55 protein-coding genes and 2 pseudogenes (1 of these 57 running past the window's edge) are annotated in these 57,671 nt (G+C 64.1%); 42 read left to right on the top strand and 15 right to left on the bottom strand.

What is annotated here, in order from left to right:
• The 4 genes from KV110_RS17945 to KV110_RS17930 form a co-directional block, all read left to right on the top strand.
• On the top strand, positions 1–1,620 hold the 3' portion of the coding sequence (locus KV110_RS17945) for a ParB/Srx family N-terminal domain-containing protein (RefSeq protein ID WP_218477415.1). The gene continues 177 nt to the left of window position 1, outside the view; the window shows 1,620 of its 1,797 coding nt (coding positions 178–1,797); its start codon lies beyond the left edge, outside the window; it ends in the stop codon at positions 1,618–1,620.
• A 128-nt stretch (positions 1,621–1,748) separates the two neighbouring features.
• Positions 1,749–2,087: a hypothetical protein gene (locus tag KV110_RS17940; protein WP_218477414.1), complete on the top strand. Its 339-nt coding sequence runs from the start codon at positions 1,749–1,751 to the stop codon at positions 2,085–2,087.
• Positions 2,088–2,096: 9 nt separating this feature from the next.
• Positions 2,097–2,966 carry a bifunctional DNA primase/polymerase gene (locus tag KV110_RS17935; RefSeq protein WP_218477412.1) on the top strand — a complete coding sequence of 290 codons (870 nt, stop codon included), beginning with the start codon at positions 2,097–2,099 and terminating at the stop codon, positions 2,964–2,966.
• 23 nt (positions 2,967–2,989) lie between these two features.
• Positions 2,990–3,301, top strand: coding sequence for a hypothetical protein (locus tag KV110_RS17930; protein WP_218477411.1), 312 nt, complete (start codon positions 2,990–2,992; stop codon positions 3,299–3,301).
• Positions 3,302–3,322: 21 nt separating this feature from the next.
• Here KV110_RS17930 and KV110_RS17925 read toward each other — a convergent pair whose 3' ends face one another.
• Entirely contained in the window at positions 3,323–3,574 is a 252-nt protein-coding gene (locus tag KV110_RS17925; RefSeq protein WP_218477410.1) for a hypothetical protein, read from the bottom strand.
• A gap of 162 nt (positions 3,575–3,736) precedes the next feature.
• Here KV110_RS17925 and KV110_RS17920 point away from each other — a divergent pair, with 162 nt between their 5' ends.
• The 6 genes from KV110_RS17920 to mobF all read left to right on the top strand — a co-directional run bounded on the left by KV110_RS17920 (position 3,737) and on the right by mobF (position 14,933).
• Entirely contained in the window at positions 3,737–4,186 is a 450-nt protein-coding gene (locus KV110_RS17920) for a DUF3085 domain-containing protein (protein WP_218477409.1), read from the top strand.
• A gap of 200 nt (positions 4,187–4,386) precedes the next feature.
• Entirely contained in the window at positions 4,387–5,379 is a 993-nt protein-coding gene (locus tag KV110_RS17915; RefSeq protein WP_218477408.1) for an NADAR family protein, read from the top strand.
• An 11-nt stretch (positions 5,380–5,390) separates the two neighbouring features.
• Positions 5,391–6,407 (top strand): DUF4192 domain-containing protein, encoded by a 1,017-nt coding sequence (locus KV110_RS17910; RefSeq protein WP_218477407.1) that lies wholly within the window; start codon positions 5,391–5,393, stop codon positions 6,405–6,407.
• Positions 6,408–6,535: 128 nt separating this feature from the next.
• Entirely contained in the window at positions 6,536–7,027 is a 492-nt protein-coding gene (locus KV110_RS17905; protein WP_218477406.1) for a single-stranded DNA-binding protein, read from the top strand.
• Between the two features lie 354 nt (positions 7,028–7,381).
• Complete coding sequence (locus KV110_RS17900; protein WP_218477405.1) at positions 7,382–8,587, top strand: hypothetical protein; 1,206 nt, start codon at positions 7,382–7,384, stop codon at positions 8,585–8,587.
• 364 nt (positions 8,588–8,951) lie between these two features.
• Positions 8,952–14,933 (top strand): MobF family relaxase, encoded by a 5,982-nt coding sequence (gene mobF / locus KV110_RS17895; protein WP_246634613.1) that lies wholly within the window; start codon positions 8,952–8,954, stop codon positions 14,931–14,933.
• A 302-nt stretch (positions 14,934–15,235) separates the two neighbouring features.
• Here mobF and KV110_RS17890 read toward each other — a convergent pair whose 3' ends face one another.
• Positions 15,236–15,433, bottom strand: a complete 198-nt coding sequence (locus KV110_RS17890) for a hypothetical protein (protein WP_218477404.1) — start codon at positions 15,431–15,433, stop codon at positions 15,236–15,238.
• Positions 15,434–15,550: 117 nt separating this feature from the next.
• On the opposite strand from KV110_RS17890, the gene istA reads away from it, so the two are divergent.
• The 4 genes from istA (at position 15,551) to KV110_RS17870 (ending at position 18,376) form a co-directional block, all read left to right on the top strand.
• On the top strand, positions 15,551–17,263 hold the full coding sequence (gene istA, locus KV110_RS17885; protein WP_393540221.1) for an IS21 family transposase: 1,713 nt from the start codon (positions 15,551–15,553) through the stop codon (positions 17,261–17,263).
• Positions 17,260–17,406: a hypothetical protein gene (locus KV110_RS17880; RefSeq protein WP_478358076.1), complete on the top strand. Its 147-nt coding sequence runs from the start codon at positions 17,260–17,262 to the stop codon at positions 17,404–17,406. The genes istA and KV110_RS17880 overlap by 4 nt, the downstream gene beginning before the upstream one ends.
• Positions 17,407–17,484: 78 nt before the next feature.
• Complete coding sequence (locus KV110_RS17875) at positions 17,485–17,715, top strand: hypothetical protein (protein WP_218477403.1); 231 nt, start codon at positions 17,485–17,487, stop codon at positions 17,713–17,715.
• A gap of 103 nt (positions 17,716–17,818) precedes the next feature.
• Positions 17,819–18,376, top strand: a complete 558-nt coding sequence (locus KV110_RS17870; RefSeq protein WP_246634612.1) for a hypothetical protein — start codon at positions 17,819–17,821, stop codon at positions 18,374–18,376.
• Positions 18,377–18,779: 403 nt separating this feature from the next.
• Here KV110_RS17870 and KV110_RS17865 read toward each other — a convergent pair whose 3' ends face one another.
• The 3 genes from KV110_RS17865 to KV110_RS17855 form a co-directional block, all read right to left on the bottom strand.
• Positions 18,780–19,052, bottom strand: coding sequence for a hypothetical protein (locus tag KV110_RS17865; RefSeq protein WP_218477401.1), 273 nt, complete (start codon positions 19,050–19,052; stop codon positions 18,780–18,782).
• A 298-nt stretch (positions 19,053–19,350) separates the two neighbouring features.
• The gene (locus tag KV110_RS17860) at positions 19,351–19,725 is read right to left on the bottom strand and encodes a hypothetical protein (RefSeq protein WP_218477400.1); all 375 of its coding nucleotides are present in this window, start codon (positions 19,723–19,725) and stop codon (positions 19,351–19,353) included.
• Positions 19,726–19,930: 205 nt separating this feature from the next.
• Entirely contained in the window at positions 19,931–20,371 is a 441-nt protein-coding gene (locus tag KV110_RS17855) for an SUKH-4 family immunity protein (protein WP_218477399.1), read from the bottom strand.
• Positions 20,372–20,817: 446 nt separating this feature from the next.
• Between KV110_RS17855 and KV110_RS17850 the strand changes: the two genes are divergently transcribed.
• Complete coding sequence (locus KV110_RS17850) at positions 20,818–21,021, top strand: NUDIX hydrolase (protein WP_218477398.1); 204 nt, start codon at positions 20,818–20,820, stop codon at positions 21,019–21,021.
• A 161-nt stretch (positions 21,022–21,182) separates the two neighbouring features.
• Here the strand turns inward: KV110_RS17850 and KV110_RS17845 are convergent, their stop codons facing one another.
• Positions 21,183–21,755, bottom strand: coding sequence for a peptide deformylase (locus KV110_RS17845; RefSeq protein ID WP_218477397.1), 573 nt, complete (start codon positions 21,753–21,755; stop codon positions 21,183–21,185).
• Positions 21,752–22,717 carry a helix-turn-helix domain-containing protein gene (locus tag KV110_RS17840; protein ID WP_218477396.1) on the bottom strand — a complete coding sequence of 322 codons (966 nt, stop codon included), beginning with the start codon at positions 22,715–22,717 and terminating at the stop codon, positions 21,752–21,754. The genes KV110_RS17845 and KV110_RS17840 overlap by 4 nt, the downstream gene beginning before the upstream one ends.
• 152 nt (positions 22,718–22,869) lie before the next feature.
• On the opposite strand from KV110_RS17840, the gene KV110_RS17835 reads away from it, so the two are divergent.
• The 5 genes from KV110_RS17835 (at position 22,870) to KV110_RS42085 (ending at position 27,340) form a co-directional block, all read left to right on the top strand.
• Entirely contained in the window at positions 22,870–23,472 is a 603-nt protein-coding gene (locus tag KV110_RS17835) for a GNAT family N-acetyltransferase (protein WP_218477395.1), read from the top strand.
• A 104-nt stretch (positions 23,473–23,576) separates the two neighbouring features.
• Complete coding sequence (gene rfbB / locus KV110_RS17830) at positions 23,577–24,716, top strand: dTDP-glucose 4,6-dehydratase (RefSeq protein WP_218477394.1); 1,140 nt, start codon at positions 23,577–23,579, stop codon at positions 24,714–24,716.
• Between the two features lies 1 nt (position 24,717).
• Positions 24,718–25,728 (top strand): ATP-grasp domain-containing protein, encoded by a 1,011-nt coding sequence (locus KV110_RS17825; protein WP_218477393.1) that lies wholly within the window; start codon positions 24,718–24,720, stop codon positions 25,726–25,728.
• On the top strand, positions 25,725–26,858 hold the full coding sequence (locus KV110_RS17820; RefSeq protein ID WP_218477391.1) for a DegT/DnrJ/EryC1/StrS family aminotransferase: 1,134 nt from the start codon (positions 25,725–25,727) through the stop codon (positions 26,856–26,858). The genes KV110_RS17825 and KV110_RS17820 overlap by 4 nt, the downstream gene beginning before the upstream one ends.
• Positions 26,855–27,340 (top strand): low molecular weight protein-tyrosine-phosphatase, encoded by a 486-nt coding sequence (locus KV110_RS42085; protein ID WP_357941883.1) that lies wholly within the window; start codon positions 26,855–26,857, stop codon positions 27,338–27,340. Before KV110_RS17820 ends, KV110_RS42085 begins: the two co-directional genes overlap by 4 nt.
• Here the strand turns inward: KV110_RS42085 and KV110_RS17810 are convergent.
• From KV110_RS17810 to KV110_RS17795, 4 genes are read right to left on the bottom strand one after another with little or no spacing between them, the layout of a single operon-like run.
• Positions 27,292–28,446, bottom strand: a complete 1,155-nt coding sequence (locus KV110_RS17810; RefSeq protein ID WP_246634611.1) for a UDP-N-acetylglucosamine--N-acetylmuramyl-(pentapeptide) pyrophosphoryl-undecaprenol N-acetylglucosamine transferase — start codon at positions 28,444–28,446, stop codon at positions 27,292–27,294. The genes KV110_RS42085 and KV110_RS17810 overlap by 49 nt on opposite strands.
• Before the next feature lie 46 nt (positions 28,447–28,492).
• Positions 28,493–28,879 (bottom strand): DUF397 domain-containing protein, encoded by a 387-nt coding sequence (locus tag KV110_RS17805; RefSeq protein WP_218477387.1) that lies wholly within the window; start codon positions 28,877–28,879, stop codon positions 28,493–28,495.
• A 4-nt stretch (positions 28,880–28,883) separates the two neighbouring features.
• Positions 28,884–29,753 carry a helix-turn-helix domain-containing protein gene (locus KV110_RS17800; protein ID WP_218477386.1) on the bottom strand — a complete coding sequence of 290 codons (870 nt, stop codon included), beginning with the start codon at positions 29,751–29,753 and terminating at the stop codon, positions 28,884–28,886.
• A gap of 16 nt (positions 29,754–29,769) precedes the next feature.
• Positions 29,770–30,639 (bottom strand): DUF5753 domain-containing protein, encoded by an 870-nt coding sequence (locus tag KV110_RS17795; protein WP_218477385.1) that lies wholly within the window; start codon positions 30,637–30,639, stop codon positions 29,770–29,772.
• Between the two features lie 462 nt (positions 30,640–31,101).
• Between KV110_RS17795 and KV110_RS17790 the strand changes: the two genes are divergently transcribed.
• The 11 genes from KV110_RS17790 to KV110_RS17740 all read left to right on the top strand — a co-directional run bounded on the left by KV110_RS17790 (position 31,102) and on the right by KV110_RS17740 (position 39,724).
• The gene (locus tag KV110_RS17790; RefSeq protein ID WP_218477384.1) at positions 31,102–31,293 is read left to right on the top strand and encodes a hypothetical protein; all 192 of its coding nucleotides are present in this window, start codon (positions 31,102–31,104) and stop codon (positions 31,291–31,293) included.
• On the top strand, positions 31,293–31,808 hold the full coding sequence (locus tag KV110_RS17785) for a hypothetical protein (protein WP_218477383.1): 516 nt from the start codon (positions 31,293–31,295) through the stop codon (positions 31,806–31,808). Before KV110_RS17790 ends, KV110_RS17785 begins: the two co-directional genes overlap by 1 nt.
• 5 nt (positions 31,809–31,813) lie before the next feature.
• On the top strand, positions 31,814–32,245 hold the full coding sequence (locus tag KV110_RS17780; protein ID WP_246634610.1) for a DUF4254 domain-containing protein: 432 nt from the start codon (positions 31,814–31,816) through the stop codon (positions 32,243–32,245).
• Positions 32,246–32,368: 123 nt separating this feature from the next.
• Positions 32,369–33,295, top strand: a complete 927-nt coding sequence (locus tag KV110_RS17775; protein WP_218477382.1) for a nucleoside hydrolase — start codon at positions 32,369–32,371, stop codon at positions 33,293–33,295.
• A 319-nt stretch (positions 33,296–33,614) separates the two neighbouring features.
• Positions 33,615–33,908 (top strand): hypothetical protein, encoded by a 294-nt coding sequence (locus tag KV110_RS17770; protein ID WP_218477381.1) that lies wholly within the window; start codon positions 33,615–33,617, stop codon positions 33,906–33,908.
• A gap of 140 nt (positions 33,909–34,048) precedes the next feature.
• Positions 34,049–34,201, top strand: coding sequence for a hypothetical protein (locus KV110_RS17765; RefSeq protein ID WP_218477380.1), 153 nt, complete (start codon positions 34,049–34,051; stop codon positions 34,199–34,201).
• Positions 34,202–34,434: 233 nt separating this feature from the next.
• Positions 34,435–34,611 carry a hypothetical protein gene (locus KV110_RS17760; protein WP_218477379.1) on the top strand — a complete coding sequence of 59 codons (177 nt, stop codon included), beginning with the start codon at positions 34,435–34,437 and terminating at the stop codon, positions 34,609–34,611.
• A 995-nt stretch (positions 34,612–35,606) separates the two neighbouring features.
• Positions 35,607–36,038, top strand: coding sequence for a hypothetical protein (locus tag KV110_RS17755; protein WP_218477378.1), 432 nt, complete (start codon positions 35,607–35,609; stop codon positions 36,036–36,038).
• Positions 36,039–36,129: 91 nt separating this feature from the next.
• Positions 36,130–36,294 carry a hypothetical protein gene (locus KV110_RS17750; RefSeq protein ID WP_218477377.1) on the top strand — a complete coding sequence of 55 codons (165 nt, stop codon included), beginning with the start codon at positions 36,130–36,132 and terminating at the stop codon, positions 36,292–36,294.
• Positions 36,295–38,195: 1,901 nt separating this feature from the next.
• Complete coding sequence (locus KV110_RS17745; RefSeq protein WP_218477376.1) at positions 38,196–38,762, top strand: sigma-70 family RNA polymerase sigma factor; 567 nt, start codon at positions 38,196–38,198, stop codon at positions 38,760–38,762.
• The gene (locus KV110_RS17740; protein ID WP_218477375.1) at positions 38,759–39,724 is read left to right on the top strand and encodes a hypothetical protein; all 966 of its coding nucleotides are present in this window, start codon (positions 38,759–38,761) and stop codon (positions 39,722–39,724) included. Before KV110_RS17745 ends, KV110_RS17740 begins: the two co-directional genes overlap by 4 nt.
• An 895-nt stretch (positions 39,725–40,619) precedes the next feature.
• Here KV110_RS17740 and KV110_RS17735 read toward each other — a convergent pair.
• Positions 40,620–40,940, bottom strand: a complete 321-nt coding sequence (locus tag KV110_RS17735; RefSeq protein ID WP_218477374.1) for a hypothetical protein — start codon at positions 40,938–40,940, stop codon at positions 40,620–40,622.
• A 241-nt stretch (positions 40,941–41,181) separates the two neighbouring features.
• Here KV110_RS17735 and KV110_RS17730 point away from each other — a divergent pair, with 241 nt between their 5' ends.
• The 4 genes and pseudogenes from KV110_RS17730 (at position 41,182) to KV110_RS17715 (ending at position 44,168) form a co-directional block, all read left to right on the top strand.
• Complete coding sequence (locus KV110_RS17730; protein WP_218477373.1) at positions 41,182–41,415, top strand: hypothetical protein; 234 nt, start codon at positions 41,182–41,184, stop codon at positions 41,413–41,415.
• Between the two features lie 128 nt (positions 41,416–41,543).
• Positions 41,544–42,257, top strand: a complete 714-nt coding sequence (locus KV110_RS17725; RefSeq protein WP_218477372.1) for a hypothetical protein — start codon at positions 41,544–41,546, stop codon at positions 42,255–42,257.
• Positions 42,258–42,645: 388 nt separating this feature from the next.
• Positions 42,646–43,350 (top strand): annotated as a pseudogene (locus KV110_RS41525) (recombinase family protein); the annotation flags it as partial.
• 248 nt (positions 43,351–43,598) lie between these two features.
• Positions 43,599–44,168 (top strand): hypothetical protein, encoded by a 570-nt coding sequence (locus KV110_RS17715; protein ID WP_218479566.1) that lies wholly within the window; start codon positions 43,599–43,601, stop codon positions 44,166–44,168.
• A 128-nt stretch (positions 44,169–44,296) separates the two neighbouring features.
• On the opposite strand, the gene KV110_RS17710 is transcribed toward KV110_RS17715, so the two are convergent.
• From KV110_RS17710 to KV110_RS42080, 3 genes and pseudogenes are all read right to left on the bottom strand, one after another.
• Entirely contained in the window at positions 44,297–44,635 is a 339-nt protein-coding gene (locus KV110_RS17710; protein WP_218477370.1) for a hypothetical protein, read from the bottom strand.
• A gap of 916 nt (positions 44,636–45,551) precedes the next feature.
• Positions 45,552–46,001: a hypothetical protein gene (locus KV110_RS17705; RefSeq protein WP_218477368.1), complete on the bottom strand. Its 450-nt coding sequence runs from the start codon at positions 45,999–46,001 to the stop codon at positions 45,552–45,554.
• Positions 46,002–46,580: 579 nt separating this feature from the next.
• Positions 46,581–46,829: pseudogene (locus tag KV110_RS42080) on the bottom strand (pyridoxal-phosphate dependent enzyme); the annotation flags it as partial.
• A gap of 213 nt (positions 46,830–47,042) precedes the next feature.
• Between KV110_RS42080 and KV110_RS17695 the strand changes: the two are divergent.
• The 7 genes from KV110_RS17695 to KV110_RS17665 all read left to right on the top strand — a co-directional run bounded on the left by KV110_RS17695 (position 47,043) and on the right by KV110_RS17665 (position 57,140).
• Positions 47,043–47,849, top strand: coding sequence for an arsenate reductase/protein-tyrosine-phosphatase family protein (locus KV110_RS17695; RefSeq protein WP_246634609.1), 807 nt, complete (start codon positions 47,043–47,045; stop codon positions 47,847–47,849).
• 105 nt (positions 47,850–47,954) lie between these two features.
• Positions 47,955–48,263 carry a glyoxalase/bleomycin resistance/dioxygenase family protein gene (locus tag KV110_RS17690; protein WP_246634608.1) on the top strand — a complete coding sequence of 103 codons (309 nt, stop codon included), beginning with the start codon at positions 47,955–47,957 and terminating at the stop codon, positions 48,261–48,263.
• Positions 48,264–48,366: 103 nt separating this feature from the next.
• Positions 48,367–49,776, top strand: coding sequence for an MFS transporter (locus KV110_RS17685; RefSeq protein WP_218477364.1), 1,410 nt, complete (start codon positions 48,367–48,369; stop codon positions 49,774–49,776).
• A gap of 2,050 nt (positions 49,777–51,826) precedes the next feature.
• Positions 51,827–53,023, top strand: a complete 1,197-nt coding sequence (locus tag KV110_RS17680; protein ID WP_218477363.1) for an ATP-grasp domain-containing protein — start codon at positions 51,827–51,829, stop codon at positions 53,021–53,023.
• Positions 53,024–53,057: 34 nt separating this feature from the next.
• On the top strand, positions 53,058–54,284 hold the full coding sequence (locus KV110_RS17675) for an ATP-grasp domain-containing protein (protein WP_218477362.1): 1,227 nt from the start codon (positions 53,058–53,060) through the stop codon (positions 54,282–54,284).
• A 28-nt stretch (positions 54,285–54,312) separates the two neighbouring features.
• Entirely contained in the window at positions 54,313–55,542 is a 1,230-nt protein-coding gene (locus tag KV110_RS17670) for an MFS transporter (RefSeq protein ID WP_218477361.1), read from the top strand.
• Positions 55,543–56,489: 947 nt separating this feature from the next.
• On the top strand, positions 56,490–57,140 hold the full coding sequence (locus tag KV110_RS17665) for a hypothetical protein (protein WP_218477360.1): 651 nt from the start codon (positions 56,490–56,492) through the stop codon (positions 57,138–57,140).
• Positions 57,141–57,671 lie beyond the last annotated feature (531 nt).

The raw sequence follows: 57,671 nt of genomic DNA, 5'->3' as shown, positions 1-57,671 counted from the left end.
AACGTGCGCGAGAACTTCCATCTCGAGGATCACCCCGACTACACCGAGTCGATCCGTGAACACGGTGTGAAGGAACCGATCTGGGCGATCCGGATGCCGGATGGCCGACTGGTGGTACGCAACGGTCACGTCCGCACATTGACGGCGCTGGCGTTCGAACAGGAATCGGTGCCGGTGCGGATCACCGAGTTCGACCCCACCGTCGACGCCAAGGAAGCCGAGATCCTGCGGGTCTTCGACCAGATCACCACCAACACCTACGTCCCACTCACCGAAGGCGACATCGCCGGAGGGATCGCGTTGGCGCTCGAACTCGGTGCCTCCCCGACCCGGATCGGGAAAGCGCTCCAGAAGAAACGCGCCGACGTCAAACTCGCAGGCAAGATCGGTGCCTCCCGCACCGCGCGGGGTCTCATCGACAGCAAGCAGCTCGATTTCGAGCAGGCCGCGATCCTGGCCGAGTACGAAACCCTCGGCGACACCGACGCGGTGCAGGAACTGCTCAACGTGCATCGCGGGCACTTCCACTACACCGCCAAACGCATCGCCGCCGACCGCGAGGAGCAGCGCGCCTTCCTCGCCGCCGCGCTCCCCTATGCCGAGATCGGCTGCGGTGTGCTCACCGGTGATCATCCCGAGGTCGCCGCCGGCCCAGAACTCGTGCCCGTGACCGACATCATAGATGGCGACGGCACGGCCATCAGCCTCGAGCACATCCAGGCCGACCCCGAAGGGTGGCTGGTGTGGATCGAACTCGATGAGCACCAGGACGTCGTCGAACGTGACACCGGGGCCGTGGTCGACTACGCCTCAGTGGACTGGCAGACCGCCGGCAGCACCGACCGCACACCGCGGGAAGGGCTGCGGCACGCCGATGAGGTCGAACGCCGTGATCGCTGGCTCGTCGAATTCTGGTTGCCCGCTGAGCAACTCGACGCCCGCGGATGGCGGCGCGGCCGTGAGGATTCCGACGATCCTGCCGACGTCGACGGATCCGACGGCATCGAAGTCGATACCACCGGCTCCGACGAGCAGAATGCGCAGATTCGCGCCGCAGCCACGGCCAAAGCGGTCGAGGACCGTGAGGCCGAGCGGCAAGCCAGACGGCGCGTACGCGTACTCAACAAACAGGGCGAGGCCGCCAAGGAGACGCGCATCGAGTTCCTGGTCCTGTATCTCAAGCGCAAGACCGCACCGCCCAACGCATGGAAGTTCATCGCCGAAGCGCTGGCGACCAACTCCACTCTGCTCGGGGAGTCCTACGCATTGGAGAACGCGTTCAAGTTGCTGGGACTCGAGGGTGGTAGCTGGCGCCGTCACGAGCTGCTCGAGGCGATTGAGTCGGCGAAACCGCCGCGCTGCCTCGTGATCGTGTTGGCGCTGGTGCTCGGAGCCTATGAGAAGCGCACCGGCCGCGACTGCTGGCGATTCTCCGACAAAGGCGTCAAGCACTACATGAGCTTCCTCGCCGAGATCGGCCACCAGCTGGTCCCGGTCGAGCTCGCCGCCGCAGGCACGCTCGACTGCGAAACCATCGACCTCGACAACCCCGTCCAGACCGTCGACCTGGACCAGGCCGCCGATCCGAACGAGGCCGCCGATCTCGCGCAGGCCGCCTAGCCGACACCCAGTACGAGGGCGGCTGCGCCAAGGTTATTGCCGCCCACGGGTTCACGGTCAGCATGCGGGCCGCCGCCGTCTACGGACGTGGCGGCCCGCAGGTCGTCTCGTCGGAGACAGGAGAGCTGATGAACATCACCGACCACCCGGTCATCGACGGCGTCACCGAGACAACCCGCGGTTATCGCGCGCGGGCGTTGTGTCTGGTCGATGACCATCCCGCCGACATCGTCGTGAACATCGACACCATCTGCCCGTCGCGATCGCGCTACCGGGTCGATCTGTTCGACCAGATGCGACTGGGCTGGACGCCGGTATTGCGTGCCGGCGCCGAGGACTTCGCGCCCCCGCTCGATTCTGCCCCGGACGAACACACCGTCGCGGCGTGCCAATCGCTGGTCAATCGTCTTCACGACACCGCCGAGTGGATCGTACGCACCGCACGCGAGCTCGGCCCCCGCTGGTAGAGGCCGCTGATGACCCTCACGACACCACAGGCCGACCCCACCGTGGTGAAGTCACCGCTGTCGGCGGCCCTCGCGGCCGCCGAACGACGGTGGTCGGTGTTCCCGCTCAGCCCCGGCCGCAAGAAGCCCCCAATCTTGAAGAACTGGCACCGGCACGCCAGCACCGATCCCCAGCGCATCCGCCGGTGGTGGTCGTGGAACCCACGGTTCAACGTCGCGATCGCAACCGGTGTAAGCCGACTCTACGTCATCGATCTCGACGCCACACACCTGCGGCCACCAGCCGGGTGCTTCGACGATGCCCTCGCGGCACTGTCGAACCACCTGCCCGAGCCCGCACCGAGCACCTTCACCGTCGCTTCACCGCACGGCTGGCACCTCTACTACCGGGCCCCGGCCGCCCCGCCGCTGTCGTGCACGGTCGGACGCATCGGGCAAGGCATCGACTCCCGAGGACTCGGCGGCTATGTCGTCGCCCCGGGATCTATCACCTGCGACGGTGCCTACCAAGTTATCGACGACCGGCCCGTCACCGACCTGCCCGAGGCACTCATCACCCTGCTGCGTCCGCCACCCCCACCACCCCAGCACCAGTCGGCGCGACGGCCCGAGCATCTCGATGCCTATCTCGCCGCCGTCCTCGACCGCGTCACCCATCCCCAACCGAACACCCGCAACATCACCGTGTTCCGGGCCGCATTAACTCTCGGTCGTCTCGTGGCCGGCGGCGAACTCGATGAACACCACACCCGCACCATGCTCACCGCCGCCGCGGCCGCGCACATCGGCGTCGACGGATTCACCGCCGCCGAGCTCGACCGCGCGATCAGCAACGGATTCCGTTACGGCGCTCAGCATCCCCGTCACCTGCACCACTGAACCCGCCAGGGGAGGACCCCACCATGCCCGACTACAGCGTCACCTGGCACATCGATCAGCTCACCGCCGACACCCCACTAGGCGCGGCACGCGAGGCGCTCGACATGCACCGCGATCCCGATTCGATCGCGACGGTGTTCGACGTCTACGACAGCGGTGCCCGCTATCGCGTCGACCTCGACGACCGCCCACCCGTCCCCGTCGTCCTGCACGCACCGTCGACAACTCCGCGCCGCAGGTTCGCCGCCTGGTTCTCCGGCCGCCTCATCGCGTGGGCAGCCCTCCTCGACAACGCACCGCACGGTGCCCACCGCGGGACGCTCACAGTTGGCTAGAACTGAGCACCCGCGCCGGGGTCAGCGGTGAGCGGGCCCGAACCGTTGCGGGGTGCCGCCGCGCGGTGCGCCTACTGCGTCGGGCAACGCCAGGATCGGATGCCCGGTCACCGCAGCGAGTTGTTCGAGCTCACCTGCCAGGAAATGCAGGACTGCCAACCCTTCTCGGCAGCTGTCGTCGCGTTCTTCCATCAGCAGTTCGACGCCCTGCCAGCCCACGACAAAGTCCTGCACGACTTCGCCGCCAACACCCACCGAGCCTGGCACGTCCACACCAACACCACCTGTCGCGCTCCAACGCGCTGACCATCCGAGTACCGGCCGATCCGGCCACCTAGGCCGAATCCCACTGCCGCCCGGTCCATCCCGCGCGGCGCACCGCGCGGTCGGCTTGGCAGCCAACCGACCTCCGCCCTACCGAGAGGAGCTAGTCCCATGGGCTTGATTGAGCTGTGGTTTCGGCTGAGCGAGGTCGCCCCCATCGTCGAACACGCGATGTCGGCCTCCGAGCACACCAAGTATCCCGACCCGAACGATGATTCGCCCGCAGTACCGTCGCTGATCTGGGTCAAAGACGACGGCACCTACCTGCTCAGCAACGGGCGGCCCCGCCTGCTCGCCGACCCCACCCAGCCCGAGGGGAAGGCCCAAGTCGCCTACGCCCAAAACTGGGGTCCCGGTACCGGCCCGGAGATCGGCTATACCCCGGTCGGCGGTGACGACTTCACCGAATACATCGACCTCACCCAGGACGTCTACAGCGGAGACCGGCTCAGCGATCTGATCCGTAAATACGCCGAGCTCGACGGCTGGATGATCTTCACGGTCGGGCCGGGGCAGTTCGACATCTCCTTCGAACCGTCGAATCCCAACTCTTACCGCTGACTCGGTTCGTCCTCACATCGCACTCGCCGCCTCCGTGTCTTCGAGTCCTACGTGGCTCGGTCGCAGCAGCGGTTGTCGGCGGTTACTCCACTGCGGTGAAACCGGTTTCGGCACAGGTCTTTTCGTACTGAGCGTGTTCGACGTGTCACCGATCCCGCCGCGGACGCAGAAACCACACACCACGATGAGAGGAACCACGCATGTACACCGCACCCGCCACGTCGGTGATCGACCAATTCCGCGACGCCGACGACTTCCTGTCGAATTACAGCGGGTACCCGGTCGAGTACCGCGGGCGGAGGTTCGAGACCGCCGCACATGCCTTCGCCGCGGCGCAGTCGGACGCCCCGGGGTGGGCATCAGTCGTGCAGTCCGCGCGAACAGGCCGGGACGCGGAGAACCTCGCACGGCAGGGGCGCATGCGTGACGACTGGGCCAGCGTGCGAGACACAGCGATGGCCGAGGTCCTCCTGAGCAAATTCACCTTCAACCCGGAGCTGGGTGAGCAGTTGCGCGCTACCGGGGACGCGTTGCTGATCGATACCAACGACGACGGTGAGCAGTACTGGGGTCGTTGCCTACACACGGATCTGCACGTCCCGGCCGGAATGAACATGCTGGGCCGGACCCTGATGGGCCTCCGGCGCGAGCTGCGTGGTGACCCGAGTGATCGATGGCCGCGGGTTGCGCTGACCGGGCACCGTGAACATCTCATCCGCCCCGGTAGTCGTGACTGGGTCCGCGCCGAGCTCGACCGGATCGCGGTCAAACTCCGCGACGAGCACGACACCGAGATCGCCTCTAGTGGTCTCGCGACCGGTTCCGACACCTGGTGGGCGGAGTCTGCCCTCGCTGCCGGTCTGACGCTGTGGGGTTATCAGCCCTTCCCGGAGCAGCCCGCGCGTTGGAGCGCCGAGCAGCAGGCCGTGCATGCGTGGCTGTGTGAGAGCGCGCAGCGTCTGGTCCTGGTCGGCCCTTACCCCGATGTCGGGTTCTTCGATACCCGTAACCAGCTGTTGCTCACCGACGCCGACGCCATTGTCGCGGTGCACGACCCGCGGATTACCCGCGGCGGCACCGTGTCCGCCCTCGGACGGCACTGCACCGGCATCCCGCTGATCACCGTCAACCTCGAGCAGCACACCACCACCATCAACTTCCTGCCACCGGCAGCCGACCCGCATCGACTCTGAGGAGGTTCGTGATGGCCGCAGTCGGGTTCGACGATCCCGGTGAGGTGATCGCGGCGCTCCCGGCGATCTACCGGCGGCCCATTCCGTCGCGCGCCCTGGTGCTCATCGCGCTACGCAGCATCGCGCCCGGCATCGGGCGCGTCGATGACCTGTTCGTGCTCGACCCGTACCGCCCCGGCGGTGTTGGATTCGCACTCGAGGCGGTTCAGACCCGTCTCGCGCGGATCCTTACCGACCACCGCCCCGGCTCCATCGGGGCCGTGGTCATCGATGACCGCCAGCTCGGTGATGACGGGACGGCACGCGCCTATCGCCCGCTGACGAGTCTGCTCACCGAACTCCTCACCGCCTCCAGTAGTGAGCTCACCAACGCCTGGCACATCGCCGCCCTCGATCCCGGACAACTCTGGTCGTCGCTGATCGGCCAGAACTCTTGCGGCGTCCTGTCCGATTTTGCCCTGGACACGATCACGCGTGATCTGCTCGCGCGCCAACAAGCCGAGGCTCTCGTGATCGTCGACCCTGATCCTGTCTTCGCGATTCTTGTCAGCAGAGCGCTGGCCGCAATCACCGAGAGCCCCGACGCACCCTCCACCGCAACGAGTCGTCACCGGCTGCTGGTGGTGCTCGCGTGTATCGATGCCCTCAGCGCCGGGCACGAACCCACCCCGCCCGAGTTGGCCGAGGTCGCGGTGGCGCTGCGTGATCCGCTGGTGCGTGACTGTATGTACGGGGTCGCGATTAGCGCCAAAGCCGCCACCGCCCAGACGTTGTGGGCGAGGCTGACCCGGGTCCTGCCTGAACCTGATCGCAGCCAGGTCGCCGGGATGCTCAGCGCTACAGCGTTTCTGGCAGGCAACGGCACGCTCGCGGCACTCGCGATCCGCACCGCATTCTCCGGCGGAACCGACCAGCACACGGCCAAAGCCATCGGCGTTGCCCTCGACAGCGGTATCCGCCCACACATGCTGCGTCGCCTCGCTCAGCTCGGACAGCGCACCGCCGCCGAGCTCGGCGTCAAACTCTGACACCCACACGGCGACCCGCGCATCTCGCCGCCGATGGCTCAGCACCAGACCGGCACCACGCCAACCAATTCGATGCCCATGCGGCGTCGTCTCGAATCCTGTCCTCGACAAGTAGGGAGTAATCAGTCATGGCCGGAGACACCGTCATCACTGTCATCGGGAATATCACTCACGACCCGGCGCTGGTCATCACACCCTCAGGGGCGGCTGTCGTCAATTTCACAGTCGCCTCGACGCCGCGTTACTTCGATCGCAATGCCAACGAGTGGAAAGACGGCGAAGCGTTGTTCATGCGCTGCAACGTCTGGCGCGACCAAGCCGAACACGTCGACGCGTCGCTGACTCGAGGAGCGAGAGTGATCGTCTCGGGTCGGCTCAAGCAACGCAGCTTCGAGACTCGCGAGGGCGAAAAGCGCACCGTCGTAGAGCTCGAGGTCGACGAGGTCGGCGCGTCGCTGAGGTATGCCACCGCCAAGGTCACCAAGGTCAGCCCACGTTCGAGTTGGGGCGAATCAGCGAACACCGCAGCCCGTGCGGGGACCGACGATCCGTGGGCGGCAATGGCTTCCCGCGAACCTGCCTTCGCCGGTGCCAGCGCGGGAGATGAGCCCGGCTTCTGACCCTGTCCCCGCTGTGTGCACCCGGCTGCGCCCGGTGCACACAACGGGGGTCTTCGAGTGGGCAGGGATGCCCGTCTGTCCGGTCGTCCAGCCCGAACGAGGGCTACCAGAACGACGGCCGACACAGCAGGGCCCGCGCCCGGCATCACCGAATTTCCCTCTCCCGTCCCCGACGAGTCCTCCGGTCGCGCACGGAAATTCGGTGCTGCACGCCTAGGCGCGTTCCCTACCGCGCCGACCGCCGCCCTGGTCGACAGCGGCCTCAGGCTGGCCGCCCGGCCAGCCGACCATCGCCCGTGGATCGTCACGGTCACACGGGGCTGGTTCCTGTCCGCTCGTATGAAGGGAAATTCGATGACCAGCACCGAATCACGTTCCTTTGCCGACGCGCTCACCCACATCGACTGGCAACTCCAAGCCGGTCGCCATGCGCAGGCCCGCGAGGAGTTCGAGCGCGCGCTCACCACCCTGGCCTCCCCCGACGACCTTCAACGGCTCACCACACTGGCCGACACCTTCGCCAAGGAGCCCTACGTGGTCGCGAAGGCTCGGCTGCGGTCGCTGTATCGGCGCTCGGACACGGAGTTGAAGGCGTGGCTCAACATGTTCGTCACCCGCACCGATCCCGGCCTGTATCGCCCCGTTGAGGACCAGCCGCGCTGGATCACCACCGTCCCCATCACCGCCGTCAACTGGAAGGTCCGTCGCATGGTCGCCCGCGACCCGAACCGCATACGATTCGCCTCGCCCGCGGTCGCCACCGAGATCGCCGCCGAGATCGCCTGGGAAAAGCCCGAGCACATCGCCGCGCTCAAAGCCAAGCGTCGCCCGGTACGTGAACCGCGTGTCGTCACCGACTACATCCGCACCCGGTTCCTCCTCGACGCCGCACCTGCCCTCGCGCCTTCAGCGTGGGATCGCAACTATGTCCGCCAGGTCGCCGAGCAGATCCTCGCCGAACGCGACCGCGCAGGGCTGCGCACACGCGACAGCTTCGACCCCGTCTCGATCGCCTGCACACGCACCGGCATCGACGTCCGCGACGACGACCGGCCCGCCTTCCTCGCCAACGGCAACGGCCTGGACTACGACCGCACCACAGTGCCACCCTTGCAGGGCTGGGTGTGTGTCTACTGCTTCGGCGAACGCGCCTGCGCCGATCACTTCCGCACCGACGCCACCGGGCAGCGCGTCAGCGACAACGGGCTCTGCCAGCATTGCTACGAGCTCGGCCGACCCGGAATCGCCGCACTCCCAGCCGGTTTCAGTCTGGCCGAGGAGGTCGCCGCCTACTGCCAGTACCTCACCGACCACTACCCCACCGTCGCGCCCACACTCCTCGACTCCCTGCGCGAGCGATCCACCGGCGCGATACGTGGATTGGTTCTGGCCTTCCTCGACCACCAGCAGCCCGCGACCCGACCGTCAGCACCTGTCACCACCTTGACGCCGGTGGCACTGCGGCGGGCACGCTGCCGTTCCTGCTACGCCCACGATCGCCTCGTCGACACCCACGACCTGTGCGAGACCTGCCGCAACCACTACCGCATCGCCGCCTGATCGCATCGCCCCGCCCGCGCCGGGCTGGGCATCCAGTTCCCGGTCCGCCGCAGTGACCACGCCTGCGGCGGACCGGCCACGACCTACTCTCCCCTGCCGAAGCGAGCACCTCATGTCACGACCCATCACCCACTCATCACCTCACGCGCTCACCTCTGCACCTCCGCACGCTTCTACTCCCAGCACCTCACCCCTCCATCTCTCTCCTCTTCCACCCTCACCTCTCTCTGCATCCTTTTTAACAAGCAGACCTCTTGCATCTAGGATAACGATTCAATAACTACCAGGGTATATGCTCCATTTGACACTATTTCGGTAAGCCCGACTCCTTGATTTACATACGGAAGCGGCGCTTCCTGATTGTATGACTGCGACGATCCATAAAGTCGTGGCAGGCAATGGGTATCAATATTATCTGCGCACTGTCGCCGCGAACGATGTCTCTTCTCGTGGCCGTTCCGATCTCGCTGACTATTACTCCGCGCATGGGGAAGCTCCGGGGCGCTGGCACGGCTCGGGTTTGGCCGCGCTCGGCCTCGCCGCTGACGACGAGGTCACCGAAGCGCAGATGGACGCGCTGTTCGGGTTGGGTCGCCATCCCAACGCGGCGGTGATCGAAGAACGCGTCTACGACGAGCAGATCCGGCTCGGCGCGAAACACAAGGACGCGGGCCGAGCCGCCGACAAAGCGTCACGTTTAGGTAATCCATATCGGGTCTATACCGAGGTTTCCGAGTTCCGGAAACGGTGCGCGAAGGCGTTCGAGCGACACAATATCTCGAACGGATTGGACCCCGACGACGCTATTCCTGATGCGGATCGGTCGCGGATTCGTACCCATGTCGCGTTCGATATGTTCACCGAAACCTACGACCGGCCGCCAGTTGATGCGCGGGAGTTGTCGGGGTGGGTGGCGAAGAACTCGCGTCCGAACTCCACCGCGATTGCGGGTTTCGGCATCACTTTCTCGCCGGTGAAGTCGGTGTCGGTGCTGTGGGCAGTGGCACCGCGGGCGGTGTCGGAGAAGATCGAGGCCGCCCAACGCGCCGCCGTAGAGGATGCGTTGCGATGGCTCGAGCGCCACGGGATCTTCACTCGATTGGGCCGAAACGGGATTCGCCAGGTCGACGTAGAGGGGATCGTCGCGGCGGTTTTCACTCATCGTGACAGCCGCGCCGGGGATCCGGACCTGCACACTCATGTGCTGATGGCGAACAGGGTGCGCACGCTGGATGGAAAGTGGCGCACCCTCGACGGAGCCGCGATCTATGCAGCGTTGGTAACGGTGTCGGAGATCTACAACACCCGCCTCGAGCATCACCTCCAACGGCTGGTCGGTGTGGAGTTCACTGAACGTCCCGGACAAGACCCCTCCAAGCGAGCGATTCGGGAAATCGTCGGCATCCCGGCTGGATTGATCACCGCGTGGTCGCGGCGTGATACCGCGATCACCACTCGCCTTGGCGAGCTTGCCGCGCAGTTCCAAGCCTGGCTCGGCCGTGAACCGACACCGGGGGAAATGTTCGATCTCGCTGAGCGCGCCACCCTGGACACCCGCCCCGCCAAGCACCTGCTGCGGTCCTTGGCACAGCAGCGCAGCACCTGGCGCGCGGAGGCCGTGGGGCTGCTCGGGAGTCGAGAAGCGTTGTCGCACATGGTGAGCGTGGCGTTGAATCCGATCCGCACGCCGCGCCCGCAGATCACCGGGCAGTGGATCACCCGCACCGCCGAGCGCGTCATCGAGGTCGTGGCCGAGCAGCGCGCCACCTGGCGGGCAACCAACCTGCGCGCCGAAATCGAACGCCAACTGCGCGGACAGGTGTCCGGGCAGGACTGGGAACGCGTCGCCGAGGCCGTGCTCGCCGAGACCATCTCCCCCATTCACACGGTCGCCCAACACGATCCCGATCTCGCTGAGGAACCCCAACTCCGCTCTGTCCCAGTCCTGCTCCGGCGCCGCGACGGCACCAGCGTCTACACCTCGGCCAACCAACAGCTCTACACCTCGGCCCGCACACTCTCGGTCGAACAGCAACTGATCGACCTCTCCGTGAAGACCGGTGGACGGCACGTGGCGCCGGATATCGTTGCTGCCGCGATCTCCAGCTACAACGCAACAAGCCCTGATCGGCCGCTGAATGCCGGGCAGATCAGTGTGATCGAGGGCTTCGCCCAGTCCGATTTAAGGGTCCGCACCACCAACGCGCCAGCGGGTTCGGGCAAGACCACCGCGATGTCGGTGCTCGCCGAGGCGTGGGCGGCCAGTGGTGGTCAAGTTCTCGGTCTGGCCCCGACTGCGGCCGCAGCCGCGGTGCTCGGTGAGTCGATCCACAAGCGGGTGGAGACCGTCGACAAGGTCCTCGACGTCCTGACCAACCACACGCCTGGTCCCGACAACCCTGCCCTGGACCGTGAGTATCCGCCGTCGTTGCCGCAATGGGTTCTCGATATCGACCCCGACACGTTGGTGATCGTCGACGAGCACGTCAAACTCGGCAACCTCAAACGCCTTCGCCTCCTGCGTTTCCTGTCCGATCGCGGCGCGACGATCCGCTGTATCGGCGACCCAAGCCAGCTCGCCTCGATCGAAGCCGGCGGCGCTGATGCCGACATGGACGCCGCAGCCCCCGAACCCACGCTCACCCTGACCCATGTGGTGCGCTTCGACTCCACCGGTGAAGCAACCGCGAGTCTGCAGCTGCGCGAGGGCGATCCGGCCGCGTTGGGCTGGTATCTGGACAACGGCCGCATCCACGGCGGACACGAAGGCGCCACCCACGACGACGCCTTCACCGCCTGGACCGCCGACTATCTCGCCGGCCGCGACACCATCATGCTCGCCGCCAACCACACCGTCGTCACCGAACTCAATGCCCGCGCCCGCGCCGACCGCCTCGCCCGCGCAGGCGGATCCGTGGGCGAAACCTGCGTTCTCGTCGACAATCTGCAGGCATCGGTCGGTGACACGATCCGCACCCGACGCAACAATCCTCGGCTGCGATTAGGTGCTTATGACTGGGTGCGTAACGGCTACGCCTGGACCGTCACCACGGTCCATGACGACGGCAGTCTCACCGCCACCCATCAACGACCTGGTGGGAAACACGGTCATAGTGTGCGGCTGCCCGCCGACTACGTCGCCGAACATGTGCGCCTCGGCTATGCGACGACGATCGATTCCGCGCAAGGAATCACCGCCCAAACCTGCCACGTCGCACTCACCGGACACGAATCCCTGCAACAGCTCTACGTCGCACTCACCCGCGGCATCTACGCCAATCATGTCTACGTGCCGACCGCGTTGGACGGTTCGGAAGCCTCGTTCTGGTCCGAGCCAGCGGTCTATCCGCGCACCGCCGTGGAGATTCTGTTGCGCGTTTTCGGGCGAGATGGGGCGCAGAAGTCGGCGCACACGATGCTGCGTGACGCGCTCGACCCGCACCGGCGCATCGGTCGCGCGCTCGATACCTATCTCGACTCGATCGGTGTCGCCGCCGAAAACGCGCTCGGTCCCGAGGGTCTCGATCGCCTCCACGCCGACGCCGAGGCGCTCGTTGCGCATCTCACCGACTACCCCGCCTACCCAGTTCTGCGCCAGCATCTGGCGATGATCGCCCTGTCCGGTCGCGACCCGATCGAGGCGTTACGCACCGCGAAGAACGCCCGCGAACTCGACACCGCCGACGATGTCGCCGCCGTGCTGGACTGGCGCCTGGACCCGACCGGTGCCCACTCCACCGGCCACGGACCACTTCCCTGGGCCGCCGGAATCCCTGCTGGACTCGACACCGAACGCGACTCCACACAGCTCGCTGCCCGCGCACGTATCGTCGCCGATCTCGCCGCCCAGATCCGCACCGACGCCCGGACATGGACTCCCGCGTCGGCGCCACGGTGGGCGCGACCGCTCATCGGCGCGAACTCGAAGCTGGTTGAAGATCTCGCGGTGTGGCGAGCGTCGCTGCATATCGAGGATCGAGACTTGCGTCCGACCGGACCGCGACGCCGCGTTGTGCTCGAACGAGACCACCAGCAACTGCTCGACCTTCGCGTCACCGACACCCTCGGCGACCCGGACCGCCCGGCCAATACCTGGGCATCCATCGTTGAGAACATCGCGGTCCGTGTCACGACCGACCCGTGGTGGCCGGTCCTCGCCGACAAGATCGAGACCGCGCACCGCGCCGGAATCGACATCGAAACTCGCCTAACCGAGGCCGCACACGCTCGGCCGTTGCCGGATGAGATGCCCGCTGCCGCGCTGTGGTCGCGCCTGGAACTCGAACCCTCCGCCCTCGACACGCACACCAACACCCTGCGCCCGGACTGGATCGCCGACTTGCACACCGTGCTCGGCGACTCGATCGCCGAACGCATCGTGGCCGACCCTGCGTGGCCGCGGCTGGTCGCCGCGATCGACCGCACCACCGGCAGCGACTGGACACCCTACGACCTGCTCACCACCGCACACGAACTCATCCTTGGTGCCCAACCCGACGGCGCCACCAGCCTGCGTCCCGACCAGCTCGTGAGCGCGTTGGCATGGCGCATAGATGCCCTCCTTCGCAAACCCACCCAACCCCAATCAACGCCCACCGAACCCGATCCGGACATCACCATGCACCCACACGACATTCCGCCCGAGCCCCAACAGCCCGATACGTCCCGCGATGACATCACGGCAACGCCAGCACCACGACCACCAAGCCAGCAAGCCAACGCCGACTCCCGAACCGTGCCTCCCGACGGCGTCGCAACGGTCGCAGCGTTGTTCAGATCCGGCGATATCGCCGCGGCCAGGCGCGCCTTTCACACGCTCGGCCAGAGGCTCACCGATGAGCAGCGCTTCATCCTCGAACGCGTCGGCACCACCCTCTACCGCTATCCCTTCGTCAATGCTGTCGCGCGATTGCGGTGGGCCGCCGAGCAATACCCAGAACACCGCGACCTCATCACCGCCTGTACCCCCGACAGCGACCCGCACGCCTACCAACCCACCCCTATGCACCCCACGAGACGGCCACCTCGTGATCAGGGCGCCGTTCCCGCGCAAGACCATCCCGATCAATTCGACCCCGCACGCACACGACGCCCGCTCGCCTCTGACGCTGAAATCGCTGCCGCGCAACAACATCAGGACTACACCGACACCCGCGGCGACGTCGACGACGATCCAAAATACTGGCCGATCCCCCGCGGGGTCGACCACCCCTATTACATCGCGAAGCACCACCGGGACCGCATCATGAACGGACCCGAATACGGCGAAGACGACCCCGACCACGATCGCATCACCGTCCGCAACACCCGCGACCTGCCCTGTGTGGCCTGCGGGCTCGGCCGCGCCACCAACGAAGCCCGCCCGATACCACCCCGGCGCAGCGACGACGGTCTATGCGGAGAATGCCGCGACGACAACCGCCTCCCCATCCCCGACCACGATCCCACCGACCGTATCCGCACCCGCTGCGACCACCTCGCCGCCACCCATCCACCCGAGACGATCCGTGGCCTGCTCCGCCGCGACTGGCACGCCGCCCGCACCCTCGCCGAACGCCTCGCCATCAGCACCTGGGCCGAAAACCACCTACGCCCCGAAGCCAGTCAACTCGACATTCCGACTGACCCGATCGAACAAAACCCGCTGACCACATACACCGACACCCAACTCCAGCAACACATCGACCACCTCGAACTACGCATCACCCTCATCGACGACGACGCCACCCTCTACGACCCCGCCCCCGAACCGCCCAGTGATGACACCGAATACGACCAGCTTCTTCACCGCCACCACACAGTTCAGGAAGCGATCCGAACCGCCCGCACCACCGAGAACGCACTCGGGCAAGCCGTCCGCGACCTGCACGCACTCACCACCGAAATCGAGACTGCCCGCGCACGTCTGGACGCCACACCTGGTTACCGTCGCAGCGCACGACACGACATCCAGGCCCGCGTCGATGCACTGCTGACCCAGCAGCAAAACGCCACCCGCACCCGAGAATCGGCCCGCACCACCGCCCGCGACGCCCGACGCGAAGCCACCCTCCACGCCGGCCCCGCCGACCAATGGGACCAAATCCTGGCCGCCCCACCGCCACAACGCACCTACTACCAACCCACCACAGCCAGCGACTCCGCCACTGACCAGCAAGACCAGATCGCCGACTACCAAGCCCAACTCGAGCGACTCCGCACCGAACAACAGCGACGCACCGCACTCACTGCGGCCCAGCGGACACACGAACAACAGCGACAGCAATCCGCTACTCAGGAGGACGGCACGGTCGAGTTCACCGACTATGCGCTCCCGCACCAGCCCGACACCGACATCGGGCTGTGACGACCGCGTCCACACCGGGAATCCGCCTCGCGACATTCGAGCATCACAAGCTGAATGATCAGGCAACCGCGATGGCTCGACGCTCTCCGGTGCTCGCTCATCGGGATTCACCGCGTCGTGGAGTGGGTGGTGTTGTCCGCCCCGCCCGTGCACGCAAGACGGACAACTCGCCACATCGGGGACGCCCGGAACAGCGCGCTCCGGCACCGACACTCGGCAGCAGGAATACGTTGCCCCTCACGGATTTAGCGTGAGGCTGCCCGCGGACTCGTGTCTGAAACCGGTCAATCGCCTGCTCGGGATCAGTAGCGGTCGTCGACGAACTCAGCGGGCTCGTCGACGTCGCCGAGCTTCTGCAGGACGTCCCAGATCTGGGATATGACCCACGCGGTAGGGACGCCGCGCCGGTAGCCGACCCGGGGTAGTCGCAGGATGTCCAGTGCCGCGGCGACGTCCGCGATATCGACCGGTCTCCCCGCCTCGGCGAGGTAGCGGTGCACATCGGCGGCCGAGACGACGCAAGGGTCTGGTTGTGCAGGTCATCTGTGATGGTAGGTTGCGGCGCAACGTTCTGTGTGCTTGCTCCAGGGACAGGACCTGTCTTGTAGGAGCCGTCGTTGCCGCCTCGTCAGTCCAAGGTGGAGCTGTATGCCGCTATCCGCCGGGATTCACGAGCGGGGATGTCGGGCCGGGAGCTACAAGGCAAGTACAACGTCTCGTATCGCACGGTCCGCGCGGCGCTGGCGTCGGCGTGGCCGGCCGAGCGTAAGAAGTATCCGCCGCGGGCATCCAAGCTCGATGAGTTCAAGTCGACCATCGACCAGTGGCTGCGAGCCGATCTGGATGCGCCACGCAAGCAGCGGCATACGGTGCGGCGGGTCTCCGCCCGGTTGATCGATGAGCATCAGATAATCGACGTCTCCTACGAGACCGTGCGCGAATACGTGGCGAAACGAGGCCCGGAGATCAGGGCCGCGGCCGGGCGCGGCCCTGTCGATGTGTTCATTGCGCAGGCGCATCGTCCCGGCGAGGAGGCCGAGGTCGACTTCGGCGAGCTCACGGTCGAGCTGCGCGGTGAGCAGATCAAGATGTTCCTGTTCGCATTCCGGCTCTCGTTCTCCGGCAAGTCGATTCACAGAATCTCCACCTCGGGTGGGCAGGGGGCATTTCTAGAGGGACATGTCCATGCGTTCCGCACGCTGGGTGGAGTGCCGTTCGGGAAGGTGCGCTACGACAACCTAAATGCTGCCGTGGCGCGGGTGATCGGGTTCTCCCGCTTGCGAGTGGAAACGGATCGGTGGACGGCTTTCCGGTCGCACTACACCGATTTCGAAGCATTCTACTGCCAACCAGGACTGCAAGGGGCTCACGAAAAGGGTGGTGTGGAGGGCCAGATCGGGTGGTTCCGCCGCAATCACCTCGTGCCCGTGCCTTGCGTGAACACGGTAGACGAGCTGAACGCGATGATCGACGAGTGGGACTGCGCCGATGACGCCCGCCGGATCGGTGCCCGGGCCCGGACGATCGGCGAGCATTTCGAGGCCGAGAAACCGCTGCTCAAGCCGCTGCCGGACGAGGAGTTCGAGACCGGTCTGTGGTTCACCCCGCGAGTGGACAGGTATTCGCTGGTCACGCTGCGCACCAACCGCTACAGCGTTCCGGTCCGGTTGATCGGGCGTCAGGTGCGGGTGCTGCTGCACGCATCGATGCTGGTCGTTTATGAGGGCCGGAGCGAGGTCGCCCGGCACGAGCGGATCGCGGGCAAGGCACAGACCCGCATGGACCTCGACCACTATCTGGAAGGGCTGATGCGCAAGCCGGGGGCACTCGCTGGAGCGACAGCGCTGGAGCAGGCCCGCGCGGCCGGCAGGTTCACCGCCGTCCACGACGCATGGTGGGCCGCTGCGCGCAAAACACACGGAGACCGCGACGGCACCCGTGCCCTCATCGAAGTGTTGTTGTTGCATCGGCACATGCCCCACGACCAGGTGGTCGCGGGGCTCGAGGTCGCCCTGTCGGTCGGCGCGTTGACCGCCGACGCCGTCGCGTTGGAGGCCCGCAAGATCGCCGACGCGGCCCCACCACCAGTGCTGCCGGTGGAGCTCGACGAACCCAATCCGGTGTCGTCACTGACCACGCGCCGATTGACCCAGCTCCCATCCGACTCAAGGCCGTTGCCGTCGGTGGCCATCTATGACGAGCTGCTGTTCCAGGTCCTGACCGAGAGGGAGGAGAAGAACAGTGTCGCTATCGCATCCAACGAGTCGTTCGGGGCTGGACGAAAACGTTCACCGATCCTCGTCTGTGCTCGGCCATTGTCGATCGATTGACCTTCGGCGGGCAGATCATCGAGACCGGCACCCACAGTTACCGCCTGGCCCGCACGGCACAAGCCGCCGGACACACCGCCCGGCCGAAGGACACAACGCCCAAGGACCCGGCGCCGCAGTCAACGCTCGAACCCCAGTCCTGACCGCCCATCCGGAACATCCAGGTGATGCCGCAATTCGTCTGGACTCACCTGGTTACACCATGATTCGGGGTTACCCAGATGTCCGACAACAGCATCCAGATCAGCGATGCCGATGCCATCGAACTCGCCGAACTGCTCCAGTTCATCAACGACTGGCTCGCCACAGAACAGGACGTCCGCATCTCGCTGGACCGCTTCGCCGGCCACACCTACTCCGCCCAGTGCCTGCGCGCTGACCTCTACCGCTTCACCGCCGTCATCCTCGCCAACTCCACCGAACCCGCCGCCGACTCGGCGCCCGACTGCTGATTCATACAATCAGCAGCAGCACAACCGGCCAGCGGCACGCCGCGACAAGACTGTCCTGGCTCACACAATCAGGCACCGCAGGTCAGCACCTGACCCCCGACTCATGACAACGGAACTGGACATGTCCTACTTCGATATCGAAGGATACCAACCGCAGTGGCTCAGCGGCCGCCGCGCGATCACCGCCACTCATGGTCGGCGCCTGCAGGCGCTGGTCGGGTGTCACCTCAACCGGGCCTGGCTCATCTGGGACCGCGACGCCGATGAATGGTTCGCTGACGGCCCGATCCTGCTGGACTTCGACGGCGAGCAGGTGGAACTCAACCACCAGAAATTCGCCGATCTTTCCATCACCTGGAACACCATCGACCCCGTCGGGCAGGCGACCTGGTCCAACGGCGATGACAACGACCCGGAGATCCACACTTTCCATCTGAGCTGGCGCCATGACACCCGCCCCGAATTGACGGCCTTGGAAGGCCGGCAACTGCAGGCGGTCGAGTTGATCCAGTGGGCCGACGGGAGCATCGCCGAGGGCATGGTCGCGGTCAGTTTCGTCTTTCCCGACGACCGGGTGACGATCAGCAACGGTATGGACGAGAACCTACTGGAATTCGGTGCGCCGCCGCCCGGATATCGCAGCCACAAGCTCGACAACTGACGTCAGCAGCTACGGCGTCGAACTCTGCAGCGAACCGACCCTCGAAATGTGTTTCCAGCCACGGTGTCGTGTGACAACGACGTGCTCGAACCAATGAGACAAGCTGCGGGACCGCGAGTCATACGCATGAGGCACGCAGGGTCGCCGACATCCTGCCTCATGATCAAAAAGCAGACAGGACAAAGACCGCTCACCCGCCACCCGAAGTGGTGTCATTTTTCGTCTGCACAAACAGCCACTCGGGGCACCCGGGTGACGCTCAAATTCAGCTGGAACCGGTCCCGGAATTCACCGGTCTAATCAAGGGTCGGAGTTCAAGGCATCGATGACCAACCGCAGCACCTGTTTGTGCCGCTCCGAGAGTGGCGACGACGCGTCGGTCACGCGGTCCTGCTCCTCCATCTCACGGGTGACGGTGGTGCTCGTCCTCTCGGACGAGGGTGAGCTCATGGCCGAGGTCGGGCCGGACGGTGAGAAGATAGGTGCCGCTCACACCGCCGCGGCAGGTCACGAGGTAGGCGACGACCTGGCTGTCGTCGGCCGGGTTGCGGCACACGGTGTCCATGGTGCCGGTGCGTTCGATCGCGTTGGGGTGTCCCGGATCGAGGGCGCGGCCGTCCCGATCGGCCCACCAGCGCACCCTGTCGCCGCGCCGGAACTCTCGCTGCTCGCTCACGTGTTCGAGCATCTCACGATTGGAATGTCGGCATGTGTCGGCCACGCGGTTGTGGCTGGCCAACATGTCTGTCACCTGATCACCATTTCTGTCACCACCTTGGGTGGGTGCAACGGTGCGTCGACGCTCGGCGATGGCGGGTCGCGGCAGAAGGCAGGGCGTTCTCGAGACCCCAACTGCTGGCCAACGCCTGCCTGATCGAACTCGCGCTCAGCGGTATAGCGGATGGCTCGAGCTACGGGTCTGCCGAGCCTTCCTCCGCAGCGGCCGACAGCGGCCTCGTGAGATGGATATCTGGCTAGCCTTTGCGGAGTAGTCCGGTGACACCGGCGAGGAGGACGACGGTGAAGATCCAGGCGAGGGTGCGTAGGGCGGGGAGACCGAGGGTGAGGACGGTGGGGGCGGTGGAGCTGATGGCCCAGTCGGCTTTCGTGACTCCGGTCGCGGCGGGGACGACGCCGGCGAGGGCGTAGTTGAATGTGTTGAAGCACGGATAGGCGGGGTAGCGGCTACAGGAATCGGCGGCGGTGATCGGTTGGGGTGCGGGCGTGTGGGTTTCGGCGGCGTGCGCCGCTGCGGTTTTGTCCGCGGCGGCCCGGTCGGTGGGGACGAAGTGTTCGGTGTTGTGGTCGGTAATGAAGACCCCGAGAAGTAGTGCTCCCGCGAGCCACACGGTGGCCCAGAGTGGGTGACTGGCGACCTACGGCGGGCATCGGTCGCGCTGGCTGCGTCCATGGATACGGACGGTGCTTATCCATTGATTTCGACGGCAGCGGGGGCTGGTTTCAAGATCGAGTATCCGTGAACTCCGACGGCACCTTGTGTGGCGGGCTGGGGACCGGCGGAGCGTAGACGCGCCGTAGGCTACGGCCTCACTGTCAGATGGTGAGGCCGTAGCCTAGTTCCTCCGCGGCGACGGACCAGAACTGGTTCTCGCCGGCGACGGCAGCAGGGTCGATGCCGCGGAAGGTGGCGAGGGTCTGTTCTCCGTGCGCTTCCAAGGTCTCCTCGTCGTCCTCGTCGATGTGGCGGGCTTGCGTGCGGGCCTCGGTGTAGGCGCAGGCGCACGCGGCGAAGCGCTCGACGGTGGTGTTGACCAGCTCTGTGCCGTCGTCGGTCACGATCAGGACTTCGCCGTCGTCGGCGACGACCAGGGTCTGTAGCCCGTCGTCGTCAGCGAGGACTGTGCAGGCGTGGCCATCGGCCAATTGGGTGTGGGGATACGGTGCGCGCCACCAGGTGCCGGCGAACGGAACCATGCTGCCGCGCCTGCCGTCGAGGCTAGCCAGTGCCGCGTCGATGTCGGAGTCGTGTTTCATGTCGGGTCGTCCAGAAGGGGTGTCGTGGCGTCAATCCGCGCGGGGTGCACCGCAGGGACGCTACCGGAATTCAGAGACAGCCGATCTTGTATCTCTCCGCCCCGGCGCTGCCACCGGCAGAGCCACGGGAACGAGCAAGGTTCACTGACTCCAGCAGCTCCACCAACCCCAAAACGTCAGCGGCGTCGATACATATCTCGTTGTCGGCCACGGCCTCCCACTATGCCTCAACACCCCACCGCTGAGCCCACCACAGATGCCGTCCAAATTCGTGGACACTATCCCTGTCCGATTTCAGGGTGCCGTCGAAATCCGTGGACAGACGCCGTCCAGATCGATGGACGTAGCCAGTCGCGCACACGCCGGACGGGACTGAAGCCGAACTGGGAGAGTCCTGGCGGTGTGGTGGAACAAAATGAGGCGCCTGGGGTGCGGCGAAACGCGAAGTGCGGAAGGAGATCGGGTTCGATCGAAGTCTCGGGTGGCTATTGGTGGTCGACTATGTGCGCCCGCAGGTCTCCCGTCCGGAAGGATTGATCTTCGTCTTCGAGGGGTTGCTCACTAAGCGCGACGTGTCGGCGATGACGTTCGCCGAGTCCGAGATCTTGTCCGCAGACTCCCACACGATGGTGGACGCCGCAGCAAGGTGAAGACGTTGTTGGCAGACCGGCTTGAAGTAGCGCTCGACGCGGTTCGCCTGGGTGTGACCGTGCTTTGCGAGCAGAGGCAGCGCGTCGCTTAGCTGACACCCTGGCGGGCCGCCGCTTGAGCCGACGGAGGCTCGCTGTTCGGGCTCCGAGATATCCCTCGGCTACTGCTGGTCGTAGACCCAGGAGTGTCCCGTTTGGCGGTACTGTTCAACGGGAATGGGCTTCGCGCCTACTCGCATGCGGGCCGTGTACAGGATGCCGTCGAGGTGGTCGATCTCGTGATGTATGAGCCGCGCCAGTCCGTCGCGGTATTCGGTGACAGTGGTTTCCCCAGTGGGAGTGGCGGCTTCGACCGTGATCGACAGGGGTCGGGGGACTAAGCCGCGCACATCGAAGAAGCTGAGGCAACCTTCGTACTGCTCGTCCTCAGCTTCGGAACGAGACACGATCCGCGGATTCAGCATCACAATGATCGGGGCATTTTCATCGGGCGGTTGAACAACGGCCACTCGTCGGTGGATCCCGATCTGAGGAGCCGCGATGCCCGAACCCTTCGCGAAGTCGTGTGCCTCCCGCACTCGGTCCATGACGGTGGTCAGTTCGGAGACAATCGTGTCCGCAAGCCCGCGCTCGGCGGGCAGTTCGAGGGGGCCGCACTGCTCGCAGAGGCTTTGGGCGCCGGACTGGACGATTCCAAGGTCGCGCATCGTGTCGCTTGGTTTGGTCTCGATCACGAGAACTCCCTTCCCTGGGCCGTGTTTTCGGGTTGCGAGCGGAATCGCCATTCCATGCGGTATCTAGTGTGCAGTGGTGGGTGGGTGGTGTTCCAGGCGAAGACTGCCACGTCGCCCTCTTCGTGCTGAGTCGGCGCGGTCGGTATGGGCCGGGCGTCGGCTGTCATCGAGGTTTCCGTACCCCACACGACCGGATCTAGTGCTGAGGGGAAGGCCAACTGGACCTCTAGTCGCTGGGTGGGCAGACGGACTGCGCGCTGGAACCAGTGTCCCCATTTGTTGTCGCCGACACTGTAGTTGTAGGTGATCCACACCGATTGGCCCGGGTAGAGCGGGAATTTGCCGTTGTCGTTCTCGAACAGCAGCCAGGCTTCCTTGCAAGAGTCCATGTCGTGCTTGACTTCCCACCGCATCGGCTCGTCCTGGCAGGTTGCCGACAATCCGAGCTCGTCCCAGGTCAAAGGATTTTGGCGGTAGTGAATCTTGGATCGGTCGGGTTGACTGGGGTAGCGATCGACGCTGACCCGAATGAGGTAGCGGGTGATCGGTTCGGTGCCGGTGTTGCGCACGAGGCGGCGCATCGTGGGCCGGTAGGTGCTGCCGTCATAGTCCAGCCGAGCAGCATCGTGCTCGACAACTAAGTCCACGCCGGGATAGCTCAAGGTAGGTGCCGGGGCCAGGTCGCCAGACGGCCGTGGCATACGCTTCCTGGCAACTTCGTATTCTCGCCAACGCCTCACGATGGCATGGCCGGCGTTGAGAGCTACGTCGGCTTTGCGTGCGAAGTCCTCGGTGGGCTTGTGACGGCGAGACTCGATGTGGCTGACGTAGGAGGGGTCGAATCCCATCTGGTCGGCCAGAGCCTTCTTGTCCAGCCCGTTCGTCTCCCGCCAGTAGGTGACCTCGGCGGCAAACGCCCTGACGGCCTCGTCGACCGTGCTGGTTTGCGATGGTGTGTTCAAGCCTCTGGCCCCCGGCTGTCTGCGTACGCATGAGTTGAGTGAAGCGTGAATGAATCCAGTTCATCATTCCCTCACCTGCGCCGCCACAGCTTCACTGGATCTGCAAGCCGTTGAGCGTAAAAGTGATCGGGGACAACCGATGGAAGCCATACGTGGGCGAGGCCGCGCAGCCGCGGCCGAAGCACCGCATGATGCAGTGGCACCGGGGCCAGGTCGACGACGCATTGTCGCGATGGCACCGCGACACTGGTCCGATGATTATCCAACCGTTGCGCCAGCAAATGATCCCCGATGTGATCGCCTTGATGCAGAGGGGAGAGCCGTTCATCACCGCGCGCACCTACTCCGACTACTGGCTGTACGCGAACCTGTTTTCCTCGACATGCCCAGTTGCGGTGGTCGATGGTCACTTGGTGGGATCGGTGATCGCATTCCGCAGCCAGGACGAGCCGGGGGAGGTCTATGTCCAGGATGTGATGACCCACCCCAATTTTCGCAAGCGTGGTGTCACCAGAGGCTTGATCGCGCACGTACGGGAGCGGGCCGAGGCGATGAATTGTCGCCGGATCTATCTGACGTCGGAACCGCACAACAGTGCTGCTCATCGGGCGTGGTCAGCGCTGGGCTTCGTCAACGTTCCCGGCGACCGGACCGTTGACGGAGTCTCGGTCATCACCGACTTCAAGGGGCCAGGAAAGACACGGGCGGTGTACGAGCTGACGATCTCAGCGGTGAGCGGGACGAGCGCTGGATAGACAACCGGCAGCGACAGCCTCATCGAAGGATTCGGCGACACCGCCTCCCACCAGCCGACAATCCGCCACGCCGCCACAGCGGGGCGAGGGAAGGGAGCGGGGTCGTGAGCAACGAGTCTGCAGGTCTCTGCACGGCGAACACTGTTGCTGCCGAGCGCCATTCATCCGAGGTTGGCCACAGTCGGCGGCGCGTGGGCGTTGTCCTCACCAGAACTGCGCGCCAGGCCCGGGCGCGATCGAACAGGGTTCTGGTCACCGGCGGCGCGGGTTTCATCGGATCACATTTCGTACGGCAGCTGCTGGCGGCCGACGATAGCGAGGTCACAGTCCTGGACGCATTCACCTACGCCGGTCACCGTGAGAACCTCGGCGATCTGCTGTCGTGTCCTCGCCTGAGGTTGGTGGAAGGCAACATCCTCGACGGGCCCCTCGTCGAGCGTCTCGTCGCGACGCACACCGCAGTGGTGCACCTGGCAGCCGAATCGCACGTCGACCGCAGCTTCTTCGAGGCAGGCAACTTCGTCACCACGAACGTTCTCGGTACGCAGATACTGCTCGACGCTGCGATGCGTTGCGGTATAGGCAAATTCGTGCACGTCTCGACCGACGAGGTGTACGGGCCTCTGCTTTCGGGGGCGGCGACCGAGGAGTATCCGCTCCGGCCGACCGTGCCTTACGCCGCCTCCAAAGCTGCCTCGGATCTGATCGCGATGTCCTACTTCCACACCTATGAGGTCCCGGTGTGTATCACGCGTTCTTCCAACAACTTCGGGCCACGACAGCACCCCGAGAAAATCATCCCGCTCTTCGTCACCCGGTTACTAAAAGATGAACCAATCGCCCTGCACGGCGACGGCGGCCATGTCCGCAACTGGCTGCACGTTCAAGATAACTGCGCGGGGTTGGAGTTGGTGCTGCGGCGTGGCGAACCTGGGCAGATATACAACATCGGTGGCGGTACCGACCTGACCAACAAGGAACTGACCGGGCGCATCCTCGCCGAGCTCGAGACCGGTTGGGACCGTGTGCGATTCGCCCAGGACCGACGCTCCAACGACCGGCGCTACGCGATGGACTGGTCGAAGATCGCCGATCTCGGATACTGGCCGCGCCGGTCGCTGGACGACGCGCTTGCCGAAACCATCGACTGGTATCGCGACAACCCTGATCGTTGGGCACCCGAGCAGCGCAACCCTGCTGCTCCGATCGCAGCCGTGAATCTCGAAACACAGGCGGGAGAATGAGATGCATCGCCGTGTGCTGGTGACGGGGGTCGGTGGTCAGCCGGGATTCGACCTCGCGCACCGGCTGATGGAACTCGGCTGCGACGTCATCGCCACCGACGCCGACCCGTTGGCGTCCGGGCTACTGCTGCCTGGCGTGACGCCGTGTCTGACAAAGCCGGTGACGAGCACGAGCTATGGGCCAGAGCTGATGTCGCTGTGCCGGGAGCTGCGCCCCGGCGCGATCGTATCCGCAGTCGAATCCGAACTGCCACAACTACTCGAGCTCCGCGACGATCTCGAGCAGATCGGGGTCCGCGCCTGGGCGCAGTCGCAGCCGACGATCGAGGCGTGCTTGGACAAGGCGATCTTCTATCGGGTTCTGACCAAACACGGTGTCCCAACGCCGGTCAGCTGGCTGCCCGAGGAGATCGATTCCATTCCGGAAGAATGCCCGCTGGTCGTCAAACCTCGCCGCGGGCAGGGCTCCAAGGACGTCGTATTCTGCCGCACGCCCGCTCAAGCCCGGATCGTCTGCGAGGTCGTACCGGAGCCGATCGTGCAAGCTCGCATCCAGGGCCGTGAGTTCACCGCGGACTGCCTGGTCGACCGGGCGGGACGAGCATCGGCAATCCTGCGGTACCGGCTGCTCACCAAAGGCGGGTTGTCCATGGTCGGGGAAACATTCCACGATCTACAGGTCCATGACCGCGTCACCGAGGCATTGGCAGCAGTGGAAGCGACCGGACTGTGTTGCGTGCAAGGGTTTGTGCGCGACGGCCCCGGAGAACGGGTCCTCATCACCGAGATCAACGCCCGTATCGCGGGCGGATTCCGGCTCGCCGAAGCCGCTGGCGCCGACCTTGTCGGCCAGGCTCTCGCCGGGCTGTGGGGACACCCGATCCAGCACGAGCGGCTGTCCTATCGCGCCGGAGTTCGGCTGACCAAATGCGTGACCACGCTCGATATCTGCGAAGCACAGCCGGGTGAGACCTCGGCTGTCCCTGCCTGCCATGGACGGAACAAACGATGACAACTTCCGAATCTGTGAGCCGCAACGCGGCACCATTCCTGCACGGCCCGGAATTCGCCGCGATGGCCGAGGCGCTGCGGGCCGGGCAGTACGGGCACAACACAGCCACCGAAGCATTCGAAGCCGAACTCGCCGAGTTCCTGGGCGTTCCCGAGGTCGTATCGGTGAATTCGTGTACCGCCGCCTTGCACCTGAGTCTGCTACTGGCCGGAGTCGGCCCCGGCGACGAGGTCGTGGTCCCGTCACAGACGTTCTGCGCCACCATCCAAGCCATTCTTATGGCGGGCGCGCAACCACGCTTCGCCGACATAGACGCTGGCACGCTGTGCGTCGACACCACGACAGTGCGTGCAGCATTGACACCGCGGACCCGCGCTGTGGTGCCGGTGCTCTACGGTGGCCGCGCAGTCGACCTACACGAAATCCGCGATGAGCTAAACGATCTCGGCATCACGATGATCGAGGATGCAGCACACGCCTTCGGATCTCGCCTCGGCTCCGATCTGGTCGGAACAGACGGAGCGCTGACCTGTTTCTCCTTCGGACCGATCAAGAACCTCACATGTATCGAAGGAGGCGCGCTGATCCCACGCGACCCGGACGAAGCCGAACGGGCCCGGGCTCTACGACTAATGGGTGTCACCCAGCCCCAGGCCGCTCGTATCCGCACCACCGACTACCAGGTCCACGGACCTGGATGGCGCTACCACCTCTCGGCGGTTCACGCAGCGGTCGGGCGCGTGCAACTGGCCCACTTCCCCGCGATCGAGAAGAAGCGAAAAGCCCTATGGCGCGCCTACGCTCGCGAACTTACCGCCCTCGACAAGGTGGGCTTGGTCGACGTCGATGTCGACCGCAGCGTCCCGTTCAATTGCGTCGTACGGATTCCTCACCGTGATCAGGTCTTCGCGACGATGCGTGATCTGAACATCGGTGTGGGCGTGCACTATCCGCCCAATCACACCCAGCCCGCGTTCTCGGCATGGTATCGACCGTTGCCACTCACCGAGGCTACGGCTACAGAAATCATGTCGCTGCCGTTTCACCCTGCGATGACCGAGCACGACGTCGACCACGTTGCGAGCGTCCTCGAACAAGCTGTCCGGGTAGCTGAGTCGGAGAAGCTGTGAAGGCCACCTCTGGTCCACCGCCTCGGCGGATCTTGACTGTGTGCTTGGGCAATATCTGTCGGTCCCCGCTTGCCGCTGCTGTTCTTGCCCAGCATGGTGGCGCGGCCGTTGAAGTACGGTCTGCGGGGCTGGCCGCCAAATGGGTCGGCAGGCCCGCTGACCCGCCGATGATTGCCGTCGCGCGAGCCCATGGCTATGACCTCACAACTCACCGGGCCTGCGCGCTTAGCGCCGCACTGCTGCAATGGGCGGACGTCATACTGGCGATGGACCACACGGTTCTAACCGCGCTGCGGGACCGCGCTGATGAGCACACACGGCCGAAGTTGTCGCTCTATCTCGGTGACAGAGATGTTCCTGACCCATTCGGACACCCAGCGGAGGCGTTCGAAAAATGCGTGGCACTCATCGAGTCCGGTGCCGATCATCACGTTCAGCCACTGGGCGCCGCTGGCCGCTCCGCGACGGAGCACACGAGATGAGCGAGCAGTTCGGCGGCGTCACGGCGACCTTGAAGGCGGGCTTGCTCGGCGGCGGTGGTTCGACGCTCAGAGTCGGCGAGCAAGGGCTCGATCGCCTCCTGCAGCGATGGCCCGGATACCTCGCCGAGCAGCGCCACCGCCGCGCCGCGTTCGACGAGAGTCCGTGCGTTGTGGGCTTGCTCGTTGCCCGCGGCCGAAGACAGCGGGATGAGCACCGAAGCTTTACCGAGGGCGGTGATCTCCGCGATCGTCCCCGCCCCGCTGCGAGAGATGATGACATCGGCCAGCGCGAACACATCCGCCAACTCCGGACCCACGAACTCAGTCACCAGATAGCGGGCAGAAAGATCCGGTGCGAGGTCGGCGGCGCGCTGGCGCAGTTCGTCGGCCGAAGCTTTCCCGCATTGGTGGATGACGTTGGCCCGCTGGAGCAACCAGGGCAGCAGCTCGCGCACGACGCGATTGATCTGCACCGCGCCCTGGGCACCGCCAGTGACATAGACCGTGGGCAGACTGCGGTCGAACCCGTAGAGACCGAGAGTGGCGACAGCCTTATCGGCGTTCCCGTCGAGCAGCTCCGGGCGGATGGGATTGCCGGTCACCACGGCCGACGAGCGCACAATTCCCGGCAGCAGGCGGAGGGTGGACTCTGAGGAGACCGCAACGCGAGTGGCGAGACGGGCAAGGACCCGGTTAGCCAAGCCGAGGCGGACGGTCTGCTCGTGCACGATCAGCGGGCGCCGACGCAACCACGCCCCGAGGCCGGCCGGGACCGCCACATAACCACCTGTCGCCAAGACCACATCTGGCTGGAATCGGGCGACCAGGCGATACGCCTGGGCGACACCGACTGGCACCCGGCACATGTCGGTAATGTTGGTGCGGCTCAGCATCTTCAGCGGATTCGCGGCGCGACGGATCTTGCCGGTGGCTACTGCGGCGAACGGAACGTCGTCGGTCGCGGCAATCCGGGATTCAAGACCGTCTGCCTTGCCGATCCACAACACCTCCAGCTGACCACCGCTGGCGGCAAGCCGGGAGCGCAAAGTGCGGATGGTGGTCAACGCCGGATAGATGTGCCCACCAGTGCCACCACCAGCGACCATCAAACGCAAGCTTTGGGTCGAGCTTGGCGAACGCACAGCGCTCACGTCATCGTCCAGCTGCCGACGGCGCTGGCTGATCGAACTCCCCATCCGCGACGCCTTGGGTCCATGCCTCCATTTCATCGACGTCGAACTGCAATTTGACCGGTTGATCATGGGCGTCGACTCCACGGAAGATCGCTGCACCATTGGCGTGACGTTCGATGGAGACTGCGCCCTGAACTTCGCCAGTGGAGGCGCTCAGGGCTAGGCGTCGAACAGCGGGCCAATACGAATCCGTGAAGGCGATTGTGGGCTGCTCAGTTGGATGGTCGGTGTACTCGGCGTCCTGCTTGCTGTCCTGGATGAGCACGAGGTTGCTTTCGCGAGCGATCGCTACACAGGTCTGCTCCCCACCGCTGTACGAACTGATTTTCCTCTTGCTAGTGCTCACGGTTTCAGCCTATCTGACGTGCTATTTGCTCGATGAGACCCAAGGATTCCTCGCGCTCGAGAGCAATCGCCTGCACCTGCTTGTACTTGTAGGCGAGTTTGTTCACGTCCTCTGGATCTTCGACGATCTCGCCCCAGATCGCAGACTCAACCCAGCCTAAAGTCGGTAGCCGCCCGGACTCGAAGTCGAGCAGGTGATAGGTCGCCGAGTTGAGGCTCGCTACGGCCCCTCCGGCCTTGAACGGGACGATCCGCAGATCCAGTCGGTCAGGATGTTCTTCTACCAAGCCGTGGAGGTGAGCCAGTTGCCCGCGGTGAACGTCGGGCCCGCCGACTTCTTGCATCAAGGCAGCCTGACCCATCACCACCGACAACTTGTCGATCGGGTCCGGGCCGGTGAGCAGGTGTCCCCGTTCGGTGCGAACGGCAACGCGCTGATCCACTTCGGTCGGGAGGCTGATAGTGACCGTAGAACTGATCAGATCTCGCGCGTAGTCTTCGGTCTGTAACAGGCCGGGTACAACGTTGTTCTCGAAGGTTCGGATGCTCTGCGCTCCCGCCTCCAGGCCATAGAACCGCATAAGGGTGTCGTTGAAGAGCCCTGAGTACTTGGCATACGGACGAGGTTCCTTCGCGATCTCACGCAGTTCGAGCATCTCGGCTCGTTCGGCCTTGTCGAACTCCAAGTACCTGATCAGGGTCTCAAGCTTGTCCTTTGCGAGAACCCCTTTGCCGTTCATGACCAGTGAGACGTATTGCGGTGTGAAGCTGAGCTTCGCTGCCAGCGATTTTGCAGTAACACCTCGGAGGGCGGCGCGGTCGCGGATGCGCTTGACCAGATCCCAGTTGGCGACCGTGGGAGATGTCGTTCGCATCCCGCTCCTTCCCTCTTCACCTTATCTGACGTGCGATTTGCTCGATGAGGCCCAAGGAGCCCTCACGGTCGAGAGCAATCGCCTGCACCTGCTTGTACTTGTAGGCGAGTTTGTTCACGTCCTCTGGATCTTCGACGATCTCGCCCCAGATCGCAGACTCGATCCAGCCTAGAGTGGGCAATCGCCCGGACTCGAAGTCGAGCAGGTGATAGGTCGCCGAGTTGAGGCTCGCCACCGCTCCTCCGGCCTTGAACGGGACGATCCGCAGATCCAGTCGGTCAGGGTGTTCAACCACCAGATCATGGAGGTGACGCAGTTGCCCGCCATGAATCTCAGGTCCACCGACTTCTTGCATCAATGCCGCCTGACCCATGACTACCAGCAACTTGTCGATAGGGTCCGGGCCGGTGAGTAGGTGTCCGCGTTCGGTACGAACGGCAACGCGCTGCTCCACTTCGGTTGGCAAGCTGATCGTGACCGTCGAGCTGACCAAATCTCGGGCGTAGTCTTCGGTCTGTAACAGGCCGGGTACAACGTTGTTCTCGAAGGTTCGGATGCTCTGTGCCCCCGCCTCCAGGCCGTAGAACCGCATGAGCGTGTCGGGGAACAGCCCCGAGTACTTCGCGTAGGGGCGCGGTTCCTTCGCGATCTCACGCAGCTCAAGCATCTCTGCCCGCTCGGCCTTGTCGAACTCCAGGTACCTGATGGCAGTTTCGAGCTTGTCCTTCGCGAGAACGCCCTTGCCGTTCATGACCAGCGAGACGTACTGCGGAGTGAAGCCGAGCTCCCCGGCGAGGGACTTCGCGGTGACGCCTCGGAGCGTGGCCTGATCGCGGATGCGCTTCATCAGATCCCAGTTGGCGACCGTGGGAGATGTGGTTCGCATCCCGCTCCTTCTCGTCATTGGCCGCCCTCACCGTACAGCAAAAACACTTTCAGACAGTTCGCCGATATGTATTGGATACTTGAATCAAGCATCGTATTCTCATCGTACGCAACATCACGATTTCAGCATTGCTTCGTTAGTTTGTGCAATGGATCGGGGAACGATGGCGGTACACGTAGTCGGCCGCTCGATGAGTAGTGACCAGATCGACCACCAGGCGCGGAGTGCGGAAGGCGGCGGGTGGGAGGTCAGCTTCTTGCCCGGGATGACTCTCACCGCGGCTCAAGCTGTCCTTGCCTTGAGGGCGGCCGAGGAGCTCGCGGCGCTGGGACCGTACGCGCAGATCCTTGGTCTGACGACGCTGGAAGTCGTCGGCATGGCGACAGAGCCATGCATATGGCAAAACCATCAACTCGCTGCGCCTGCCCGATCGAGCACTCGCCGTTGGATGCGAGCCGTTCGATGACGCGCGACTGGGTGGTGCTGCACGGCAAGCGGGTTCAGGTGCGCGGCAGGCGGATTCAGGGGTTCATGACCGGTGCGGCAGAGGGGCGGCGTGACGCCGCTGAGTGCGTGTGGGAGCCGATCGGGTCGCCTGCGCCGCCGGAAGAACCAGGTGACCACGGTGGGCGTCACTTGGGGGTGGTGCGGTGATGTTCGAAGGCTGTCACACGCCGAAGCAAGTGGCGCACTTGTACCGCAACCGGTACGGGCTGGCGGCGGAGCTGTCCTATCAGCGGGCATTCGTGCTGACCGACGACACGGTGGGTGCGATCTTGATGCCACCATGGCTCGGCCAGCAGGTGAAAAACACTTTCCGCGAGGGCGTTTCGGTCCCGATCATCCGTCACGGTCAACGGGGCGGTTTCTGGATCTTCCTCGTCGGCAAGCGGCGGGGGCACCTGCGCAATCGTGCGGGGCCTGCGTTGACCCGCCACAACGGGACGATCCTGCCACCACGGTCGCCCGTATGGCTGCCGATGACCGACGCCGGACTCGGGTGGACATGGCACTCGCCACCGCGTCGCGGCGCACTGCTTCCTGCCCGTACCGAGGTGCTGCACTCGGCGCTGGTCGTGATCGATCATGCCGAAGCGGCACCGGATCCGTTGCACAACACTGCGATCGCGGTGCGTGACCCGGCGTCGGCGCGGACAACCCGGCGGTGATCGCGTTGTCGCTGCCTTCCGATGACGAGCTATTCCTGGCGATCCGAGGGCAGTTCGAGGACACCCACCGGCTATGCCAGCTCGCCAACGCACTGGGTCGGCTGCACTGGCGAAAGCTGCTCGGTAAGCCCGCGTGCGCCGAAAGCTGCTGTGAGCGTACGGAACTGATTTACGAGATCGACTTGTGGGTCTCGGAGCGGCTGCCGGTCCCGCACCCGAGTGCGACCCTGCACACCGAGACCCTGGGGCAAGTGATCGACCGGTTCGCGTGCGCTGTCGTGCGCGCCTATCACCTGCTGATGACCCTTGATCCCGTCGACGTCAGGGTCCATGCGGCCTGGTATCGGGTCGCCGAGCTCGCCGACGGCTACACCGACCTGTGCACGGAGGTGGGCAACAGAGCTCGGCGGCTTCCTGTGGGCGGTGAGTGCCGTTGATCCGACCGCCGGAACGGCATCGACAGCCGCGATGGCGGCGGCTGTGTGCGCCTGGCCTCGTGCCGTTTCAGCGCCGAGCTTCCCTCCGAAATCCCAACATCACTATGAAGGAGTGCATCGAAGATGTTCGACGACCCGCCACCGCTGAACGGTCAGCCGTTGAAAGCGGCGTTCACCCGCACGATGTCCGGCTGGCTGGACAGGCTGATGATCCTGGATACCGACCTGTTCTATGACCCCGACGACCTTGCGGCGTTGCTAATTGCCGCCGAGACGGTACCGAATCTCGTTGTGATCACCGCTGATGAGACCCGTGGTCGGCGCGCTCGCCTGGCCCGATACGCACTCGATCAGCTGGGTCGTACCGATGTGCCGGTGATCGCCGGCCTCGATCTCGGTGGCGAGCAGCGGTTCCTGATGGACGATTACCTCGATGGCCTGGAGCCACAGCCCGACGATCTGGTCGACGCGGTAGCTCGGGTCTGTGCCATGACGACCGGTCCGATCGACTGGGTCGGTATGGGGCCGATGACCAACTACGCCGCTGTCGTGACCGCTGCCCCGGAGTTGGCCGAGCGGTTCGTGCTCTATCAAATGGGCGGTTGGCTCGATCGCTATCGGGACAAGCGTGTGGCCAGCCATAACCTGCGCACCGACACTGTCGCTGCTGGGTTGGGGTTGCGGGTCGCTCACAAGCCCCGGCTGATGCTGTCGGATTTCACCAACGTGCGAGAAATCCGTATCACCCCGGACTGGGCGGTGATACGCAGCCTGCGGTCCTCGCCCAACGCGGCGGCACAGTTGCTGGCTGCCAACTTCGAGCTGTGGTTTGCGCGGCGCGGCGGAAGTTGGATGCATGACCCGCTCGCACTCACTCTGCCCCTGCAGCTTCCGTTCGTGACCATGCGCGGTGAGTGGATCCGGATCGAGAAAGACGCCCGGATCTACCGAGACCTCGACGGTCGCGTGATGGAGGTATCGTGCGCGGTCGACTACCCGGGCTTTATCGATTGGTTCCACGAAAGCCTCCTAGCGGGGGCATACCGGTGAGGTGGCGATCCTGGATACATGCCCACCCTCGGACCAACTCTCACCACACTCCGGCAGTCGCGGACTCGGGATGCAGCACGATTCCGGTCGGAGACGCGGCAGGCCGAGAAGGATACGTCAGGCTGCACGCTGATTGCGGCAGAGCCGAATTCGACGCCGACCACCAACTGATCCGGGTCGCCTGCCCTGCCGTGTGGTGCGGGGCGGTGTCGGTGGCCGACAACGTGATTCAGGCACACCAGACGTGGGACAACCGAGAGTGTAAGTGGGGCGGGTGGCGCATCGTCGACGACACGGTCGCGGCCGAGAAGGCGTTGTCATGATCCCGACGCACCCCGACCAAGTCAGTGCCACAAGGAGTTTCGGCGGCCTGGTCGATCCTGGTCAACTCACTCGCGAGGACGCCATCACTGCGATGAGCCTCCACCACGACTGCTCGCGCCAGTGCCTGCCGCTGCGAAGGGCCGAAGCGACACTCAAAGCCGAGTACGGCTCGGTGCCAGCTGCCAGCGAGGAGATGACCGACCAGAGCTGGGGCGCTGTGATGTCAGCCCGGCTCCGGGTGGCAATGCGGCTGTCCGAACACCGACCTGGCCTCAGCGAACCGACCTAGCGGTAGTCCTGGCCGTTCACCGACAGTGCAAGCTCGCGCGCCACCCCCACTCACCCGACAAGCAGATTCCTGTTCTCCGGCAGGGGATCCGGATTCTCTTGCCCAACAGAGTTTCCCGATAGGATCGCAAGGAGAACATCATGGGCCTTTTGTACAAGAGCATCGCGACGCTGACCTACACGGTCACGGTGATCGTGATCTACAACGCGATCGTCGCCTTCGTGCGCCAGCAAGTATTCGCAGAGCTTCGCGGCGCCACCTTTGGCGGTGACGAATCCGAGTACCAATTGTGAGCTGGTGAATCGGTACGACAGATTCCGTCGCTGGTGACAGAGTCGAGATCGCCGCCGCAGCCGGGGATCAACCCGGCGTGAAGCGGCGTTGTCACTGCGGCAGATCAGCACGTGTGATGAATACCGAGATCCCTTGCCCGCGGCAGAGTTCGGCGCGCACTCCCGCGACACACCCTCTCGCGACCTGCCCCTACGAATCTCCGCCGCGACGGCGAATCATCACCCAGGCCGACATGGACGTCACCAGACGCCTCCAGCAGCTGCACCGCGAAGGTCAAGGCGCGTTCGCGCCCGGCCCGAACCTGCCCCGCATCCGGATCTCCCTGCACACCACCACCTCACGCATCATCGCCACGAGCATCGCGATTATGCTCATCGCGATGATCCTGTGGGCGACGACCCTGGTCTGACGCGTGGCGTTTTGCGTGACGCCACCACGGGCAACATCTCCCCTCACCCGCGACCAGCGCCTTGACCAGGGTCTTGACCCGCCTCGCAATTGAGTCAACACCCTGATCAAGAGGTCAGTCGAGGGGCTCGTCCAGGCCCCGGTCAGCACCTCCACACCGAGCGGAGCTGGGTTTTCCGTCCTGCCCCGTCCTCTTCGTCCGCAAGCTGCGAGGTTTCCTGACCACCCTCAATCTGCGTACCTGGATCGAGGGTGGTCAGGAATCGGGAACGGGGCAGGACGAGTCCGGCGAGCTGTACCTGAAAGAGGGCGCTGAGAAGTTCAACACCGACCTGCAGAACGTCGACAAGAAGAATCGCGAACTCATTCTCCGGATCTTCCGCACTGCGAATCTCTAACTCGATGATCTTGCGTCAGCCGGTGACCTTGGGATTGATCGCGTTTCCGGGGATTTCGGTGGTGTCACGGTCCGCAATCTGAACTATCTCGTGTTCACAATTGGTCCAGCGAAAAGGACAAAAGTGCTGAGTTGGCACGGCGATGTCGGGGGTGTGTGGTGCACTGGCAGTCGCGTTCGACCAGCGGTTTCTGCTTGCTGGGCGGACCGCACCCCAGCCTTCCGGATTCCGGTCGGCGGGCCTCGTGCAATTCGATTGCGTCGGAGCCCGTCACTAGGATTTCCGCCACAGCTGTCGCAGCGGCTGCCGGTAATCCTCGACCAGTTGAGGAGGTAGTGCGGCCCCCCCTGTTCGCAGCAGAGCGGGGGCCGCGGACAACCTAGATATCCGCTCCGCCAAAGAGAATGGACACCAGGGACAATGAGGTTAGCTACCTCGACCGACAATTCTTGCGCATTCGACGACCTCGTATGGCCATCACCTGCCCTCAGCCCGGGAAACCTGGCGTTGACCAGTGCGGATAGCAGTCGAAATTGGTTTGCACCCCTGCTCCGTATCGTTCCGCTCGCGTCGGAATTCCGTACGGAGGCGAGGGCCCATGGTTGAACTGTTCCCGGGGACCGGGGGCATCGAGCCCGCTCTCCCGAGTCGCCATGAGTGCTCGAAGTGTGGGCCGACCTGTCTGCCGAGGGTTCGGGCGGACACCCCGCCGGCGAACTGGCTGGATCTGATCGACCGGCAGTCGCTGCTGCTGTGCAGCGGGCACTGGAGCTGGAAACCGACGCTGTATGTTGCCGGACTGGTCCTCGCTTTGTCGGCTCCGTTCGTTGCCGCCGTGGTCGTCGGACTGATCCTCGGCTCGACCGGCGCGGTCGTCGGCGGTGGCGCCGGGATCCTCGGCGGGGCCGGTCTCATCGCTGGTGCGATCAGCTGGGTTCGCCGACGCCATCGGCACCTGCCGGTGCCCAGTCCCAGTCCCCCCGCCGACGACTCGGGAAGTACGGAATCCGGCGCTCCGCGCGCCGCGTAAGCCAGCCCCGGCATGATGTCACTCGGGGTCGGGAAGTTGTCGGTGGTCACGGTGATGATGCGCGGTATCCGATCGGGATAGTCTGCGAAGTGTGGCGAACGTAGGTGATCACGTCCGGATAGGAACCAGCGGCGTCTCGGTGTTCACGGTCGTAGAGATCGAGGGCGACCGAGCGGTCATCGAGTCGGTCGAAGATGCACCCGGTCGTTATCCATGGACCGTACGGGTGGCCGATCTCGTACCTACCGAGGGCTGAGAGTCCTCACCCTCTGATCCCTACCATTGCTGCGCTGAAGGTGCGGCACTCCGGCGGGCCCGGTGCGTATATCGAGCCCTCGGACGCATTCGGACTGTCAAAATTCTTGACGGTCCAGTCCCGCTGAAGGCCGTACGTTCGCGCGCATGATCGTATTCCGGCACCCGCGTTCGAATACCCGCCAGCCCGGCAGGGCATTCGTTCGCTCTCGGGCGCTGGGCTGGTCCAAATGTCCTGGGGCGGACCTACCGTCCGAGCCATGCCCCCATTCGAGTCATCGTCCGCACCGCACATCGTCGCTTCTGACCAGGGAAATCCTCGACTGCCGCACGTGGAAAACCCCCCGCCCACAATCCCATCAACCAATTTCGACCGATGGGATGGACGACAGAAATGAATGAGATCTTCACTGGCGCGGGCGGGTTCCCGTTGAAGCGTCAGCTCGGCAACAACCTCGACGAGCAGAAGTTGCTTCGCGGTTGTCCCCAGGGGCCGACTTCTCCACAAGCCGTCTACAGCCGTCGACCATTTTTCGCCCTCGACCATCTAAAAGCGCAGTCCAGAAGGGTTCCATCGCTCGGCCCCTTGGCAGGTGATCGCCGTTCAGAAGCGAAATCTGTTGTCGGACATCGCGCTACCGGACGCACGATCACGGCTCTACCTGCGGCTTTGCTGGGAAGTAGACGTCTGGAGCGAGGTTCTCGACCGGACAGGTCGCGTCGGGGCCCTGGCTTACTATCTCGCCACGTCGGCCGTTCGCGGCGGCCGACGGCCCAAGATGGCCCGGGCCTGGTCCTGGTGCTGAGTTCCTTGGGACGCAATGCGGTCCCCTGCCTCGTTCGAGGCAAGGCAGGGGACCGAGACAACCCAAATGCCCACCCCCAAATGCCCACCCCCAGCTCCGAGAGAGGGACCCAGGCCCGATGAGGGTAGCCACCGCGGGCGACAACTGTCGCCTGCCCCATCCCACCGCAGGGTCAACCTGCAGCCGTTGTCCCCTGCACGTGAACCGGGGTAGCAGTGGGTGACCCGACCTCCGGTGCCGGAGGCCTCGCAGCGGGCAGATCTCACCGGCGCCGCTCCACGGCGGGGAAAGCCCGGACGAAGCCGTGCACAAAATGCGCAGCTGGTGAATCCAGGTGCCTGGCCACAGTGCGCAGCGAGAGCCCCGCCCGTCGGCGTGCTGGACTTTGCCGAGCGCAACATCCGACTCGTCTTCAGCTGCCGCGGCAGCTGGACCGCTGTCGGCCAGCTCCTCACACTGATCCTTGTCCCGGTAACAGCTGTGGCCGCAGGCCTCGCCCTTGTCGTCCTACTCGCCGGTCCCGGTTGGGCTGGCGCACTCGGCGGCGTCGGCGCTGCGATCGGAATCAGCACTGCTTACTACCGCCGCAACCGGAGAACGGACCCTCCACCACCCGATGCGGTCACCGAAGGGACGTGATCTCACGAATGCGCGGCTTCTGAACGCCGACAACACTTCCCACTGGCGCGCCGAACGGGACAGCTGGCGGCGACTACTTTTTCCGAGCACACCGCGCAACTGAATCCTGAACTAGAGACGCGCAACCGGGCACGACGGTCGCACTGTACGGGTGCAGATTGCATTCGGGAGTTCACGCTCGCCCGGCTTTGAGCCTCTATATAGGTGAACGCGAACCGAGCGAGGAAGAAGACCATGAACCCGACTACCGCTGTGCTGGTGATATCGCTAGGAATCCATGTGCTGGCAGTCGGTGGGCTCTGGCTACGCCTACGGTGGCGGGCAGAACAGCAGCGGGTACATCGGGGATATCTGATCGCTCTCGTCCGCGCACTGCCCGAGGGCAGTCGCGTCGACGACGTGCACGGCGACGGTCGGCGGACCCGCCTGATCCTTGGCTCAGAAGCGGGGCGAGTTAATGACCGACGACCGTGACAATCCGGCCGGTGAACTCAAACCGGTTTCCGCCCATGACATCAAAGACGCAGCGTTCCTCGCTCGAGAGGTTGCCGCCTTCAGTGCGTTCTACCGGCAGATCGTGCCGCGGCTGGTGGCTTTCCTGGAAGGACACGGGGCCTGCCGGCCGGACGCGGTTGAAATCGCCCAGGACACTTTGGAGAAGGCCTGGCGTTCCTGGTCTGTTATCGAGCATCCCAGGACCTGGTCGTACACCGTGGCGGGGCGCGAGTACGCCCGCCGGATGAGCAAACTCGAAGAGGATTCCGTCGCCGAGGTCCCCGAGCGGACAGCCCTGCTTCGCAGCGATTCGGAATTCGATGCAGCGGAGCGTCGTCACGATCTCGCCCGGATCGTTCCTACTTTGCCTTCGCGGCAACGCCAAGTGATGGCGTGGACTCTCGAGGGGTACGAGCCGAGGGAGATCGCGGAAATCCTCCAGATCACTCCGGAGGCAGCTCGTTCCAATCTGAAGAAGGCCCGCCGAACAGTCGCGATCTACCTGGATGATTCGAGCGAGGAACAATGAACGACCTCACTGACGAGCGGAACGCCGCTGTCGATCGCTGGCTAGCCGAACAGCACCACACCGCTGTTGCCGAGATCGCCGACGCGCTCGATATCGAGTCGGGTCTGCGCGAAATCCTGATCCCCGTCCACCACGACAACTACCTCACCGAGGTGGCAGAAGCGCTCGACGTCGAGGCGGGCCTGGCCGCGATCGTTCCCGCACCAGTCAGGCAGCTCCCCCCATCCGGCTGGGCCGAGGGGCCGGGAGCCGATCGGTTCATCAAGGCGGCAGCAGTCGTCACCCGGGTCTTCAGCGGCTGGAAGGCCCTGGCGCCGGACGTGCGGTGGACTCTGCGGGAGATGTTCCTCAGTGGTGGCCTCACTCGTGCCGGTGAACTCGCAGAGCTGTTTCAGCACAGAATTCTGTCCCATATGGACGCCGATCCCCGTGTGCGAGCAGCCCGGTTCGTCGACCTGGAATACGAGCTGTGGCACGCCATGCTCCAGAGCACCCAGGAATTCTCCCAGCACAGTGAGAGGATCTACGTCGCCCTTGAACTCGACGCGTATACGGATGCGGACTCCCCTCGAATGACGGCCACCATCGAGCGGGTACTCAGCGCCCTCGCGGGCATGCGTCGACTGGCCCTGAACCTGCGCGGTCAGGGCCGTCGGCTGCACAAGGAGTTTCTCCAGCGGCACGACTCCTACGACACCGCGACGGAGCTTCATGAAGTGCTGTTGCGCTCGCTTCGGCTCTCTGAGCGAATGATCGACGCCTGCAATGCCATCAACGATTTCGCTGGAGATGACCTGAGCCGGATGGACCTCCGACTGAATCAGCTCGGCGGAGTTCGGTGGTCCGTGCAGACCAAGTGGCCAGAATCCTTGCGGGATGCGGTGGTGCGGGATTCGATCCTCATCGGAAACGGCGTATTCCAAGTGCGGGAGGGCGGCAGCCTTCATCCCTCGATCGCGTAGCAAGCTCGGACAGTGACTATGACTGCTCGGTCGGGGCGAGGTTGGCGGCCTTCACTTCGCCGTGCACCACGGCGAGGCTGACACCGACGCCGCGGCTGATCTCGCGCAAGGACTGGCCCTCGGCAATGCCGGGCACGCCAGGCAAGGTGTACTGGCGGCGTTATCGCTGAAGGCCGACGTCCCACAAGCGCCTCTCGGCGAATGGTCGCTCGTAGCGACGTATGGGGTGAGGCCCGGGGCTGTCCGGACGCCGACAGCAGCGATCAACCACGCCACCACGCCAGCTATTCCACCGGGCCGCCGTCGTTTTACGAACAGCTCGGAGGAGAGTCGCAGCGAGTGAATGTTGGCGCGCCGAGGAGATTCCCCGGTCAGACGTGGGTTATAGTCTCAGCTGCACCTTTCTTGACAGTCGATCGCCTCCCATGGGGGCGATTGGGGTCACAGGAAGGAGAGCGGGATGGCCGAACACGAGCCTCGCAGCACGCGAGACAAGTGGATGGACCGACTAGCTCGATGGGGACCGTTGTTCCTGTCGGCCAGCCGGACCATATTCGTCATCATCGATCGCTTGCTGGCTTGATCAACCAGCGCGATCACCCAGTAGAGACCGTTCAATCTCTCTGGTGCAGTACGCCTTCCGAGAGCGCATCTCGCAAACTCGAGGTGGGGCCTCGGGAAGACCTCGGGGCGGAGCCTCGAACGCCTGGGCGCGATGCCCAGATCCGGGAGCGATTCCCGGAAGCCGCCCGCCATGGGCACCAACGCCCTGTCGTAGGGCACACCGCCTCCAGGTGAGGCGGAAGCTTCGTTCTTGAAGAGCGAACTGGAGGCGCCCGGAGGGCGCCTTCGGTGCTTTCAGGCCTCGGTGTCACCCGCATAGGCGACGTGGAGCTCAGTTCACCGATCCGATAGGGAGCGCGAACGCGAAGTCGCGGTACTGCTTGTGGGCGACGATGCGTCGGCCGGCCTGGACCTTCCCCAGATATTCGGTGACCGTCGCGGTGTCTTCGGCCGAAAGCCCGGCTTCACGGCATGCCGCCTCGAACGCCTTGGGTGAGATACGAGCAGGACTCCAGCGGGTCGGCTCGTTCATTATGCTTGCCTTGAGCTTGGCGTGCTCGTTCCACTTGAGCTCACCACCGTAGCCTTCGGCCCAGCGTGCCAGGTACTCGGCGATCTTCGCGATGTCCGCAGGGACCTCGGAACTGTTCATTCCGCTAAGTCTGTCAGCCTGAACGAAAACACCCGCGATGCCCCTCGACATGCCGTTGCCGCAAGGCATTCTGGACACCGAAGCGAGTCCGCAGCAGCGGGGAGGAGGGATATTGGCCGTCTTCCGAACGGTGGTTTGTCGACCATGGGCGACAAACCAGTGCTCGCTTCCGCTGAGCTCGTTGTCCGCATCGAGGCGCGCCGAAGGAGAGGATGGTGTGATCTGGGGGACGATTGTGGGCATGTCCGACGAGTTGAGTGCCGAGCGTCGTCGCCAAGACCGGGCGCTGAATCGCGCTGTGCTGCTGTCGCTGCCTCGGGTGTGGCCCTGGTCGCGGGAGGCCCGCTGGCGACGTGCGATGCTGGCCATCGCAGATGATCCGGCGGCGCTGGAACGGTACCGGCGCGAGCGTGCCAAGCGGGTCGAGGTAGCTGAGCTGGCCGAGCGGCTGACTGACCGCGGCCGCGGCGACTGAGCTGGGCCACCGACTGCCTACGCGGACACTGGCAACCGGCCGATCCTGGCCGAACCGCCCCGGGGGTCTCGACGCCACCGGCATGCTGGTGTGGAGTGGTCGTCTACACCAGTAGGGAGCGGCGGGGCATGGGGTGGCGCAAGAAGAACGAGCCGGACTATCCGTTCGTCGTCGACGACCTCACTAGTGAGCGGCTCGGCCCTGACGGGCTCAAGGATTTGACCGTCCATCTGTGGCCGCACGAATGCCAAACGTGCGGTAGGCCTTTCAACGGCACCCGCGCCGCGCTCCGGGTAGAGGTCGGGGCATACGTGGCTACCGCGGATCTGCACCACCCCGATTGCTGCGCGCCGCGGTGGGACGACGCTCCGGGGCCCTCGTCAACGGCGGCGACGGTCAACTTCGTGGCGACCACGGTGCTGCTGCCGATCATCGGTGAACAGAGCGGCGCGGAGGCTCTGCGGCCGTTTCTGCTGGTCAATCCCGGCCTGGAGCAGGTCATTCTGGCCGAGTTCGACGAGGGCTGGCGGGTGGCCACGACCAACTACTACGCCCAATACGGGCTCACCGGCGGCGGGTCTGTACTACGCATCGACCACACCGTTCCCGACGCTATCGCCCATCTCGGCGAGGACCACACCGTCACCGTGCGCCTGGGCGATCTGCGCGCGGGCTGGACCGGTGACTGCGGGCCCGAGATCACTGCCGTGGTGCGCGAACTCGGCGGAATCGTCGTCGCGGTCAGCACCGCCATTCACCCCGCTCTCGACAGCATCGTCGCCGACTTCGCCGACGCCATCTCCCACGGGCAAGTAGCCGGCGGGTGGGTACCACTGAGCTGAACGCCGTGCTGCTGGCCGAGGCACGGGGTGACCATAGGCCAGTCGCCGAGCTCAGCGCCCCGTATCCGCCCATACACAGGTAGGGGCAGGTGCGGGCGTGTATGGGCAGGTCCTGATATTGCGGGAGATCACGTCGGCCAACGCGAACACATCGGCCAACTCCGGCCTCCGAATTCAGTCACCAGATATCGGCCGGAACGTGCCGGTGCAAGGGTCGCGGCCCGTTGGTTCAGCACATCGACAGAACTCTTCCGGCGCGAGTGTTGAGTGACTCGGCGGCTACCGCAGGCTTGCAGAGAACCTCGGCGTCGGGGTGCCTCTGGATGACCTGCTCAGCCGCCGATCGATTCCATGGAAACGCCGCCCGCAAGCCTCACGGTTACTCGACATGCTCGCACGCCCCGACCGCGGGTTCGACGCGGTCGTCATCGGCGAACCCCAACGCGCCTTCTACGGCAACCAGTTCGGACTCACGTTCCCCGTCTTCGTTCACTACAGCGTGCAGTTGTGGGTCCCCGAGGTCGGTGGCCCCATCGATCCCGAGTCCGAAGCACACGAACTGATCATGTCGGTGTTCGGCGGCATGTCCAAAGGCGAACGCAACCGCATCAAAATCCGCGTCCGCGCTGCCATGGCCGCCCAAGCTCGAGTCGAAGGACGCTACCTGGGCGGCCGACCACCTTACGGATACCGGCTCGCCGACGCCGGACCCCACCCCCACCCCGGCAAAGCCGCCGACGGCAAACGCCTCCACATCCTCGAACCCGACCCCACAACAGCGCCGGTCGTCCAACGCATCTTTCGTGAGTACCTCAACGGATTCGGGATCTACGCCATCGCCCAACACCTCACCGCGGAAGACATCCCCTGCCCTTCGGCTTATGACCGCAAGCGCAACCAACACCGGTCCGGAGTCGCATGGTCCAAAAGCGCAGTGCGCGTGATACTCACCAATGCGCGCTACACCGGGCACGAAGTCTGGAACAAACAACGCAAACAGGAATCCCTCATCGACGTCAACGACGTAGCCCTGGGCCATCAAACCCGACTCACATGGAACCCCACCAAAGACTGGGTCCACTCCGACCAACCAGCACACGAAGCACTCATCAGCAAAGAAACCTTCGAACAAACCCAACTGCGCCTCGCCGCCCGAAACCGGCGATCAGTCCGCAGCAAAGTCCGCCGCCAACACCCTTACGCCTTCAAAGGACTACTCACCCACGAAACCTGCGGACGACGGATGCAAGGCAACTGGAACCACGACAAGCCCACTACCGATGCCGCTTCCCCGCCGAGTACGCCATCGCCAACAAGATCGACCACCCGACAGTGGTTTACGTGCGAGAAGAACAAATCATCGACCCCATCGACATTTGGCTCGCCCAAGTCTTTCGCCGCGATCAGATCGAACAATCTCTCACCATGCTCGAAAGCGCCCAACCCGACAGCAACGCAGCAGTCGCCTCCATGCGCGCTATCCGGCAGTCACTGGCCGACTACGACCGCAAACTCAACAGCTACCGCGCTGCGCTCGAAGCCGGCACCGACCCTCAACTGATCGCCACCTGGACCCGGCAAGTCCAATCCGAACGAGAGGTCGCCGCCGCACAGCTGACAGCAATGGAAGCAGAAACCAAGGCTCGTCCTATATTGAGCCGCAACGAGATTCGCCAGCTAGTCAAGTCCTTTGGCGGCCTCATCAAGATCCTGCGAGCCGCCGATCCCGCCGACAAGCTCGAGGTCTACCGACAGCTGGGCCTCAAGATGACCTATAACCACGAAACACGGATGGTGGTGGCTGAAGTTCAGCCACCACCACCCGTGTGCGTAATGGTCGTGTCCGGAGGGGGACACGACCAATACGCACACCTACTTCACCAGCTAACGCAGCTCGAAATTGGGCCGTAGGCAGAGGAAGCTCACGACTCCGCGTCCTCGCAACCAGTGCTGCACCGCATGCAAGACGGTACGCCTATTCGATGCCTCGCCTACCACCCCCGGCTTCCCATCTCAGTGCAGCACCACTCTTTACGCCACTAAGAGGCCTTAGCGAGAGAAATAAGATAGTTGTAATATTCACTGGTAGCAATGGTGATCTTGCTCGGATCCAGCGCTCTTGCTTCCCGTAGTATTCTTGGGTCAACGTCCCTATTCTCAACGATTTCCGTCGCAGCGTGCAGTTCGGCTTCGAGCGCGTTTTGGTCCGATTCATGCTCGGCAAGCCAGAGCAACACGGCGACCAACGTCTCGGCTTGTCGATCAGAGTATCCGTTGACCCAGTCGGTTGCATCGTCGCTCGCTCTGGCACGACCTGATGCTTTCTGATCAAGCAACGCTCTCAGCAAGGCGAGGAAATCAGCTGTTTGAATTGACATGCTTACTCCCTCCACGGCAGCGGGATTTCTTTGGGCCAAGGTATGTACGTCGCGTTCGCTGCTCCTGGATCATAATTGGGACTGCCGGGATTACGAACTCCCCGGGGAACCAGTTTCCCTCTAGATCTATGTACCGTCCGCCGATCTGGATTCTACGTGTGGGGCCTCCGCTGGAGTTAATCCCTCTGGGCGGTGCCGTCAGGCCCATGGATTCGCAGACGAACGCGCGCTGCCCGTCTTCATTTCACCACTTGTATTCGATCCCTTCTTGCGCACCGCCGAGACACTCACGAACGCCCGCGATGAACCCAAATCGCCGAACATGAGCACAGCCGACCTGCTGCTCAGAAGGGGGACTCTCGTATGGATACCGGCATCTCATGTCCGCTCTGCCATCGGATCGATGCCGTCCAGAATGTGGAAGCACCACTCCACGCACATGGCGTGTCCACTAGCTACAGCAACGATCTCAGCACCGATTTGCTGTCACGTCGGCTGGGTTGGTACCGGTGCTCGGCGCATCGTCAGGCGAACGGACTCACACGACAGCGCTAGCCAGAAGCGTGGCACCTGAACCCCATCTGCGGCCGACGGGCCGTTTGATTCTTTGCGGCATCCTGCTCCTGCTTCCGACTCTCGCCGCGCTCGGTCCGATGGTGTGGTACTGATGCTGGGGATCGCGTACGGCCGGAGCCGCTATAACAGCAGAATCTGGCGGGGACGGCGTGCGGCGCACGCTGTTTAGAGTGCTGGCTACTACTGCCATCGCTGCGGTGTGGCGTACTGGTCCCGCTCTCCGAGATCGGACGTCCCCGCGCGGAAAGCGTTCGCTCCCCAACACTTTCGTCAGCACGTGTTGAACGTAGGCGGCTACGTCGGCTGACCGACTACCCGCGCCGAATTCTCAAACCACCGGTTACATTCGCGGTTCGCCTTCCGAATCACCGGCGAGATCTGTCCTATCCCCATCGTCGCTTGCCTTCGCCTTGGCGACTGTCGCGATTGGCTGCTCGACTCCGGAGCTTGGCGTCGTGTCCGTTGTCGTCAAAGCCGCATCCGCTGTGCGCGCGGCAGCCAGCAGGCGCCGGGCTTGCCTCGGTGTGATTTCGAGCAGCTCAGCGACGTCGTCGTCGGTCTGGCCTTCCTCGCGAAGGGCGGCTGCGGCAGCCGCCTGCTCGGCGTGGTATCTAGCCAGTTCCTCGTTTGCGCATACTTCTAGCTTTTGTATCTGCCTCTGGTAGTTCGCGATTTCGCGATCCCGCTTGCTTTCACACTCGCTGATGGCCGCCCATGCCGCCACGTACTGCTTGACTGCTGCGGTAATGGACTTCTCGCGCTGTCGTGCCCGAGCACGGCGTGCTCGCACTCGTTCACGGTTCCGTTCCAGTCGTTCGTGAACGTCGGGGTGGTGCCGCGGACGCGGTGAGGGTGTCGAGCCGGGGGTTGGCATGACGGATCTCCTGATCAAGCCGCCCGCCTGATTCTCCCGCCCACCAGCATACCGGCCCATTTGTGCCGCTAAAACGGCACCGGAACTCGACTTTCGCAAATTGACCCGCGTGCGCGACTCCAACGCTGACCCAAGCCCAGAACCTACCTGGCCCATTGCCTGCGGCGCACGCCCACAGCTGCCCAGCCCCCGGCTTTTCAGTTCTCACCTGGAAGGAGTTCGTCCCTATGCCAGTTCAACGACCTCATCTCCACGGAGTTGGTTGCCGCGATTCCGTCCTCGCCAGACTTCATGACCATCGAAAGGATGTTTGCCTGATGAACCAGTCCGAGCTCTTCAGCCGCGTCACGCGCCTCGTCCAGCACGAGCTGCTGGGGCCAGGCTGGTCCGCATCGTCCGATGACCGCGCAGGCACCGTCACCCTTACCGTGCCTGACCATCACTTGCTGGTTCTGGATGTTCAACCAGCCGACCGCTCCGGATCCCCTGGTCGCATCAGAGTTCGCGGCAGTTTCGGCGACATGGCAGTACCGATGGGACTGCGACCTCACCCGACCGGCTGGCAAAAGCGATGCTCTGCCCGTGGTTTCCAGTAGTGGCGGTGACCAAACCGATGCCGATCCACGCCGGACTGGCATAGATAATACCGCCGCAAACCTTGAAGGCGCCTGTGGGCGTGTGGTTTTTGTGTTTCACCCAGGTCTCTACGTCGATTTCGGCCGACAACAGCGACCAGGCGTACTGCGGAGTCGGCCCATCGACGCACGATCATCTCGGCCCTGTCGAGTTCAGCTTTCGCACAGTTGTACTTTCGATCCGATTGTTTCCCTCCGCACGTTTCTCGCATGTTCCCACCACTGGGGACGTACCGCCGACGTCGGACTCAGCCTCGCCGGGGATGAGATGGAGCCACAATCCTGCCTAATCAAACTAAACTGTTTGATGTATTGTAGAACTGTGACTCACACCAAGTCCCGAAAAACTCCGACAACTCCGCCCGATGTCTTGCGCCTGACCGGGCATCCAGTGCGGTGGCAGTTGCTGAGCGAGCTGGCGGCTAGTGATCGGCAAGTTCGCGAACTGACGAAACTGATCGGCCAGCGACAGAGTCTGACGTCCTACCATCTCGGCCAACTTCGTGACGGCGGGCTGGTGCGGATGCGGCGGAGCTCGGCCGATAAGCGGGACGCTTATTACAGCCTCGATCTCGTCGCGTGTCGCGACGAGTTGGCCGAGGCTGGCGCGGCCCTGCACCCTGGCCTGCGACTGGTCCCGACGGTCCCGACGCCACCGATGGCAAGCCCCGGCAGGCAGTCGCGGCCACCTGTACGGGTGCTATTCCTGTGCACCGGCAACAGTTCCCGCTCCCAAATGGCCGAGGCGCTGTTGGAGCGGCTCGGCGGCGCTCGGGTCGTAGCCGCCAGCGCCGGCACTCGACCGAAACCCGTGCATCCCAACGCGGTGCGTGTCATGCATGAACACGGCATCGACATCGGTGGCCGTCATCCCAAACACGTGAGCGTGTTTGCCGACCAGCGGTTCGACTACGTGATAAGCCTCTGTGACCGCGCCCGCGAAGCGTGCGTGGAGTTCCCGGCGACGGCTGTCGTGGCGCACTGGAGCATGCCGGATCCGGCGGCCGAACCTGCGGTCGACGGATCTGACTATCCGCCGTTTGCACATGCGGCGAACGAACTGAAGACGCGTATCCACTTCCTGCTGCAGGCGATCGATAGCGCCGCAACGAGCGTCGAGAGGAACTAGCGATGGCCGAAGACCTTGCAGAGATGGTAAACGTTCGGTACATGGTCGACGACGTAGCCGCGGCGATCGAGCTCTAACACCGAGAACCTCGGGTTCATCCTCAGAATGAGCGCAGCACCGGCGTTCGCCGATGTCCGGCGCGGCAATCCTCGCCTCCTGCTGAGCGGGCCGACCGACGCCGGATGGCACCAAACCGACGTCAGGTGGATGGAACCGCATCCACTCGTGGTAGCAGACATCTCCGCGGAAGTGGACCGACTGCGCGCGGTCGGCCTCACCTTCCGCAACGACATCGTCAGCGGCCCTGGCGGCCAGCAGATCCTCTTGGAGGATCCTTCGGCAACGTCGTCGAACTGTTCCAACCTGCGGGGTGATAGTTCACGACGTCTCAATAGAACAAAACAATTTGATTGAACAAGTCCATTTGATGTATCCTTAGGTGCGGCTGAACCAGTTCCCCGCATCACCGTTGACGAAGAGCTAGAGCTGTGGCCGTCGATCCCAGGGAGGTTATGACGTGGTAGGCGAGACCGACCGTCCCACGGGCGCCGGAACACAAGGTGGCACGGAAAAGGACCAGTGGTGGCTGGTGATCGGCGCCAGCCTGGCGGTCTTCATGGCATCGGTGGACATGAGCATTGTCAACGTCGCGTTGCCTGCGATCGAGCGTGACCTCGGGATCGGCACCAACGCCACCGAATGGGTTGTGCTCGCCTACTTGCTGCCGCTCGCCGGACTGGCACTGCCTACTGGCCGCTGGTTGGATACCGTGGGGCGGCGTCCCGCCTTGATATTCTCACTTACCGGTTTCGCTCTCGCGAGCGTCGTTGCTGGGTTCTCGCCTAATCTCACCTGGCTGATCGGCGCGCGGCTACTCCAGGGCACGTCCGGCGCGCTACTCTTCTCGCTGGTTCCGGCGTTGGCCACGACAGCCGTGCGCCCGCAGGCGCGCGGCAGGGCGATGGGGTTGATAACAACCCTCGGCCCGCTCGGGCTCATCAGCGGGCCGGGACTCGGCGGCGTGATCGTCGACGAACTCGGCTGGTCGTGGATCTTCTTCGTCAACGTTCCGGTGAGTGTCCTTGTCATGGCAGTCGGACTGCGTTTCCTGCCGTCTGACCGGCCGTTGCGGGCACCGGATCGGGCGTGGTTCGCCGAGGCTTTGCTGCTCAGCGCCGCTGTCGCCGCGTTCCTGCTCGCGCTCACGTTCACAGCCAGCGCCGGGCCGGTGTGGATGTTGCTTGCGCTCGTCCCGGTGCCATTGCTGCTCGTGTGGCTGCGCATGCCCGGCAGCGGCGCCGTCCGCGGCCTGCTCCGCGCGCCGGGGGAGGTCGGACCGCATCTCTCACTCCTCGGGGCCGCGACGGCCATCGGCACCGTCTTCTTCATCACGCCGTACTTCATGCAACGGGAAATGGACATATCCGTGACAGCCATGGGCGCCACGATCCTGCTCTTCCCGGCAGGCATGGCCGTGACGGGGCCGATCGGCGGCTTCCTCGGCGATTGGTGGGGTAGCCGGCGGACCGCCATTCTGGGCGCGGCCATGTTCACCGTCGGCCTGGCGCTTCTCCTGCCGATGGACAGTACGTGGGATGTCAACGATCTGACCTGGCGACTGTTCCTGGCCGGATGCGGCAGCGGCCTGTTCAACGCTCCCAATATGGCGATGGCGATGACCAACGCACCTACGGCCCTGCTCGCGACGACGGGTTCCTCAACCAGTCTTGCCCGCACCATGGGATTCGCCCTGGGGCCCGCCCTGGCTACGCTCTTGTGGTCCGCGTCCTCCTATGGAAGTGACGGGATGCGAGCAGCGGTGACCCTGGCGACGGCGATCAGCGCGTTGTCGGTCCTGGCCCTCGTCCGCACACGCGTCCCGAACACGGTCACACCGGCCGCCGCGTCAGGGATCGGATCGCGGTAAGGACGAGCGCCGCATCACCGACGCTAAGGCCACTACTGACGAGCCGTTAAGCAGCGTTACATTAAACAGGTGAAACTTTTGTAATGGTCCGGTGCTGGGTACGACGACGGTCAAACGGACGCGGACAACCGCACTGGCACGAAGCCTGTCCCCCGCACCGTCGCAACGGCCGGTCGGTCGACCCAACGCCATTGGGCTTTTCCTCCTCGTCCCGGCCCTCATCGCGTTGGTACCGACGTCTTTTGCAGTTCTGGAGCCCGATGATGTCGGGTTAGTGGTGTCACTCTTTGCTGCTGCCACACTTCTCGGTGCGTTGGCTACGCCGTCAGCCTTGCTCTTCTGGATCGCGATCGGGAGGGCTCGCCGCAACAACAGAATCGTGCGTGGGCGGCCTGCAGCTCATGCCGTGTGGAGTTCGGGCCTTCTACTGCCATCGCTGCTTCGCGGTGTTCTGGCCGGTATCGCCCGCACCGAACATCCCTGCTCGGCAGGGCTTCGTTCCGGAGCATTTTCGCTGGTATGTCTGGAACGCCGGAAACTATGTGAACGTGTAAGCGGCGATGCTGTTGGCCGAGAGTCGCGTCTTCGACATGCCACGATCATGATTCCGACTCAGTCTGTAACGGGCGGCCCTGGCGGCGCCTCGACTTCACTCGTTGGCGGGGAGTCCCCTCCAGGAGTCGAAGCGGGCGTGACCTTTGTCCGAATACCGTGGCCAGGGTTGTCGGATGGGTTGTTGACACTGTTGGCTGCCCGAGCAGCGGCGATCAGTTGCCGCGCTTGCCTTGTCGTGATTTCGAGTAGCTCAGCAACGTCTTTATCGGATTGATCTTGATCGCGAATGCCGACCGCGGCAGCGGCCTGTTCTGCGCGGTATCGCGCCAGTTCCTCGTTCGCACGTGCTTGCAACAGCTTTGTCCGTATCCCGGTCGGCTGTTGGCCAGTACGCCGACATCAGCTCATACAGCTTGTGTCAGTACAGCGACACCGCAGTGTCGCGGACCCCGATCGTTCCAGAACTGGTGCACCTCGTCGTCCACGTGCCGGTGGCCATTGGGAAAACACCGTCCTGCTGTCGATGTTGTGTGTGCCGTTCCGTTGAGCGCGGCTATGCCACCGTCGACGCCAGATGCGCCACTGCCGACAGCCGACCCCACCGGCGCTGGCTGCTGTGCTGATCTTCGTGCGTCGTCGCGATAGAGCGCGGTGTACCTGCGCCCGTTGACGTTTCGGTCCTTGCCGAGCCCACCTTCGGTTCTCGGCTCACAAGTCCCAGACCGACCTGATCCTGACCGCGGTGGCCCGCCTGCAACCCGGCTGAACAGCAGAAACCATCCCTTGCGAAGGACCGACCACACCGGGCCCCGTGGACCCCTCAGCCAAACCGCTGAACGGGCCCAGCTTCATGCCGCTTGCAGCCGAACCAACCGCAAACCATCAACCCGAACCCGATCAGGCCGACACACCAACCCCACAAAAGATCCCGGCTATAGAGCCGGACTCGTCCTGGCACTCGTCGTCGAATGGCTCAGGCTAGGGAGACGCACCCTAGGGCGCACGAGTTGGGCCCGCTTTGAGGTCGGCTCGCGTTATCGTATGCGACGGGCCGCTTGCCAACGGTCCACTGTACAACGTTACATATGTCGGGGTGGAAATTTGCGTTCTCCAATAACCTTCGTTCCCTTGCCGTATCGCCATTACAGAACTTGCTTCAGCGGACTTGGCCGATCACCCGATCAGCCGATCAGCCGAGCCATCGCTGAAATGGAAGAGCGGTGTGGCGAGGATGCCGATGCACTCGGATGGTCCGACAGGAGAATTGCCACCGGTGGGAAGATCGCGGGCGAGGCAGTAATCCACACGCAGGTACTGTTCGCATGACAAACGCACGCAACTTAGTAGTGGTTAACGAAAAGCCTTCAGCCGACCGACCCCTCGACCGACCGAAAGGCGGATCCAATGTGGTTCGGGATGAATTCCCCTGACAAGGGTTCCAGAGTTGGCAATGAAACCTCACATTCTGGTGATCAGCCGTTGGCGTGATAGGCCGGTGAACTACACCGAGTACATCGATCACGAGCGAAATCTCGTGAGCTACGTCTGCACCGAGTGGGCGTCGGAGGCGGTGCCGCGAGCTGCTGCCGCCACAGTGGTGGTGGACCGGACCAGCGATACTTCGGCGGTATTAGCAGCCGCTATTGATCTGACAAGGCTCTGCGGCTGCCCCGAGCGGATTCTCGCGTTAAGTGAATCAGACCTCGACACCGCGGCGAGACTTCGGGACTATTTCCGCCTTCCCGGAGACCGATTCGGCGATATCAGGCACTTCCGCGACAAGCTACGGATGGCGGAAAAGGTTGCCGCATCCGGCATTGCGCTGCCAGCTTTCGCCGATGCACCAGACAAGACAGCGATCCTCGAGTTCGCGGCCCGACACGGGTGGCCAATCGTCGTGAAGCCGCGTCTGGGTGCGGGCAGTCGCGGCTTCGTCAAGCTGGGCTCAGAAGCGGACTTGAACAGTCTGGAGAGCCCGGCAACCGAACCGCGGTTGGTGCAGACATTCTGTCCAGATCCGGTCGGCCATATCGATGGCTTGTGGACCGGATGCCGTCTGGGCGCTTGGCGCGCCTCGCGGTATTTGGCTCCACCAGCAGAGTATCTATCCGGCCGACCCAAGGCATCGGTGGAAATCGATGACATGTCGTTGCTCGCCGCCGTAGGGAAGTTCGCACACAACCTCTTCAACGCGCTCAGTTCGAAACCGCTCATCTTCCACCTCGAATTCTTCATCGGCCGCCACGATGACCGCACACCGCGAGTCAGGTTCCTTGAGATCGGCGCCCGAGTCGGCGGTACCGAGATACCCGCCGTCTGGCAAGAGGTCCACAACCGCGACCTTTTTGCCGTAGCCACCGATCTCCAGCTCGGCCGTCCTGCGCAGCTGGCATCGCTCGATGACGAGGCCATAGGCGGATGGTTGGTTGTGCCGATCCAAGTATCAAGGCCGTGCACAGTCGTTACCGCCGAACTCGACCTTCCCGCCGGGGCCGGTCCATACGCACAAGTAATGCCGAGTCCGGGAGCGGAGATTCCGGCCGGTTCCAGAGATGAGCATGTCGGTCCCCGGTTTCGGTTCTCCGGTCCGAGCAGTGCGGTTGTAGCGGAAAAGATCCGGCGCACGGTCGCCGCCCTTCGCCTGGAATACACACCGCGCGACCAGCTGACCTTCGCGGGTTACCGAACGTGACACAGCACATGCGGATACAGATTCGAGGAAGATCATGAAACCACATGTAACCGTGCTGCATCGTGCGCCTGCCATCGCGATGCCCTTCGCGGATCGTATCGACCACGACCACTATGCCGTCTCCTACGTCACAAGGAAAGCGTCGATGCTCACGGTTCCCGAAGGCGCGGCCGAAGTCGTTGTGCTGGACGACTTCGCTGCAGCGCCGGGCGCAATACGGGAACTTGCAAATCGGTTCGGCATTCCGGAACGCATCGTCGCACGAAGCGAGCACGACTTACTGACCGCGGCCGACCTACGGGTGGAGTTCGGCATCCAAGGTAACTACCCCGAGCATGTGCTGCCCTTCCGGGACAAGCTCGTGATGTGCGAGGCGATCTCAGGCGCGGGTATCCCGATTCCCGAATTCGCCTGCGCGGCCGACCGCGCTGCCGTCGAGTCGTTCGCCGCTGTACACGGATTCCCGCTGATCATCAAGCCCACACTGGGCGCGGGCGCCCGTGGGATCGTTCAGCTGAACGCCCCGAATGATCTGGCCGAGTTGCCGGATTTGGATTCACAGCCGTACCTGGTGCAACACTTCTGTCCCGACGATGTGGGGCACGTCGACGGAGTGTGGCTGGGGACCGAGCTCGGTCCATGGCGTGCGTCCCGGTACCTGAACACCTGCCTCGACTTTGCCGCTGGCGGCACCAGACTCGGCTCCGTCGAAATCGATGACCGCGACTTGGTCTTGCGCCTCGGCGCGTTCACCGAATCGGTGTGCATGACCCTGAGCAAAGGCCGACCACAGGTGTTCCACCTCGAGTTCTTCCTGGGCAGCGAGCAGGATGGCACACCTCGAATTCAATTCCTCGAGATTGCAGCGAGGGTCGGCGGGGCTGAGATCGCCTATATCTGGCGGGATGTGCACGGTTATGACCTACTCGGCGCCTCGTTGGATATCCAACTCGGCAGGGATCCTGCAGCAGCCCCGCTTGGCGACGAGATCGGCGGATGGCTCGTGATACGTCCCTCCGTGCCGATACCCTGCCGAGTCCTGGGAACGCACCTGAGCCTCCGGCCGACGGAGTGGTCGGCCCCGTACGGCGGGGACATCCCAGAGCCTGGATCAGTGATCTCCGAAACCGCTGGCTACATCAATGTCGGTGCGACTTTGCGATTCCTCGGTACGTCGAGCGCGGACGTCATGGCTTCCATACAGCACACCGCCGCCGAATTCCGGATGCATTGCGCGCCAGTCGAATCCGCAGCTTCATAGCACGCCGCTCTCATATCAGGAAGTCATCGTGCATTTCTTCCCCGCACCGGTGCCGACTGCCGGTCCTCAGCGCACGTTGATGCTCGTCGTACTGGCCATCTCCGTTTCCAGCGGGATATTCATGGCATCCGGGGCGCTCTATTTCAACCGGATCATAGGGATTCCGGCCACCGCGGTCGGCCTGGGCCTGAGTCTCGCCGGCGCTGTCGGTATCGGCACCAGCGTCTTCGCGGGTCGACTGTCGGACCAATATGGTCCGAAGGTGGTTCTGGTGGCGAATCTACTTGCCGCTGCCGGCGCGACACTGGGTTTCCTTGCGGTGCAAAACTTTCTGATCTATGTCGCGGTCGTGGTGGTCTCCGCAACTGGACGATCGGCGTCGATGGTCGTTGTCGGGCCCATCATCAACAGGATCGTCTGCGAGAAGGTTGCGCAGTGCCGGGCATACGCAAAGTCGGTCTTCAACTTCGGGGCCGCCGGTGGAGCGGGATTGTCCGCTGTTGCGGTGCAGATGGACTCCCCCGCCTCTTATCGCGTGCTGATCGTCATCAGCAGCATGTGCCTTCTCGGTGCGGCCGCTATGGTTCGCAAACTTCCACATCTTGCTCCGGCTGTCCGCGCTGGTTCACGTGCCGAACGCTGGATTGCGCTGAAGGACCGTCCGTATCTTGCGTTGATGGGGTTGGATGCGGTCCTTTCGCTCCAGTTCCGGATTCTGAATGTGATCATCCCGCTCTGGATCATTGAGCACACCTTCGCGCCGAGGTGGACAGCTCCTGGCACACTCGTCCTGAACACCGTCATTGTCGTCACATGTCAGGTAATGTTCAGTCGCTCGATCGACAACCCGCGGTCCGGCGGCGTGGCCCTGCGTCGGTCCGGTTGGGCCTTCCTGGCCGCGTGCGTGATCTTTGGGTTCTCGGCTGGAGGATCGGGTTGGATCGCGATACTTGTGCTGGCGGCCGGGGTCGTGACATTGAGTGTCGGAGAGTTGTGGCAAACAGCCGGACGGTTCGAGGTTTCCAACTCACTGGCACCACCGCACGTGATCGGCCAGTATCTCGGTGTCTTCAGCGTCGGCATGCGGTTGTCCGACTCCATCGGTCCCGCATTACTGACTGTACTGTGTCTCGAAGTAGGTCGAGTCGGTTGGTTAGCAGTGGGTCTGGCGCTGCTCGGGGCAGGCCTGATTGCGCCGGCCGCTGTACGGCGAGCCGAGTCGACCAGAACAAGACGTGACGTCACCACGCGACCCTGATCATCGGCGCACGACACGCAGTGGGCCGCGTGCGAGCCGACAGCGCCTAGACGAGTGATTCCGATACGAGTTGATCTGCGGCCCTCGAATGGGTGGGCGCTACCTCTGGCAGAGGCAACCCTTCCCGCCAAGGGTAACCCATAGTTGCGCGGCTGAGGACTTTGGCCGATGGTGGCATGATGTGGGCCTTCGTATGCGTCGGGTGCGACGTGCCGGTAAGCGTCCCGCTTCGCGAAGTCCCATGGCGTAGCGACCGGGAGTTGCCCGAACTTCCGCACCAAATCAGGGAGCTTCTACCGGCGCGGATGATAGTGGGCACCTTCGCCGTACACACATATCCACCGATCGATTACGTCCGGCGGACGGGCGGCGCTATCTGGGGCCGGAGGGTGCGCAGTATGTACTGAGTCCCGGCGATACCCGCGACACGGTGTTGCTCGTCAACACAGACGACGATCTCGGCTGTCTCGGCATTATGGGCTCCGGGGGGGCGAATATCGCTTGTGCACGCTGCCGAAACAAGATCGGGTTCCGAATCGACGATCGCAGAACATGGCAGCAGACTCTCCTCCGCGCAGATGCTGTGAGGCGGATCGAAGTCCCGGCAACCGAGATACCCGACGTAATCCGTTTCCACAGGTCGATTCCGGTCTCGTCGACCGCGCACAGTGGCGTCACGGTGATCCAGTCCACGACTTCCAACGCGCAGAGATCGCAGGCCCCGGACTTGAACGCTGGTTTGGAGAGTACGGCTGGCACGACGAGGTGGAGCATGCTCAACAGGATGCGACGCAGCGGCTGGACGAACCGCCGCCTGGCTATTGATGAGCCCATTTGGAAACTCGGCGTGGGCAGTCGAGTTTCGAGGGGAGCCGTGACCTGTCCATGGCCGAGATCATCGCCGAAGCTGCTGGCACCGCAGCGCCACCGCAGCAATGAGCCGCCAGTTGACGTTGCGGTTCTCACCTGTGGTGGCGTTCTACCAGGTCGAGATCGTCGAGGTGTCCCAATTATTGATCCGGTGGCAGCATCCGCAGCACCTGGCCGACGACCAACACCCCATCGGCAAGCCCTACCGCAGGCCCTTCGGCAGCATGGCTTTCGTCATGGAAGACCGTGGCCGACCCGCGGCCGCGGTGGTACTGGCCAGCACGATCAACTCGAGCGTGTCCAAGGTGCGCGGCTGGCACCGGTATAACACGATCGACCTCGCCAGAATCGCTCGCAGCCCGCACCGCCGGGACCAGCACTGTTTGCGTGCTGTACTGCGCATCGCACGGGACTATCTCGCGCCGCTGTGGCTCGGTGCCTACCCGGGCTGGGATGCCCGCAGCGCCGAGTTGTGCGGGCAACCGCAGATAGCCGCGCTGGCGAGCACCAGCCTGCCCGGCACTTCCGGAAACCTGTACCGGTTCGATGGGTTCGAACGAGTCCGGACATCCCGCGGTGCCAAAGGCGGAGCCCGCCAGCGCCCGAGCGCCGCCAACGCCATCCACGACGGTGCGCGCGGGTTGTGGGTGTACCGCTATCCCCAACCGCTACGCCCCTGCGGGACCGCGAACCCTCCGGCACCCCGGATCACCTCCGCGAAGCAGTGACGCCCACCGGGTCGCACGCAGCGACGCCGGGCCCAGCCAGTCAACTCTCGCACGGCGATTCCATCGCGACGTCGACCTCGGATTCGTCGCGCAGCCCTCCCCACATCGATGCGGGCCGTGTGTCCGCGATGTAAGCAAAGGAGCCCAGCGATGCCTGAAGTCGTGGACGGATTATTCTCGCTGCCTTCGCTTTTCGATGATTGCGCAACTCCTGTGTGCTGGTCCTACGGCATGGGTGTCGAGAGTGTTTTCGGGCGAGCCTTCCGCACCCACGCTACCAGCGACCCGGGCCTCGCAGATGACCCGGCCGCAGACGAAGCACGCGAGGCTGCGTCGGGCCGAAAGCGCCTTCGATAACGGCACGTCGAGCCACACATCCACCGGAATACCGGGCACACAGGCTATTTCGCCTACCCGGCCCTCGCACATCAGGTCCGGGACCGACGACGACAACGTGTGTACCGCGATAGCGCCGCCCAGCTTGCTGGACGCCTAGGAGATGCGGCGATTTCGGCGACGGCCTGTTCGACC

The organism is Nocardia iowensis (genome assembly GCF_019222765.1).
GTDB classification, from domain to species: Bacteria; Actinomycetota; Actinomycetes; order Mycobacteriales; family Mycobacteriaceae; genus Nocardia; species Nocardia iowensis.
Note: the sequence above shows the minus strand (reverse complement) of the source record. Positions and strands in the feature narration are given on the sequence as shown.

Excerpts from the sequence above, each read along its gene's own strand:
- KV110_RS17795 (WP_218477385.1), bottom strand. The coding sequence starts at position 30,639 with ATGCGAACCACATCTCCCACGGTCGCCAACTGGGATCTGATGAAGCGC.
- KV110_RS17735 (WP_218477374.1), bottom strand. The coding sequence starts at position 40,940 with ATGAACAGTTCCGAGGTCCCTGCGGACATCGCGAAGATCGCCGAGTAC.
- KV110_RS17785 (WP_218477383.1), top strand. The coding sequence starts at position 31,293 with ATGTTCGAAGGCTGTCACACGCCGAAGCAAGTGGCGCACTTGTACCGC.
- KV110_RS17905 (WP_218477406.1), top strand. The coding sequence starts at position 6,536 with ATGGCCGGAGACACCGTCATCACTGTCATCGGGAATATCACTCACGAC.
- KV110_RS17820 (WP_218477391.1), top strand. The coding sequence starts at position 25,725 with ATGACAACTTCCGAATCTGTGAGCCGCAACGCGGCACCATTCCTGCAC.
- KV110_RS17920 (WP_218477409.1), top strand. The coding sequence starts at position 3,737 with ATGGGCTTGATTGAGCTGTGGTTTCGGCTGAGCGAGGTCGCCCCCATC.
- KV110_RS17810 (WP_246634611.1), bottom strand. The coding sequence starts at position 28,446 with ATGGTCGCTGGTGGTGGCACTGGTGGGCACATCTATCCGGCGTTGACC.
- KV110_RS17765 (WP_218477380.1), top strand. The coding sequence starts at position 34,049 with ATGGGCCTTTTGTACAAGAGCATCGCGACGCTGACCTACACGGTCACG.
- KV110_RS17855 (WP_218477399.1), bottom strand. The coding sequence starts at position 20,371 with ATGAAACACGACTCCGACATCGACGCGGCACTGGCTAGCCTCGACGGC.
- KV110_RS17870 (WP_246634612.1), top strand. The coding sequence starts at position 17,819 with ATGACAACGGAACTGGACATGTCCTACTTCGATATCGAAGGATACCAA.
- KV110_RS17910 (WP_218477407.1), top strand. The coding sequence starts at position 5,391 with ATGGCCGCAGTCGGGTTCGACGATCCCGGTGAGGTGATCGCGGCGCTC.
- KV110_RS17690 (WP_246634608.1), top strand. The coding sequence starts at position 47,955 with ATGAGCGCAGCACCGGCGTTCGCCGATGTCCGGCGCGGCAATCCTCGC.
- KV110_RS17725 (WP_218477372.1), top strand. The coding sequence starts at position 41,544 with ATGGGGTGGCGCAAGAAGAACGAGCCGGACTATCCGTTCGTCGTCGAC.
- KV110_RS17710 (WP_218477370.1), bottom strand. The coding sequence starts at position 44,635 with ATGTCAATTCAAACAGCTGATTTCCTCGCCTTGCTGAGAGCGTTGCTT.
- KV110_RS17940 (WP_218477414.1), top strand. The coding sequence starts at position 1,749 with ATGAACATCACCGACCACCCGGTCATCGACGGCGTCACCGAGACAACC.
- KV110_RS17740 (WP_218477375.1), top strand. The coding sequence starts at position 38,759 with ATGAACGACCTCACTGACGAGCGGAACGCCGCTGTCGATCGCTGGCTA.
- KV110_RS17745 (WP_218477376.1), top strand. The coding sequence starts at position 38,196 with ATGACCGACGACCGTGACAATCCGGCCGGTGAACTCAAACCGGTTTCC.
- KV110_RS17675 (WP_218477362.1), top strand. The coding sequence starts at position 53,058 with ATGAAACCACATGTAACCGTGCTGCATCGTGCGCCTGCCATCGCGATG.
- KV110_RS17755 (WP_218477378.1), top strand. The coding sequence starts at position 35,607 with ATGGTTGAACTGTTCCCGGGGACCGGGGGCATCGAGCCCGCTCTCCCG.
- mobF (WP_246634613.1), top strand. The coding sequence starts at position 8,952 with ATGACTGCGACGATCCATAAAGTCGTGGCAGGCAATGGGTATCAATAT.
- KV110_RS17935 (WP_218477412.1), top strand. The coding sequence starts at position 2,097 with ATGACCCTCACGACACCACAGGCCGACCCCACCGTGGTGAAGTCACCG.
- KV110_RS17775 (WP_218477382.1), top strand. The coding sequence starts at position 32,369 with ATGTTCGACGACCCGCCACCGCTGAACGGTCAGCCGTTGAAAGCGGCG.
- KV110_RS17760 (WP_218477379.1), top strand. The coding sequence starts at position 34,435 with ATGGACGTCACCAGACGCCTCCAGCAGCTGCACCGCGAAGGTCAAGGC.
- KV110_RS17770 (WP_218477381.1), top strand. The coding sequence starts at position 33,615 with ATGATCCCGACGCACCCCGACCAAGTCAGTGCCACAAGGAGTTTCGGC.
- KV110_RS17800 (WP_218477386.1), bottom strand. The coding sequence starts at position 29,753 with ATGCGAACGACATCTCCCACGGTCGCCAACTGGGATCTGGTCAAGCGC.
- KV110_RS17730 (WP_218477373.1), top strand. The coding sequence starts at position 41,182 with ATGTCCGACGAGTTGAGTGCCGAGCGTCGTCGCCAAGACCGGGCGCTG.
- KV110_RS17825 (WP_218477393.1), top strand. The coding sequence starts at position 24,718 with ATGCATCGCCGTGTGCTGGTGACGGGGGTCGGTGGTCAGCCGGGATTC.
- KV110_RS17930 (WP_218477411.1), top strand. The coding sequence starts at position 2,990 with ATGCCCGACTACAGCGTCACCTGGCACATCGATCAGCTCACCGCCGAC.
- KV110_RS17790 (WP_218477384.1), top strand. The coding sequence starts at position 31,102 with ATGACGCGCGACTGGGTGGTGCTGCACGGCAAGCGGGTTCAGGTGCGC.
- KV110_RS17900 (WP_218477405.1), top strand. The coding sequence starts at position 7,382 with ATGACCAGCACCGAATCACGTTCCTTTGCCGACGCGCTCACCCACATC.
- KV110_RS17915 (WP_218477408.1), top strand. The coding sequence starts at position 4,387 with ATGTACACCGCACCCGCCACGTCGGTGATCGACCAATTCCGCGACGCC.
- KV110_RS17875 (WP_218477403.1), top strand. The coding sequence starts at position 17,485 with ATGTCCGACAACAGCATCCAGATCAGCGATGCCGATGCCATCGAACTC.